Below are 57,671 nucleotides of genomic sequence, written 5' to 3'. Positions count from 1 at the left end.
CTGCCGGCGGAGGGGTGGTCGCGGCAGCACCGGCTGGGGGAGCGCCGGCTGCTCCCCGGGAGCGGGCTGGCCGAGCTGGCGCTGGCGGCGGGGGAGCGCGTCGGCCTGTCCCGGATCGAGGACGTGACGCTCCTGGCCCCCGTGGAGGTGGCGGAGGCCGCCGTCCGTCTGCAGGTCGAGGTGGAGGCCGCGCCGGGCGGCGCGACGTTCGCGATCCACGCCAGGACGGGGGAGGGGGACGCCGCAGGTCCGTGGCGGCTCCACGCGTCCGGCTCCCTGGCCCCGGGCGATCTTCCGGGCGACGGTCCCAACGACCTTCCCGCAGACCTTTCCGGTGTTCTTCCCGGCGACGGCGATGCGGCCGGACCCCCGGGCGAATGGCCGCCGGAGGGCGCGGAGTCCCTCGACGTCGAGGCCGGGTACGGACGGCTGGCCGAGGCGGGGGCCCACTACGGCCCGGCCCTGCGCGCGGTGCGTGCCGCGTGGGCCCGGGACGGCGAGGTGTTCGCCGAGGTGTTCGCCGACGCGGCCACGAGTCCGGCCACGAATCCGATCACAGATCCGGCCGCTGATCCGGTCGACGATCCGGCCGCCCGGGTGGCCGGGCCGGGCGGGCACGCGACGGGCCCGGCAACGGAGGGGGACGGGTACGCGATCCACCCCGCCGCGCTGGACGGCGCGGTCCAGGCCGCCTTCCTCGACCGCGTGCTGCGGGCCGGGGACGACGGCCCGCCCGAGCCGGTCGTCCCCTTCGCCTGGAGCGGCGTGCGGGCGTACACGCCCGCTGCCGGGCCCCTAAGGGCCCGGGTGACCCGCACCGGTCCCGACACCTACGCCCTGCTCCTCACCACGCCGGACGGCCGGGCCGTGCTGACGGCCGACGAGGTCCGCGTACGGCCGGTGCCCGCGCCGGAGGCCGGGCGGCCGGAGCGGCCGGAAGCCCCGGACGCGTACGAGGACAGGCCGCATCCGCACCCGCACCCGCACCTGGGCCCGGCCCTGCGCCTGCGGCCGCCGCGGAAGCGCGCGCTCGCCGGGCACCACCCGGGGGAGGCGGGCGGACCGGCCGCCACGCTCGCGGCCGCCGACGGCGGTCACGCCGGGGCCCACGCCGAACTGAAGGGGCTGACCGCGCGGGAACGGGAGGAACGCCTCCTCGACCTGGTGTCCCGGGGGATCGCCGGCCTTCTCGGGTACGACTCCGCGGGGGAGGTCCGGCCCGACCGGCCCTTCCGGGACCTGGGGCTCGACTCCCTGACCGGCGTGCAACTGCGCGACCACCTGGGGCGCGCGCTCGGCCTGCGCCTGCCCAGCACGCTGGTGTTCGACCACCCGACCCCCCGGGCCCTGGCCCGCCACCTGTCCGAGTCCGTGGCGGGCTCCGAGACGGTGGCTGAGACGGTGGCTGAGACGGGCGCTGAGACGGGCGCCGCCCCGGCCGTCCCGCAGGCGCGCGACGACGCGGAGGACCCCGTCGTGATCGTGTCCATGGCCTGCCGCTACCCCGGGGGCGTCACCACCCCCGAGGAGCTGTGGGAGTTGCTGGAGGCGGGCGGCGACGCGATCGGGGAGTTCCCGGCCGACCGCGGCTGGGACCTCGCGACGCTGTTCGACGACGACCCGGACACGCCCGGCACGTCCTACGCACGCCGCGGAGGCTTCATCCACGACGCCGCCGACTTCGACGCGGACTTCTTCGAGATGAACCCCCGGGAGGCGCGGGCGGCCGACCCGCAGCAGCGGCTGCTGCTGGAGACGTCGTGGGAGGCGTTCCAGCGCGCCGGGATCGACCCCACTCGGCTGCGCGGCTCGCGCACCGGCGTCTACGTCGGCCTCATCTACACCGAGTACGGCGCGCGGGCCCAGGACGACCCCCGCGAGCACGGCGGTTACCTCGGCACCGGCAGCGCCGGGAGCGTGGCGTCCGGCCGGATCGCCTACACCTTCGGCCTGGAGGGGCCGGCCATCACGGTCGACACCGCGTGCTCGTCCTCGCTGGTCGCCCTCCACCTCGCCGTACGGGCGCTGCGGGCCGGGGAGTGCGACCTGGCCCTGGTCGGCGGGGCGACGCTGATGGCCACACCCGCGACGTTCGTGGAGTTCAGCCGCCAGCGGGGGCTGTCGCCCGACGGCAGGTGCCGCGCGTTCGCCGACGCGGCCGACGGGACGGGCTTCAGCGAGGGCGTCGGCCTGCTGCTGGTGGAGCGGCTGTCGGACGCCCGCCGCGAGGGCCACCCGGTGCTGGCCGTCGTGAAGGGGACGGCGGTCAACCAGGACGGCGCGAGCAACGGCCTCACCGCCCCGAACGGCCCCGCCCAGGAGCGGGTGATCGCCGAAGCGCTGCGCGCCGCCGGCCTCGCCCCCGCCGACGTGGACGCGGTCGAGGCCCACGGCACGGGCACCACCCTCGGCGACCCGGTGGAGGCGCGGGCCCTGCTCCGCACGTACGGCGCGGCCAGGGGCGACCGGCCGCCGCTGCGGCTGGGCTCGCTCAAGTCGAACATCGGCCACACCCAGGCGGCGGCCGGGGCCGGCGGCCTCATCAAGATGATCCTGGCGCTGAAGCACGAGACGCTGCCGCGCACGCTGCACGTCGACGCGCCCTCCCGCCACGTGGACTGGGACGGCGGCGGGCTCGAACTGGTCACCGAGGCCGTGCCCTGGCCGTCCGGGGATCGGCCGCGGCGGTTCGGCGTCTCGGCGTTCGGGATGAGCGGCACCAACGCCCACGTGATCGTCGAGGAGCCGCCCGCGGCGGACCTCGGCCCGGGCCTCGGCCCGGACCCCGATTCAGGCGTGGAGCAGGAGCCGGCCGTCGCGGTTCCGCTGGTCCTTTCCGCCAAGTCGGCCGGGGCGCTGCGCGGTGAGGCGCGGCGGCTCGGCGAATACCTGGAACGGCACCCCGGCGTCCCGCTCGCCGACGTCGCGGCGGAGCTGGTGCGCACCAGGGCCGAGTTCGGGTACCGCGCGGTCGTGGTGGCCACCGGCAGGGAGGAGGCGATCGAGGGGCTCGCCGCCGTGGCCGGCGGGACGCCCTCCGCGACCGTGGTCACCGGACACGCGCGGCAGGCACGCCGGCCGGTCTTCGTCTACCCGGGGCAGGGAACGCAGTGGGACGGCATGGCCCGTGCGCTGCTGGAGGAGTCGCCCGCCTTCGCCGCGCGGATCGCCGAGTGCGCCGCCGCCCTGGACCCGGTCACCGGCCGGTCCCTGCGGGAGGCCCTGCTCGGCGGCGCAGACCTGGGGAGGGCCGACGTCGTGCAGCCCGTCCTGTGGGCCACGATGACCGGCCTGACCGCCGTCTGGGAGTCCTTCGGCGTACGGCCCGCCGCGGTCGTCGGGCACTCCCAGGGCGAGATCGCCGCCGCGCTGGCGGCCGGCGCGCTGTCGCTTGAGGAGTCGGCGACGGTGGTGGCGCTGCGCAGCCGGGCGCTGCTGGCGTTGTCCGGACAGGGCGCGATGCTCTCGGTCGCCGCCCCGGCGGACACGGTGCGCGCGGCCGTCGAGGCGACGGGCGACGGGACGAGGATCGCGGTCGCCGCTGTCAACGGGCCCGCCGCCACCGTCGTCGCGGGAGAGGCCGGAGCGGTGCACCGGCTGGAGCGGGCGCTGCGTGAGCGGGGAGTGCGCGTCCGGCTCGTCGAGGTGGACTACGCCTCCCACTCCCCGCAGGTGGAGCCGCTGGAGGCCGAACTGCTGGAGGTGCTGCCCGAGCCCGCGCCGTTGCCGGAGTACACGGCCGACGTGTTCTCCACGGTGACCGGGGGGCGGGTCGAGCCCGGCGGGGAGACGGGGTTCGGGCGGCCCGCGTACTGGTACCGCAACCTGCGCAGCCCCGTGTTGCTGCAGTCCGCCGTGGAGGCGGCCCTCGCGGCAGGGCACGAGGTCTTCATCGAGGTCAGCCCGCATCCGGTGCTCGGCATGGGGGTCCAGGAGATCCTGGAGGCGGCCGCGGAGGACCGCTCGACGGCCGTCGTCGGAACCCTGCGGCGGGAGGACGGCGGTCTCGGCCGGGTGCTCGTCTCGGTCGCCGAGGCGTGGGTGAACGGCGTGCCGGTCGACTGGGCCGCGCATCCGCCCATCGCGCGGCGGGTCCGGACGCCCCGGCGGATCCCCACCCTGCCGACCTACGCGTTCGACCGCCGCCGCCACTGGCTGGAGCCCGCGAGACCGGCCGCGGCGCCGAGGGCCCGCGGCACCGGCCATCCGCTGCTGGACACCGTGGTCCGGCCGGCGGGCGAGGACCGCGTGCTGCTTCTCGGCAGGGTCGGCCTCGACGACCACCCCTGGCTGGCCGGTCACGCCGTGGACGGCGCCGTTCTGGTGCCCGGCGCGGTGCTCGCCGAGCTGGCCTCCTTCGCGGGGGAGTCGGCCGGGGTGCCACGCGTGGACGAGCTGACGCTGACCCGGCCGCTCGTCCTGGAGCCGTCCGGCGCGGCGGAGATCCAGGTGACGGTCGGGCCGGCCGAGCCGGACGGCCGCCGCGAGATCGCTCTGCACGCCCGGCCCGTGCCCGGCCCGGCCGCCGCGGCCGATCCCGTGGCCGATTTCGCGGCCGATCTCCTCGGTCCTCCCTGGACTGCCCATGCGACCGGCTTCCTCGCCCCCGCTGTCCCCGCGCGGGTGAACGGTTCCCGCGGTCCGGCGCCGGACGGCCGGACGGGGGGCGAACGGCCCGGCGGCGCGTGGCCGCCGGCCGGCGCCGTCCCGCTGCCGGTGGCCGGGCTGTACGAGGACCTGGCGGCCAGGGGGTACCACTACGGACCGGCCTTCCGCGGCCTGCGGTCGGCGTGGCGGTCGGGGGACGACGTCGTCGCGGAGGTGTCCCTGGAGGTCCCTGCGGGCTTCCGCGTCGCCCCGACGCTGCTGGACGCCGCGCTGCACGCACTCGGCCCCGCCGGGCTGTTCCCCGACGACGGCGCCGTACGACTGCCCTTCACCTGGAGAGGGTTCACCCTGCACGGCCGGGCGCCGGGAACCGTACGGGTTCGCCTCGGCCGGGCGGGCGACGGCGCGGTGGCGGTCGAACTGGCCACCGCCGAGGGCGTGCCGGTCGCGTCCGTCGAGGCGGTGACGCTCCGCGCGGCCGACCCGGCCGACCTCGCCGCGGCCTCCGTCGGCGACGCGCTGCACGAGCTCGTCTGGGAGGCCGTGTCGCCCGGCTCGGGCGTGCCCCGCGAGCGCGTGTGGGCGCTCGGCACGGACGCCGAGGCCGACCACCCGGACCTGGACGCGGCGCTCGCGGCGCTGGACGCCGGGAGCCCCGCTCCGGACGTGCTGGTTCTCGACGTCCCCTCCGCGCCACGGGAGGGCGACGTGCCGGAGGCGGTCAGGGCGGCCCTGCTGGAGGTGCTCGGCACGCTCCGGCGCGGCCTCGCCGACCCCCGGCTGGGCGGGACGCTGTTCGCCGTCCGCACCCGGGACGCCGTGGCGGCGGCCCCGGGCGACGCGGTGGACGCGCTCGACGGCGCCGCCGTCTGGGGCCTCGTCCGCAGCGCCCAGAGCGAGGAGCCGGGGCGGATCGCCCTGGTGGACGCCGGCTCCGCTCCGCTCGCCCGGGTGCTCGACGCCGTGGCCACCGGAGAGCCGCAGACGGCCGTCCGGAACGGTCTCCCGCTGGCGCCGCGGCTCACCACCCGCCGTCCCGACCTCGTACGGCCCCGCGGCGCCTGGCGTCTGGAGGCGGGGGAGGGCGGCGTCGCCGAGGACCTGGTGTGCCGGCCGGTGGAGGAACGGCCGCTGGGGCCCGGCGAGGTGCGGGTGGCCGTACGGGCCTCGGGGCTCAACTTCCGCGACGCGATGCTGGTGCTCGGCATGTATCCGGGCTCCGCCGACCTCGGCACCGAGGGCGCCGGGGTCGTCGCCGAGGTCGGCGACGGCGTCACCGGCCTCGTCCCCGGGGACCGTGTGATGGGGCTCGTCCCCGGCGGCGTCGGCCCGTCGGCCGTCACCGATCACCGCCTGCTCGCGCCGATCCCGCCCGGGCTCACGTTCGCCCAGGCGGCCACGGTGCCCGCCGTGTTCCTCACGGCCTACTACGCGCTGAGGGATCTCGCCGGCGCGCGGCCCGGGGAACGGCTGCTCGTGCACTCGGCGGCGGGAGGCGTCGGCGGGGCGGCGATCCAGCTCGCCCGCCACTGGGGACTGACGGTCTTCGGCACCGCGAGTCCCGCCAAGTGGCCGCACCTGGAACGGGCGGGCCTGCCGCGTGAGCACGTCGCGAACTCGCGCGACCTGTCCTTCACGGAGGCCGTCCGGGCCGCGACCGGCGGCCGCGGCGTGGACATCGTGCTCAACTCGCTGGCCCGGGAGTTCGTCGACGCCTCGCTCGGGCTGCTCGCGCCGGGCGGCCGGTTCGTCGAGATGGGCAAGACCGACGTGCGCGACCCCGGCGAGATCGACGACCGGCACGGCGTGCTCTACCGGGCCTTCGACCTGGCCGAGGCCGGGCCGGACCGGATCGCCGTCATGCTCGCCGAGATCGCCGCGCTCCTCGCCGAAGGGGTGCTCACGCCGCTTCCCGTCACGGCCTGGCAGACCGGCCGGGCCCCCGAGGCCGTACGGCACCTCGGCCTCGCCCGCCACGTCGGCAAGGTGGCGCTGCGCGTCCCCCGCCCGCTCGATCCGGAGGGGACGGTCCTGGTCACCGGCGGCACGGGAGGCCTGGGACGCCTCGTCGCGACCCACCTGGCCCGCGCCCACGGCATCCGGCATCTGCTCCTGGTGAGCAGGCAGGGCGAGCGGGCGCCGGGGGTCGAGGCGTTGCGTGCCGAACTCGGCGCGCTTGGGGCGCACCTGACCGTCGTCGCCGCCGACGTCGCCGACCGCGCCGCGCTGGCGGGCGTGCTCGCCGCGGTGCCCACCGGGCATCCGCTCACCGGGGTCGTGCACGCGGCCGGCGTCCTCGACGACGCCACGCTCGCCACCCTCACCCCCGAACGGCTCGACGCGGTGCTGCGGCCCAAGGCCGACGGCGCCTGGCACCTGCACGAGCTCACCCGGGAGCTCGACCTGGCCGCGTTCGTGCTGTTCTCCAGCGCGGCCGGGATCGTCGGCAGCCCCGGGCAGGCGGCCTACGCGGCGGCCAACGTCTTCCTCGACGCGCTCGCCGCCGCGCGGGCCCAGCAGGGGCTCCCCGCGACCTCCGTCGCCTGGGGGCTGTGGCGCTCCGACAGCGCCATGACGGGCGCGCTCACGGCGGCCGACCGGGCGAGGATGGCGCGCTCCGGCCTGCTGCCGCTGGCCCCCGAGCACGCCCTGTCCCTGCTCGACGCGGCGCTGGACGCCGCCGCGCCCGCCCTGGCCGCCGTACGGCTCGACCCGGCGCGGCTCGCGGCGATCCCCGACCTCGCTGCGCCGCTGCGGGCGCTGGCCCGCCGGGGCTCCTCCGCGCCGGCGCCCGCCACCCCCAAGAGCGACGAGGGCTCGGGGGACTCCGGCGGGCTGCCCGCCCTGCTCGCCGCGGCGGACCCGGAACGGCGCAGGGAGCTGGTGACCGAGACCGTGCTGCGGAACGTCGAGGCGGTCCTCGGCCGGGCGCCCGAGGACGACGCCGGGGAGCGGCGCAGCTTCAAGGAGCTGGGGTTCGACTCGCTGACCGCGGTCGAGCTGCGCAACCGCCTCGGCAAAGCCACCGGCCTGCGGTTGCCGGCCACCGTGGTCTTCGACCAGCCGACTCCGGACGCCCTGGCGGCGTACCTGCTCCGGCGCCTGGTCCCGGACGACCCCGAGCCTGCGGCCCCGGCGCCGTCGGCCGCCGACACCACGGAGGAGATCCCCGCGACCGCGGAGGAGCTGTTCCGGTTCATCGACTCCGAGCTCCGGTCCGAAGGGCGGCGGCATGTCTGACGAGAGGCTGGTCGAGTACCTGCGCTGGACGACCGCCGAGCTCACCCGCGTGAAGAGGGAACTGGCCGCGCTGACGGAGCCCGAGCCCGTCGCCGTCGTCGCGACGGCCTGCCGGTTTCCCGGCGGGGTGCGCTCGCCGGAGGACCTGTGGCGGGTGGTCGCCGAGGGCGCCGACGCGGTGGGGGAGCCGCCGGGCGACCGCGGCTGGGACCCGGCGCTGCGTGAGCGCGCGAAGGCCGGGGGGTTCCTCGACGACGCGGCGGGTTTCGACGCCGCCTTCTTCGGCATCGCCCCTCGGGAGGCCGCCGCTATGGACCCCCAGCACCGCCAGCTCCTGGAGGTGTCCTGGGAGGCCATGGAGCGGGCCGGCGTCGTCCCGGCCTCATTGCGCGGCAGCCGGACCGGCGTGTTCACGGGGGTGATAAACGACGACTACGCCCCGCCGCTCGACGGCGTGCCTCCGGAGGCCGAGGGCTATCTGATGACGGGCAACGCGACCAGCATGGCCTCCGGCCGACTGTCCTACACCTTCGGGTTCGAGGGCCCCGCCCTCACGGTCGACACGGCGTGCTCGTCCTCGCTCGTCGCGATCCACCTGGCCGTCCGGTCGCTGCGGGAGTCCGAGTGCGACCTGGCGCTGGCCGGCGGGGTGACGGTGATGGCCACCCCCCGCGTGTTCGTGGAGTTCGCCCTCCAGGGCGGGCTCGCCGCCGACGGCCGCTGCAAGGCGTTCTCCCGTACGGCCGACGGCACCGGCTTCGGCGAGGGCGTGGGCATGCTGGTGCTGGAGCGCCTCGGCGACGCCCGGCGCGCGGGCCACCCGGTCCTCGCCGTCATCCGCGGCTCGGCGGTCAACTCCGACGGAGCGAGCAACGGGATCACCGCGCCGAGCGGCCCCGCCCAGCGCAGGGTCATCGAGGCCGCCCTGCGGTCCGCGGGGCTGTCCCCGGCGGACGTGGACGCCGTCGAGGCGCACGGCACCGGCACCGCCCTCGGCGACCCCATCGAGGCCGGCGCCCTGATCGAGGCGTACGGCGCCGCCTCCGGACGGCGCGAGCCACTGTGGGTCGGGTCCGTGAAGTCGAACCTGGGCCACACGCAGGCCGCCGCCGGAGCGGCCGGAGTGATCAAGATGATCGAGGCGCTGCGGCACGGCGTGCTGCCGGCGACGCTGCACGCGGAGGAGCCGTCCGAGCTGGTCGACTGGGCCGAGGGCGGGGTGGCGCCGCTGACCCGGCCCCGGCCCTGGCCCCGCGGCGAACGGCCCCGCCGCGCGGGCGTCTCCTCGTTCGGCATCAGCGGCACCAACGCCCACCTCATCGTGGAGGAGGCCCCGGAGCCGTCGCCGGTCTCCGCCCCGCAGCCGGAGTCGGCCGTCCCCTGGGTGCTGTCGGGCCGGTCTCCCGAGGCCGTGCGGGCGCAGGCCGCCCGCCTGCGCGACCTCCTGCGTGCGCAGGACCGGCCAGGCGAGCGCGCGGAAGCGGCGCGGAGCGACGCGCGGACCGGGGAGACGGTGCGGAGTGGTGAGGCGACCGCCCTCTCAAAGGCGTGGAACGGGGAGGCGGCCGGCCTCGCGGCGGTGGCGCGGACGCTCATCGGCGCGCGGTCGTCGTTCCGCCACCGGGCGGTCGCGCTCGGCGAGGACGCCGCCGAACTGGCGCGTGAGCTGGACGCGCTCGCCGCGCCCGGATCGCCGGTCACCGCCGCCCGGCCCGCCCCCACGGTGGCGTTCGTGTTCTCCGGTCAGGGGACCCAGCGTCCTGGCATGGGCCAGGAGCTGCACCGGCGGTTCCCCGCCTACGCGGAGGCGTTCGACGCCGCCTGCGCCGCCCTGGACCGCGCGCGTGCGCTGCGGGAAGCGCGGGGGCCGCGGGTGGCGGAGGTCGTGTTCGCCCCCGCGGGGTCGCCGGAGTCGGCGTCGCTGCGGCGGACCGAGTACGCCCAGCCCGCGCTGTTCGCCGTGCAGATCGGGCTCGTCCGGCTGGCCGAGGACCTGGGCCTGGTCGCGCACGCGCTGCTCGGCCATTCCATCGGGGAGCTCACGGCGGCGCACGCAGCGGGGGCGCTGTCGCTCGACGACGCGGCGTCCCTGGTGGTCGCGCGGGCGCTGGCCATGCAGGCGGCGCCGGAGGGCGGCGGCATGGTGTCGCTGCGGGCGCCGGAGCCGGAGGTCGCGGCCTCGCTGGACGGGATGGCCGGCCTCGTGTCGGTCGCCGCCGTGAACGGGCCCCGCTCGACGGTGATCTCCGGGGACGCCGCCGCGGTACGCAGGCTGGCGGCCGAGTGGCGGGCGAAAGGCGTGCGCACCAAGGCTCTCGCGGTGAGCCAGGCGTTCCACTCGCCGCACATGGAATCCGTGCTGCCCGGCCTGGTGGAGGCCGCCCGCGCGCTCACCGTGCGGGAACCCGCGACGGCCCTCGTCTCGACCCGTACGGGACGGCCCGTCACCCGCGAGGACCTGGCCGCGCCGGAGCACTGGGCCGCCCAGGTGCGTGAACCGGTCCGCTTCCACGACGGCGTCCGCGCGCTGCGCGACCTCGGCGTGGACACCTTCGTGGAGATCGGCCCGGACACGACGACGACCGGCATGGTCGCCGACTGCCTCGCCCAGGAGGGCGACGACGTGGCCGCCGTCCCTCTCCTGCGCGACCCGTCCGCCGAGGCCCGCTCGGTCCTGCGGGGGCTCGCCCAGGCGTACGCGCGGGGCGTGCCGGTCGCCTGGGGCAGGGTCGTCGGCGAGGGGCCCGCGGCCGACCCCGCCGCCGTCCCGACCTATCCCTTCCGGCACGAGCGGCACTGGATCACCGCCTCCCCCCGCGCGCGGGGCGGCTCGCCGCGAGAACGCGAGCTGTGGAGCGCGGTGGACGAACTCGACCCCGAGAGGTTCGCCGCCCTCGTCGGCGGCGTCGACGCGCCGCCGGGTGCTCTGCGTGAGGTCGTGACGGCGCTGCGGCGGTGGCGGTCCGAGGAGGCCGGGACGCCGCCCGACGGAACAGCCGGAAACGCCGGAACAGCCGGAACCGCCGGGACGCCGTCGGTGGCGCTCGACGGCGTGCCGGCCGAGGAGCGGCACGGCGTGCTGCTGGCGATCGTCCTGGCGGCGGTGGACGGCGCCCTCGGCCACGCGGGCGGAGCCGTCGGCCCGCACGACGACCTCACCCAGGCCGGCATCACGTCGTTCGGCGCCCTGGAGATCGCGGGCCGCGTCGCCCGCGAGACGGGCCTGGAGGTCCCGCCGGGCCTGGTGCTCGACCACCGCACGGCCCACGAGCTGGCGGCCCGCCTGGACGAACTGCTCGCCCCCACGGCCACAGGCACCCACGGTGCGGACGACCTGGAGTCCCGATGACCACTGACACCGCCGCGGCGCTGGCGCGGCTGCGCCGGCTGCACCGCGAGGGGGCGCTCGCCGAGCGCTTCGACGAGGTTGCCCCGCTTCTCGCCGCGATGTCCGCCGAGGACGCCGCCCGGGCGGCGCGGCTGCTCGCCCACGCCGACCTGGACGCCGTACGGGAGCGCCATCCGGATCTGCCGCGGGTGCGGGTGACCGTCACCGGGCACGGCACGCTGGAGGCGCTGCGCGTCGCGCTCGTCGGCGAGCTGGCCCGCCACGGGTACGTGCCGTCCGTGCGGCCGGCCGGGTTCGGGTCGTACGTCTTCGAGCTGGGCGACCCGGGCAGCGAGCTGTACGCCGAGCGGCCCGACCTGGTGGTCTGCGTGCTCGACCACGCCACGGTGTTCGACGAGGTGGGCGTGCCGTTCACGGCGGAGGACGTCGAGCGGGTGCTCGGCGAGAAGCTCGCGCTGTGGCGGGGACTCGCCGCGCGGTACGCCGCGAGCGGCGGCTCGGGGACGCTCGTGCTCAACACGGTGCCGCTGCCCCGCCTGTGGCAGGCGCGGCTGCTCGACCACGGGTCGCGGGCCCGGCTGGGCGCCGCCTGGCGGCGGGCCAACGCGGAGCTGCTGGAGCTGGGCGCGTCCTCCGGCCGGGTGGTCGTGACGGACCTCGACCCGCTCCTGACGTCCGCGACCGAGCTCGCCGACTCCCGCTTCGCGACGTACGCCGGAGCGAACCTGTCCGACGGGCTGCTCGGCGCGTACGCGCGGGAGCTCGCCCACCTCGTCAGGGCGCGGACCGGCCGGGCGAAGAAGGTGCTGGCCCTCGACCTGGACGGCACGTTGTGGGGCGGCGTCCTCGGTGACGACGGCGTGGAGGGCATCGAGGTCGGCCGCGGCCCGCGCGGCGAGGCGTTCCGCCGGTTCCAGGACGTGGTCAAACAGCTCGGTTCCCAGGGCGTGCTGCTCGCCGCGGTGAGCAAGAACGACCGGGAGCCGGTGCTCGCCGCCCTGCGCGACCACCCCGGCATGGTGCTGCGCGAGGACGACTTCGTCCGCGTCCTCGCCAACTGGAGTCCCAAGCCGGGGAACCTGCGCACGCTCGTGGAGGAGCTCAACCTCGGCGGCGACAGCGTCGTCTTCGCCGACGACAGCCCGTACGAGTGCGCCGCGGTCGCGGCGGAGCTGCCGGAGACCGTCGTGGTCCAGCTGGACGGCGACCCGGCGACGCACGCGGACGCGCTGCTGGCCGACGGGTGGTTCACCACGACCGAGGTCACCGCCGAGGACCGGGTGCGGACCCGCCGCTACCACGAGGAGGCGGCGCGGTCGGACTTCCTGGCGGCCGCAGGCTCGGCCGAGAGGTTCCTGGCCGGTCTGGGCGTGTCCGTGCGGCTGGCCCCGGCGCGGCCGGAGGAGGTCGCCCGCCTCTCCCAGATCACGCTGCGGACCAACCAGTTCAACCTCACCACCGAGCGCCTGTCGCCCGAGGAGGTGCGGGAGCGCGCCGGGCGTCCGGACTCCCGGGTGCTCACGATCTCCTCGGCCGACCGCTTCGGCGGCAACGGACTGGTCGGCGCGGTCTTCCTGAGGGCCCGGCCCGACGGCCTGCTGATCGAGAACTTCCTGTTGAGCTGCCGGGTCTTCGCGCGGGGCATCGAACAGGCCGTGCTGTCGGCTGTGCTCCACGCCGCGAGGGACGCCGGTTTCCCCGCCGTGCGCGGCCGCTATCTGCCGACGGCCAAGAACGGCAAGGTACGCGACCTCTATCCGCACTACGGCTTCGCGGCCGACGGGGAGACGCCGGGAGAGTCGCCGGGGGAGGCGTGGTTCGTGCACGGCCTGGAGGCCGTCACCGGCGTTCCCGCCCACCTCACGTTGCACACCGAGGGGCGGGTGGTCCCGGAGCCGTCCCTGAGCCGTTGACAATCTGAGGCAACCTCAGGTTGACTGTCCGGCGACGTAACATGAGGAATCCTCCGCATATGCCCCTTTGACTCCCCCTGAAGGAGAGGACGTTGGCCGAGGGAATCGCCGTCTCCGTGCACGACACCGCACCCGTCTGGCGTGGCGACACCGCGGGCGACGCGCTGCGCCGCTCCGTCGACCTGGCTCAGGCCGTGGAGGCGCTGGGCTACCGGCGTTACTGGGTCGCCGAGCACCACAACACCCCGGCGCTCGCGACCTCCAGCCCGGCCGTGCTCGCCGGGTCCATCCTCGCGGCGACCTCCACCATCCGCGTCGGCTCCGGCGCGGTGCTGCTGCCCAACCACTCGCCGTACGTGGTGGCCGAGCAGTTCGGCGTCCTGGCCGGGCTCTACCCCGGCCGGGTGGACCTCGGGCTCGGCCGCGCCGCCGGAGGCTCCGGCGAGGCCGCCGCCCGCATGGGCGACCCGCGCGGGCTCGACTTCCCGAGCGCGCTGCGCGAACTGGGCGAGTACTTCGCCGGCGGCAGCGGCGGCGTCCGGGCGATCCCCGAGCCGGCCACGCCGCCCGAGATCTGGCTGGTCGGGTCGAGCGCGTCCAGCGCCGCGGCCGCGGGCCGCCTCGGCCTGCCGTACGTGTACGCGCACGCGATCGTCGGCGCGGGCGCGCCGGAGGCCCTGGAGGCCTACCGCCGGGCGTTCCGGCCCTCGGCGGCCCTCGCCGAGCCGCACGCCTGCGTGGCCGTGATCGCGGTCGCGGCCGACAGCGACGAGCGCGCGCACCGGCTCGCCACGTCCTTCGTGTACGGCCAGATCCTCATGCGCACGGTCGACCCCGCGACCGTCCTGCCGACGGAGGAGGAGACGGCCGCGCACCGGTTCACCCCGGAGGAGGAGCGGTTCCTGCGGGACAAGATCGGCCCCCAGTTCGTCGGCAGCCCCGAGCGGATCGCCCCACGGCTCGGCGACCTGCTGCGGGCCACCCGCGCGGACGAGCTGTTCGTGCTCACCCAGGTGCCCGACCACCAGGCCAGGATCCGCTCCTACGAGCTGATCGCCAAGATCGTCTCGTCGCTGTAGTCCCCTCACGCGAGGGCGCCGCCGATTCAGCACGGCTTTAGAACCGGCGAGCACTGTGTCTGTGGCCGGAGATCCCTTCCGGCCTGGACGTCGCAACGATTGGGACGAGGATGGGTGCTGCCCCGAGGCCCGGAACCACCGCCTCCGCCGTCATGGCGGGGGCCGCCACGCTGATGCTGGCTCTCACCGCCTGCTCCTCCGGAGCGGACGACCCGGCCCCCGCCGCCCAGGGGAAGGCGGAGGCCGCGGGAGCGGCGTCCCCCCGCACCGGGGGCACGCTGCGCCTGGCGGTCGAGAAGGAACCGGAGTGCCTGGACCCCCACCAGAGCCCGACGGAGTCGGCCCGGCTGCTGACCCGGCCGTTGGTCGACTCCCTGGTCTACCAGGACCCGCGAGGCGGTCTCCATCCCTGGCTCGCCCGCGAGTGGACGGTCTCGGGCGACCGGCGGACGTACACGTTCCGGCTGCGGGAGGGCGTCACCTTCACCGACGGCGCGAAGTTCGACGCGGCGGCGGTCGTCGCCAACCTCGACCATGTGGTCGCCCCCGAGACCAAGTCGCTGCTCGCCGGCAGCCTGGTCGCGGCCTACGACTCGGCGAAGGCCGTCGACCCGCTGACCGTGGAGGTGCGGCTGAAGCGGCCCGACTCCGGCTTCCTCGCCGCGCTCGCCCAGCCCAACCTCGGGATCGAGTCCCCGGCCACGCTGAAGGGCCCGGCCTCGAAGCTGTGCGCCGTCGTCGTCGGCACCGGGCCGTTCAAGAGCGACGGCGGGCTCACCCCGCAGAAGGGCATCGACTACGTCAGGAACCCGGCATACGGCTGGGCTCCGGAGGGGGCGCCGCGCACGGGCCCCGCGCCGCTCGACCGCATCGAGGTCACGGTCGTGCCGGACAACTCGGCCCGGCTCGGCGCGCTCACGAGCGGCCAGGTCGACGTGATCACCGGCCTCGCGCCGTCCTCCGTCGGCACGTTGAAGGGCACCCCGGGCTTCGCCCTGCACACCACGCCGTTCCCCGGCGCCAACTACAGCTACTGGCCCAACACCGCGAAGGGCCCGCTGAGCGACGTCAACGTGCGCAAGGCCCTGCGGGCGGGCGTCAACTGGCGGCAGATCGTGAAGAACGTCTACTTCGGGGTGTACGACGGTGCGCAGGGGCCGTTGTCGGCCAGCACGCCCGGTTTCGACGGCTCGCTCTCCTCCGCGTACGGCTACGACCCGGCCGAGGCGAACCGGCTGCTCGACCAGGCCGGATGGACGCGAAGGGACGCGCAGGGCTACCGGACCAAGGACGGCAGGCGGCTCACCCTGCGCCACATGTGGTCCGACCCGTCGGTGAGCACCCTCGCCGTGCAGATCCAGGCCTCGGCCAAGCAGCTCGGCGTCGAGCTGGTCGAGGAGAACCTCGACGGCGGCACCTTCGTCAACCGGCTGCTGGACGGCGACTACGAGCTGATCGACACGAGCTTCTCCTCACCCGGGCCGGACGTGCTGCGGGTGCTGTTCGGCGCCGACAACATCCCGACGCCCAAGCGCGGGATCAGCAACAACATGGCGAGGTACGACAACCCGCAGGTGGAGGCCTACTTCAAGCGGGCACTCGACGCCCGGGACCAGTCCGAGCAGTTCGGCGTCTACGCCGAGGTGCAGCGGCGGGTCACCGACGACGCGGCGGTGCTGCCGATCTACTCGCCGCTGTCCACCGTCGCGGCCCGCGAGGGCGTCCGGGACGTGCGGTTCAACGTCGACGGCACGCCCGACCTGTCCGGCATATGGCTGGCGTCCTGAAGACGTCCCCGGCGGGAGCGGCGGCGGCGCGGGACGAGGACCGCCGCTCCGGCCGGGGTCACGGGTCGCTCGTACGGCTGGTCCTCGTCCGCCTGGCCGCCTCGGCCGGTGTGCTGTGGGGAGCCGTGACGGTGACGTTCGTGCTGCTGCAGGTCATGCCCGGGAGCACGGCCGACGTCCTGCTCGCCCGGACCTCGGTGAGCCCCGAGGTCCGGGAGCGGATCGTGGCGGAGTACGGGCTCGACGACCCGATCCCGGTGCAGTACCTCACCTACCTCGGGCGGATCGTGCGGGGCGAGTTCGGCGAGTCGTACGTGCTGCGCAGGCCGGTGTGGGGCGAGATCGCCGCACAGCTCCCCTCCACGCTGCTGCTGGTGGCCACGACCCTGCTGGCGACGATCGTCGCGTCGGTCGCGCTCGGGGTGGCGAGCGCCAACCGCCGGGCCTGGGTGCGCTCGCTGTTCGCGTCGGCCGAGTCGCTGGTCGTGGCCCTGCCGCCGTTCTGGCTGGGGCTGCTGCTGCTGACCGTCTTCTCCTTCACCCTGCACTGGTTCCCGGCCATCGGGTCCTCATCGCCGGCCGGGCTGGTCCTGCCGACCGCCGCCCTGGCCGCCGGGCCCGCGGCCGTCGTCGCCGGAGTGCTGCGGGAGGGGCTGCTGCGCGCGGCGGACGAGCCGTTCGTGGTGACCGCCCGTGCCCGGGGCCTCGGCGAGACGGCCCTGCGCCTGCGGCACGTGCTGCGCCACGCCCTGATCCCCGTCACCACGTTGCTCGGCTGGATCGCCGGCTCCCTGATCGGCGGCGCGGTCATCATCGAGATCGTCTTCTCCCGGCAGGGCATCGGGCGGCTGGCGCTGTCCGCCGTGGCGAACAAGGACATGCCCGTGGTCGTCGCGGTCGTCCTGGTGACGGCGATCGCGTTCGTGCTGGTCACCATCGCGGTCGACATCCTCACCTGGGTGATCGATCCCAGGACGCGGGACTCGGGGAGGTAGCGGTGCCCAAAAGCCTGTGGCCCTGGGCGGCCGTGCTGGTGCTGCTGGCCGCCATGGCGGCGGTCCCGTCGCTGTTCACGGGAATCGACCCGGACGCCGCCGACCTGGACGCGACGCTGCGGCCGCCCGGTGCCGGGCACTGGCTCGGCACCGACCAGAACGGCCGCGACCTGTACGCCCGGATCGTGTACGGAGCCCGGCCGTCCCTGCTGATCGGAGCCGGCGCGGTCCTGCTGGCCCTCCTGGCCGGCGTCGTGATCGGGGTCGCCGCCGCCCAGCTCGGCCGGGTCGCCGACCAGGTCCTCAGCCGGTCGCTCGACGTGGTCCTGTCCGTCCCCGGCCTGCTGCTGGTCTTCCTCGTCGTCGCCGTGCTCGGCCCCGGGAGCGGCACCGCCGCCGTCGGCCTGGCGGTGATCTCCACGCCCGGTTTCGCCCGGGTGGCCCGGGCCGAGGTGATCCGCCTCCGCGCGGCGCAGTACGTCGAGGCCGCCCACGGGTTCGGCTGGTCCCGCGCGCAGGTCGTCGTCCGCCACGTGCTGCCCAACGCCGCCGCCCCCGTGCTGGCGCTCGCGACGGTGAGCCTCGGCGCCATGATCGTCGCCAGCTCCTCGCTGAGCTTCGTGGGCCTCGGCCCTCGGCCGCCGACGGCCGAGTGGGGCGCCATGCTCTCCGACAGCCGTGAGCTCCTGGCCCTCGCCTGGTGGCCCGCCGTGTTCCCCGGAGTGGCCATCACCCTCGCGGTCCTGGCCGTCACGCTCGTCGGCCGCCATCTCAACGCCCGCGCCGAAGGGAGGCTGTCGTGACCACCGAAGGAGGGGGCCGCCCCCTCGTCGCCGTACGGGACCTCGCGGTGGGCTTCCCTACCCGGCACGGGACGGTGGAGGCGGTGCGCGGCGTGTCGTTCCGGATCGACCGCGGCCAGGTCGTCGCGATCGTCGGCGAGTCCGGCTCGGGCAAGAGCGTCACGGCGCGCAGCCTCGCCGGCCTGGCGGGGGAGGGCGCCCGGGTCGCGGCGGCCGAGCTGACGTTCGACGGGATCGACCTGCGCCAGGTGCGGGGCCGGGCCTGGCGGTCGCTGCGCGGGCGCCGCCTGGGGTTCGTCCTGCAGGACGCGCTGGGGTCGCTCGACCCGCTGCGCCGGGTCGGCGCGGAGGTGGCCGAGCCGCTGCGCACGCACCGCGTCGTGCCCCCGAAGCAGGTGGACGCCGAGGTCGAGCGGCTGCTCGGCGAAGTGGAGATCCCGGCCCCGCGCAGCCGCGCCCGGCAGTATCCCCACCAGCTGTCGGGAGGGCTGCGCCAGCGCGCGCTCATCGCCTCGGCGCTCGCCGCGCGGCCCGACCTGCTGATCGCCGACGAGCCGACGACGGCCCTGGACGCGACCGTGCAGCGGCAGGTGCTCGCGCTGGTGCGCGAGCGGGTGAGCGACGGCACCGCCGTGCTGCTCATCAGCCACGACCTGGGCGTGGTCGTGGAGATCGCCGACTACGTGTACGTGATGAAGGACGGCCTGTTCGTCGAGGAGGGCCCGGCCGCGGCGGTTCTGGAGTCGCCGTCGCATCCCTACACCAGGACGCTGGTGGGCGCGGCGCTCGGGCACGGCCGCCGCGCGCCGCGGCCGGCCGGGCGGCCGGGCCGGGGGACGGACGAGGTGCTCCGGGCCGAGGGCCTGGTCAAGCGCTACACCCTTCCGGGGCGGGGCACGCTCACCGCGGTGGACGACGTGTCCGTCACGGTCGAGGCCGGGCAGACGCTGGGCGTCGTCGGCGAGTCCGGCTCGGGCAAGACCACCCTCGGCCGGCTGCTGATGGGCCTGCTGGAGCCGGACACCGGGCGGGTGCTGCTCGACGGCGCACCGTGGAGCGGGCTGCACGGCCAGGCGCGGCGCACGGCCCGCCGCGCGGTGCAGATGATCTACCAGCATCCGCTGTCGTCCTTCGACCCCCGCTACACCGCCCGGCAGATCCTGGAGGAGCCGCTGCGCGCGGGCCGGACGCCACGCGAGGAACGCGACCGGCACGTGGCGCGGCTGCTGGAACACGTCGGGCTCGTGCCCGGCGTGCTCGACCGGCGCGCGCGGGAGCTGTCCGGCGGGCAGCGGCAGCGCCTCGCCATCGCCCGGGCCCTCGCCCCCGGGCCGCGGGTCATCGTCTGCGACGAGCCGGTCTCCGCGCTCGACGCGTCCATCCAGTCCCAGGTCCTCGACGTGCTGGCCGACGTCCAGGAGCGGCTCGGGGTGGCGTACGTGTTCATCTCCCACGATCTCGGCGTCATCCGCCGGCTGAGCCACCGGGTGGTGGTGATGAAGGACGGCCGGGTGGTGGAGAGCGGTGAAATGGAAAAGGTATTCGACCATCCCGAGCATCCGTACACGAAAGCACTTCTCGACGCGGTTCCGCATTTCCGGCCGCGATCGGCGGCGGAATTCAAGGAAGTGGGCGCGACCGGCGCATAAGCCGTTCTAAGGCCGGGCTCAAGGCGACTTGTTCCGCGAATGGCGGCCTGCATACCATCGCGGCGTCCCGTTCACGGCAATTTGTGACGCCCGGTTCCCCAACTCTCGCCGAAGGGAAAAAGGGAAATGACGGAAGCTCCGCCGTACCCGCAGAAGCGCACCTGCCCCTACGAGCCGCCCGCGGGCTACCGCGAGATCGGGGAGCGGGGGCCGGTGCTCAAGGTGACCCTTTTCGACGGGCGCGAGGCGTGGATGGTGACCGGCTATCGGGAGTCCCGGGAGATCCTCACCCACCCGAACCTGTCCTCGCAGCGCACCCACCCCGGGTTCCCGATCGTGGCCCCCCGATTCCGCTCCCAGATCGCCCGCACGCTGGCGCTGATCGCCATGGACCCGCCGGTCCACGACGTCTACCGCCGGTATCTCAACCCCCACTTCAGCCTCAAGGCGGTCCGCCGGATGCGCCCGGAGATCGAGCGGATCGTCGCCGGGTTCGTCGACCGCATCGTCGAGCACGGCCCGCCCGCCGACCTGGTGCCGCTGCTCGCGGTGCCGCTGCCGTCGCTGGTCATCTGCCGCCACCTCGGCGTGCCGTACGACGACCACGACTTCTTCCAGGACGCCAGCGGCAAGGTGATGCTGGGCACCGAGGAGGAGTCGGCGACGGCGGCGCAGGACCTGTTCGACTACATCGACCGGCTGGTCGCCGAGCAGATCAAGAACCCCTCCGACGGGCTGCTCGGCACGCTCGTCCGGGAGCGGGTCGTCACCGGGGACATCGGCCACGACGAGCTGGTGTCCATCGCCCTGGTGCTGCTCATCGCCGCGCACGAGACCACCTCCTCCTCCCTGGCGCTGGGTGTCATCACCCTGCTGGAGCACCCGGAGCAGCTCGCCCTGCTGCACGGGGAGCCCGACCGGCTGCCGGGCGCGGTGGAGGAACTGCTGCGCTACATCGCCACCACCGACCTCGTCGCCACCCGGGTCGCCAAGGGCGACATCGAGATCGCCGGGCACCTCATCCGCGAAGGGGAGGGGGTGCTGGTCTCGGGCACGCTGGCCAACCGCGACGCGGCGGTGCACCGTCGTGCCGACGAACTCGACCTCCTGCGCGAGGACAGCCACCACCTGACGTTCGGCTTCGGCATCCATCAGTGCCTCGGCCAGAACCTCGCCCGGCTGGAGCTCGAGGTCGCGTTCAAGGAGCTGTTCGGCCGGATCCCCGGGATCCGGCTCGCCGCCCCCGTCGGCGAGTTGCCCATTCTCGGCGCCGGCACCGTGCAGCGGGTCCTCGAACTCCCGGTCGAGTGGTGACGGCGATGTGGGTGTCGGCGGACCGGGAGCGCTGCATCAGCGGCGGCCGCTGCATGGCCGCCACCTCGGAGGTGTTCGACCAGGACGAGGACGGAATCGTCGTGGTCCTCACCTCGAATCCCGCACCGGAGCAGGAGGACCGGGTCCGCAAGGCGGCCTACCTCTGCCCGTCGCGGGCCATCCGGATCGGCGACGGCCCCGCCGGGGGCTGACGCCCGTCCGCCCCCGGGCCCGGCCGGGCCCACGGCTCACGCACTAGGAAACAGGCGGAACGCATATGACGACAGAGGCGGCACAGGAAGCCTCCCCCCTCCCCTCACTGACCGGAATGAGATTCGTCGCGGCGTTCCTCGTGTTCGTCTGCCACGCGTGCGTGCTGGGCTACTTCCACCCGGACGTCGCGGCCTCGCTCCAGACCTACGCCTTCACGTCCGGGTGGCTCGGCGTGGAGTTCTTCTTCGTGCTGAGCGGATTCGTACTGACCTGGTCGGTGTCCGAGGGCGAGTCGCGCACCCGCATGTGGCGGCGGCGGCTCGTCAAGGTCTACCCCAACCACGTGGTCACCTGGTTCGCCGCCCTCGCGCTGGCGATCTGGGCCGGCCAGTCCGTCGACCTGGTCAAGGCGCTGCCCAGCCTGCTGCTCGTGCACACCTGGCTCCCGCGCGCGGATCTGATCATCTCCATCAACGTGGTCACCTGGTCGCTCGCCTGCGACCTGCTGTTCTACCTGGCGTTCCCGTTCCTGTACGCGCTCGTCCGGCGGATCCCGGCCGAGCGACTCTGGACGGCCGTGGCCGCCGTCGTTGCGGTGATCGCCGTGCTTCCCGCCGTCGCCCTCGCGGTCCTGCCGGGCACGCCTGCGCTGCCCGGGCAGGAGATGTCGCTCACCCAGAACTGGTTCCTGGTGTCGTTCCCGCCGACCCGGGCGCTCGACTTCGTCCTCGGCATCCTGATGGCCAGGATCGTCGTCACCGGCCGGTGGATCCGGCTGGGCTGGGCCCCGGCGCTGCTGATCCTGGTCGCCGCCTTCGGCCTGCAGATGTACCTGTGGCCGACGGTCTACGGACTCACCGCGCCGGTCGCGCTGCCGCTCGCGCTGCTCATCGCCGCCGTCGCCGTCGCCGACCACAGGGGCCGGTTCAGCCCGTTCCGCTCCCGCGTCCTGATCCGGCTGGGGGAGATCTCGTACGCGTCCTACCTGGTCCACTTTCTCGTCCTGAGCTACTCCCACATCGCGTTCGGAGCCGACCGGACCTGGGACACGCCGTCCGCGCTGTTCCTCGTCACGGCCCTGTTCGGGGTCACCACGCTGCTGGCCTGGCTCCTCACCCGGTTCGTCGAGGAGCCCGCCATGCGCGCCTGGGCCGGCGCCCGGGCCGTCCGGCCCGGGCCCGCGCCGCTGCCGGAGGCCCGCTCGCCCGAACCGACCACCTGACCCCGCACCAACCCCAGAGGCCGCTCAACCACCCAGGCCGGCTCACCTACCGAGCCGGCTCACCCACCGAGGCCGCTCACCCACCGAGACGGAAGGACGAAGGAGCCACATCGTGAACGCTCCACCGACCACCGCGAACGAGGAACCGTTCGCCTACCCACAGGACCGGGCCTGTCCCTGGCAGCCGTCCCCCGGATACCAGGACCTGGGGCGGCGGGGGCCGCTCCACCGGGTCCGGCTGTGGGACGGCCGCACCATCTGGATGGTCACCGGCCACGCACAGGCCCGGCGGCTGCTCGCCGACCCGCGCATGTCGGCCGACCGGTCCCGCGACGACTTCCCCGCGGTCCTGCCCCGGCTGGACGCGCCCATCTTCAAGCCCATCGCCATCATCGGGTTCGACCCGCCGGTCCACGACGTGCACCGGCGCCTGCTCGCCCCCGACTTCAGCCTCAAGCACGTGCGTGCCCTACGCCCGCAGGTCGAGGAGCTCGCCCGGCGGCTCGCGGCGGACATGCTCCGGGCGGGCCCGCCGGTGGACCTCGTGCAGGCCTACGCCCTGCCCATCCCCTCGATGGTGATCTCCGAACTGCTCGGCGTGCCGTACGAGGACCACGAGTTCTTCGAGGCCAAGACGGTGGGCCTGCTGCAGGCGAAGTCGGCCGAGGACGCCGAGAGGGCGGGCCGCGAGCTGTGGGACTACCTCGACGGCCTGATCACGCGCAAGGAGCGCGTGCCCGGCGGGAGCGGCGTGCTGAGCAGGCTCGCCGGGCAGGTCACCGAGGACGGCGACCTCACCCGCGAGGACCTGCTGCGCATCGCGCTCGCCCTGCTCATCGGCGGGCACGACACGACCTCCCAGATGATCGCGCTCGGCGTCGTCACGCTGCTGGAGCACCCTGACCAGCTCGCCGCGCTGCGGGCCGACCCCGGGGCGCTTCCCGCCGCGATCGACGAGCTGCTGCGGCTGGTCTCGATCACCGACGTCTCCGGCGTCCGGGTGGCGACCGAGGACATCGAGATCGACGGGGAGGTCATCAGGGCCGGAGAGGGCGTCCTGGTGTCCTCCTCGATGACCAACCGCGACCCGGCCGTCTTCCCCCGGCCGTACGAGTTCGACGTCCACCGCACCGTGGGAGACAACGCGGCGTCGGGCCGTCAGCACCTGACGTTCGGTTTCGGCATCCACCAGTGCCTGGGGCAGAACCTCGCCCGGATGGAGCTGGAGGTCGCCTTCTCCGTCCTGTTCGAGGAGATCCCGGGCCTGCGGCTGGGCACTCCGCTGGAGGCGCTGCCCACGCGCAGCGGCGGCACGATGCAGGGCGTCCACACCCTGCCGGTCGAGTGGTGAGCCCCGGCAGGGGAGAGAGAGGAGTCGCGATGAAGGTGACCGCCGACCGGAGCCGCTGCATGGCCGCCGGGCACTGCGCGATCAGCGCGCCGGCCGTCTTCGACCACGGCGAGGACGGCCTGGTGGTGGTGCTCGACGCGGAGCCGGGGGAGGACCAGCGGCGGGCCGTGGAGGTGGCGGAGAACCTGTGCCCGTCCCGGGCCATCGCCCTCCTGGACGCCTCGGCCGCGGCCCCGGCACAGGGCGCCCCGCCCGCGGGCTGACCGGACAGACGGCTGGACGCCGAGGCGGCCGGGGACGACCTATGGGTCGTCCCCGGCCGCTTAACGGTCGACGAAGCGCATGCTCTGTTCGTTCCAGCGCTCGCCGTGCACCTCGCCGGCCGGGACGGCGGCCGCGGCCGCCGCCAGGTCGGCCCGGGTCAGGCTCAGGAACACCGCGTCGGCGTTCTCCTCCAGGTGGTCCCGCCGCTTCGCGCCGGGGATCGGGACGACGTCCGGGCCCTGGTGGTGCAGCCACGCGAGAGCGAGCTGGGCCGGTGTGATCCCCAGCTCCCGGGCGAGCTCGCCGAGCCGGTCGGCGAGGGGCAGGTTGCGCGGCAGGTTCTCCGGTGAGAACCGGGGCAGGCCGAAACGCCGGAAGTCGCCCTCCTCGAGCTGGTCGCGGGAGCGGACCGCACCGGCGAGGAAGCCCCGCCCGAGCGGCGCGTACGGCACCACGGTGATGCCGAGCTCCCGGCAGACCGGCAGGATCCGCCGCTCGATGTCCCGCGACCACAGCGACCACTCGGTCTGCAGGGCGGAGACGGGGGCGACGGCGTGGGCCCGGCGGATCGTCTCCGGCGCCGCCTCGCACAGCCCGATGGCGCGGATCTTCCCGGCGGCCACCAGTTCGGCCATCGCGCCGACCGTCTCCTCGACGCCGACCTCGGTGTCCACGCGGGTCAGGTAGAGCAGGTCGACGTGGTCGACGCCGAGCCGCCGCAGGGAGTCCTCGCACGCCCGCCGCACGTAGAGGGCGTCGCCGCGCACCCCGGCGCCGACACCGGGGCCGGGCCGAACCACGCCGAACTTGGTCGCGAGCACGGCCGACTCGCGGCGCCCGGCGACGGCGCGGCCGACCAGCTCCTCGTTGGCGCCGTGGCCGTACACGTCGGCGGTGTCGAGCAGCGTGACGCCGATGTCGAGGGCGCGCCGGATGGTCGAGATCGCCTCGCCCTCGCTGGTCGCGCCGTAGAACTCGGACATGCCGAGGCAGCCGAGCCCCTGGGCGCCGACGGTCAGGGGGCCGATCCGGCGGGTGGGGAGCCGGGTCAGGGTCATGGCGTCCCCCTCGCTACCGGTAGACGACGATCGCGGACTCGTACGTGTCGTGGGTCTCCTTCGCCACGGGCCGGAACCAGCGGAAGCCGATGGCTCCGCGCAGCGGCCCGGCGACGACGACGGCGGGGAACGTCGCGGCCTCGCCGGCCGTCAGCCTGGCGTCGTCGACCAGGCCCCCGGCGCGGATGACGTTGCCGTCGCGCAGCCGGATCTCCTCGCCGAAGTACGCGACGAAGTGGCCGTCGTGCTCCTGCTTGAAAAGCATCCGGCCCGCGCCGGACGTCTCGCCGAGCGGTTCGCCGTCCGGACCGAAGATCTCCAGCCGGACGGTGGCGAAGTCCTTCTCGGTGGGCGTCGTGCCGGTGGGGTCGGCGTTGTTGGAGCGGTACTCCACGACCTTCTCGGTGAGGTCGCGCAGGATGAGCGAGCGGCCGGGCCGGGCGAGCGCCCCGACCCGGTCCGACACGGTCTCCGGCGGCGCGGCCAGGAACGGCAGCAGGAAGGAGCTCACCGCGTGGCGCACCGGCGCGATCCGGTCGGACAACGCGCGTAGATCCATATTCGCCTCCCGAGACGGAAAGTTACGTTTCCGACCCTAGGCGGCGGCGCTCAAGCGCCCCTAAAAGCCATCGCGCCTAAAAGCCGGTCGCCCCTAAAAGCCGATCGCGTACTCCTGTCCGGCCGCCTTCCGCTGAATGGCGAGCGCCAGCTCCATCCGGGAACTCACGCCGGTTTTCCGGTAAATGCGGGTGAGGTGAACGTCGACCGTCCGCGTGCTGATCGTGAGCCGGTCGGCGATGTCGCGCCTTTTCATTCCCGAGCAGATCAGCAACGCGATCTCGCGCTCGCGGTGGGTCAGCCGGCCGAATACCTCCAGCCGCCCGAACACCTCCTGACGGGAGGAGGGCTGCGGCGCCGGCCGCGACGCAGGGCGCCTGCCGGTCTGCCTGTCCAGCCAGTGGAGCAGCGTCACCGCCTCCGACCGCCGGGCGATCTCCGCGGCGAGCCGCACGGTGTGGGCCGCCTGGTCGGCGCGGCCCTGTTCGGCGAGCGCCCGCGCCGCCTGCCCGAGGGCGTAGCTCTGCTCGATCGGCATGCCGGCCGTGGCGAACAGTTCGGCCGCCTCGCGGTAGCGCCGGGCGGCCTCACCGGGCGCCGACCGCGAGCGCAGCAGGTGGCCGCCGGTCATGGCGGCGTAGGCGAGGTTGTGCGGCATGGGAACCGCCCGGGCGTGCTCCTGGGCGCGGCGCGCCCACTCGTCGAGGGGCATCCCGGCGTCCAGGCCGGCGGCGCACAGCGTCTCCCACATCGTGGGGCGGGTGCCGCTCGGGATGACCCGCAGGTCCGGCCCCCGGCCCTCGTTGAGCAGGAGGGTGACGCAGTGCGTCGGGTCGCCGTCCAACCAGGCGCACTTGGCGAGCGTCAGCGCGGCGATCGAGGCGCTGCCGTTCACGTGGGTCCCGGTCAGCGCCTGCCGCGCGAGCGCCTGCTGGGCCAGGGACTTGGCCCGCCCGCTGGCCACCGGCTGCATCCACACCTCGGCGGCGGACTTGAGGGCGACCGCCTGCGCGTGCCGCAGCGGGTTGCCCGGGCCCGACTCGACGATCGCCGCGTCCGCCGCGTCGCGGGCCTGCCTGAGCCGGCCGAGGTGGCGCTCGGCCTCGCTGAGCATGACCAGCAGCGTCGGCAGCAGGAACGGCCGCTGGCGCCTGCGGGCGACGTCGACGCCGCGCCGCACCTGCCGCTGGGCGTCGGCGTTGCGGCCGAGGTAGATGTAGGCGAGCCCGGCCAGCAGCAGGCACTCGACGTGACGCGCCACCAGATGCTCGGGGGTGCGGTCCAGCGACTCCGCGGCGGCGTCGGCGTCGGCCAGGGCACGCTCCACGTCCCCGGCGGCCACCGACGCCAGGGCCCTGAGCCCGAGCAGCCCCGCCGCGACGAGGTCGTCGCCGGCCGCCCGGGCGGCCCGCAGCGCGGAGTCGGCCTCCGCGCTGTCGACCGCGCGGCCGAGCATCGACACGCGGAAGCTGCGCGCCAGGACCAGGCGCGGCCAGACCGGGGAGTCCCGCAGTCCGGGCCGGTCGAGGAGGTGCCCCAGCAGGTCGAGCATCTGCACGTCCTGGCTGAGCACGCCCTCCACCACCGAGACGAAGGCGACGTGCTCGGCGAACACGGCCGGGTCCACCGGCGCGTCCGACTCGTGCACCAGGAACAGCAGGTCGCGGCTCTCGGGCATCCGGCCGAGACGGCCGAAGGCGGTGCTGAGCGCCAGCCGGGCGCGCGCGCCGATCTCGGTCGAGGGCGGCGCCTCGGCGAGCACGGGCGTCAGCCAGGAGACGCACTCGCTGACGTCGGTCTCCATGATCTCCTGGGACGCGTCGACGATCTGGGTCAGCTCGCCGGCGCGCGCCCTCGACAGCGAGCTGACCAGGTGGAAGCCGATCTGAGTGCCGGCCTGGCCGCGGGCCGAGAGCCGGTGCAGCGCCCGCTGGTGGGCCAGCGCCGCCCAGCAGGGGTCGATCATCTGCCGCAGCAGCGAGCCGAACACCTCGTCCCTGATCGAGAACAGGGTGCCGACGGGCTCCACCCGCACCAGGTCCCGCCGGACGAGGCGGCGCAGCGCGGCGGAGGCCACCAGAGGGTCGAGTGCGGCGACCTCGGCGAGCAGGTCCGCGTCGAACCGGGAGCGCAGGATCGCCGCGGCGTGCAGCGCGTACCGCTCGGTGAGCGTCAGGTCGCGCACCTCGCTCATCACGGCGAACTCGAACGGTGCGAGCGCGCCGTCGCCGCCCGAGCGTGCGCTGCGCTCCAGAGCCTGCAGCGCGCGCAGGTTGAACGGGTTCCCGCCGCTGCGGTGGCGCAGTTCGTACGGCGCGGGAACGGGCGACATCGCCAGCATCCGCTCGTCGTCGAGGGGGGCGAGCTCGATCCGCGCGGTGCGCCCGAAGGCCGTGGTGGCGGCGATGGCCTCGGCCAGGAGATCGGGGGTCTGGCGCGGGCGCAGCGAGACGACGACGTCGGCCAGGGGCACGGGATCGCCGCCGGCGATGGCGGCCAGCTCGCCGATGGTCTCGTCGTCGGCGAGGTGGGCGTCCTCGATCACCACCAGCTCCCGGTCCGGCCGGCTACGCCGCCGGGCGAGACCGATCACGGGGCGGGCGGGTTCCTCGCGCTCACCGGCCCGGCGCGCCCGCCACAGCGCCTTGCGGACGGCGTCGATCGCCCGCTCCCGGTCGCCGGAGGAGCATCGGTGGACGGTGGCGGGGAGGGCGGTCCACTGCCGCTCGCGTACGAGCGCCGACAGCAGGTGGGTCTTGCCGGAGCCCGGCTCGCCGAGGACGGCGACGAGCCGTCCCTCGGAGCCCGGCTCCTGGGTCAGGGACCGCAGCAGGTCGAGCTCGGCCGTGCGCACCACTGTGGACGATGCGGTCTCGGAGATTCGTTCTTCATACACGCTCATTGTCTGTGACGACCCCAGGCGTTTCGTGACCGAAAAGAGCATTTCGGCCCGTAAGTCGCTCCTTTCTCGCGTTCTGGGCCGAAACTTCCAGTGGTAGCGGAGAGTGAAGGATCGGACGCCGGTTCCTTCTCGAATCCGGCCTGCGAGAGAAGCTCCGACTTACTCTACATTACCTAGCGCCTTAGTCGGTTTTGTCAACACCAGTCGCTTTCCCCTTGCCGTTCCGGTGGGGGTCAGGCGCGGGGAATCGTGATGCCCTCCAGTACCAGTCGCAGGAAGCGCGGGCTGCCGTCCCTGCCGCCCGCCGCCTGCTCCCGCACCCAGGCGGCGCCGCTGAGGAGGTCGAACAGTTCGTCGGGGGTGAGGTCGGGCCGCACGCTGCCCGCCGCCTGCGCGGCGCGCAGCAGGTCGGCGCCGCTGCGGTGCATCGCGTTGCACATGGTGTGCGAGGGCGTCCCCTCGTCGTACATGCTCCGGGCGAGGATGCCGACCAGGCCGCGGAAGGTGCTGAAGTGCGCGACGGCCTCGCGCATCCACGCGGTGAGCGCGTCGAGCGGGTCCGGGGCGCCGGACAGCCGCTCGGCGTGGGAGACCAGGTTCTCCAGGCCGTCCCGGGTCGCGGCCTCGACCAGTGAGGCCCGGGTGGGGAAGTGGCGGTACAGCGTGCCGATCGCCACCCCGGCCTGGCTCGCGATGTCCTCCAGTGACGCGTCGGCCCCGGTGCTCTCGAACGCCTTGCGGGCCGCGGCCAGGATCGCGTCGTAGTTGCGCCGGCCGTCCGCCCGTTTGGGGCGCTGGGCGATGTAGGGCTTGCCGTCCATCGGCTACCTCCCGCTTGACATCCTGAGGGTTCCTCAGCTTGAATGCTCCCGATTAACCTGAGACGACCTCAGTATAGGTGCGGCCTGCAATCCGATCGCGCCTCACCCCTGCCCCCCATCAGCGGACCGTGGAGGTTCCATGGCCACCGAAACGACCCCCGAAAGCGTCTCCGGCACACCCCGGGACGTCCCCGACCGCGGCTGGGCCCTCGCGCTCGCCGCGATCGTCGGGGCCGAGTTCATGCTCCAGCTCGACGGCACCATCGTGAACGTCGCGCTGCCGACCCTGCAGTCCGACCTCCACCTGACGGTGGCTGGGGGATCCTGGGTGCCCAACGGCTTCTTCCTCGCCTTCGGCGGGCTCCTGCTGTTCGCCGGACGCCTCGGCGACGTGCTGGGCCACCGCCGGGTCTTCCTCGCCGGGATCGGGCTGGTCGTGGTGGCGTCGCTGATCGCCGGTCTCGCGCCCAACCTCGAAGTGCTGCTCGCGGGCCGGATCCTGCAGGGCGCCGGCGCGGCGATCTGCGGGCCCACCGGCCTGGCACTGCTGGCGATCGTCTTCCAGGGGGAGCGGCAGCAGCGCGCCTTCGGCCTCTACTCCACGGTGACCGGGCTCGGCGCCTCCGCCGGCATGGTCCTCGGCGGCCTGCTCACCTGGGTCGGCGACTGGCGCTGGAGCCTGCTGGTCAACGTGCCGATCGGGCTGGTCCTCGCCGTGGTAGCCGCCCGCGCCCTCGGCCTGCGCGACGAGACGAGGCGGTCGCGCTCGCTCGGCCTGCCGAGCGCGCTGCTGAGCACCGCCACCCTCACCACCGCCGTGTACGGCCTGGTCCACGCCGCCGAGAAGGGCTGGGGCGACCGCTGGACACTCGCGGCGCTCGGCGCGGCCGTCGTGCTGGCCGTGATCCTGCTGCTGGTGGACCGGCGCTCGGCCGAGCCGCTGCTGCCCCTGGCGGTCCTCGCCGGCCGCGAACGGGCCGGGGCCTTCCTCAACCTGGTGCTGCTCGCGGCGGTCCTGACCAGCTTCCTGATCTACCTGGTGCAGTACCTCCAGGGCGTGCTCCACCTCGACGCGCTGCGAAGCGGCCTGGCCATCCTGCCGTTCGGCCTCGCGCTGCTCGTCAGCACCCAGATCCTCACCTCGTACATCGCCAAGATCGGCCTCAAGACCCGCGCGGTGGCCGGCCTGGTGGTCGTGCTGGCCGGAGTCGCGTGGCTGACCCGGCTCGACGGCGGCAGCACCTACCTCACCGGGGTGCTCCCGGCCCTCGTCGTCATGGGGCTCGGGGTCGGCGTGGCGATCATCCCGTTCAACATGATCGTGCTCACCACCGCACCGCCCGAGTACGCGGGTGTGACGGCCGGAGTGCTGCAGACGGCGCTCACGATCGGCGGATCGCTCGGCCTGGCCGCGATGCTGATCCCGCTCACCCAGGGCTCCGGCGGCCTCGCCGAGACGATCTCGTCGGTCTTCGTCTGGGCCGCCGCCGCCCTGGTGATCGCGCTGCTCGTCGCGCTCGTCTTCTGGTACCGCCCCGGAGCGCGGAGGGCCACCTCCGCCGCCTGACGGGGCTGACGGGGCCGTTCCCCCGGGTCCCGTGGTGAGGGGCGAGCCGTCCGCAGCCGGCCCGCCCCTCACGTGCTCCCGCACGGCGCCCCATGGCCGGCCGTACGGACCCTCAGCCGGCGACGGCGAGTTCGGCGTCCGACGAGAGGATCGCGAACTGCAGCCGGCGCATGGTCTTGCGGGGATCGAGCCCGAGCTCCTCCCGCAGCACCTGGCGGGCCGACTGGAAGACGTCCAGGGCCTCGGCGCGCCGCCCCGCCCGGTAGAGCGCGAGCATGAGCTGCTCGCGCAGGTTCTCGTTCAGGGGGTACTCCTCCACCCACCGCGACAGGTCGCCGATGAGCTCGCGGTGCCGTCCCAGCCGCAGCGAGCACGTCGCGATCACCTCCAGGCACTCCAGCCGTGCCTCTTCCGCCCAGCGGGCGAAGGAGCCGACGATGAGCCCGTTGTCGATGCCGGCGAGCACGGGCCCCCGGAACAGGCGCGCGGCGGCGGTGAACGCCTCCAGCGCGCTCTCGGGGTCGTGGTCCAGCATGTCCCGCCCCCGCGCGTGCAGGGACTTGAGGTGGAACACGTCCACCGATCCCTGGTCGACCTCCAGGAGGTATCCCTGGGCGTGCGTCCGGATGGCCGCACCGTCCACGGCGGGCTGCACGAAGTTCTTGCGGAGGTGCGAGATGTACACGTGCAGGGCGGCGCGGGCCCGCTTCGGCGGTTCGTTCCCCCACAGCTCGTCGAGCAGCTCGTCCGTCGAGATCGGCTGGTTGGCGCGGATGAGAAGCGCGGCCAGCAGGGTCTCCACCTTGGGTGCGCTGATGGTGTGCGTCGCCTCGTCCACGAGGCGCAGTGGCCCGAGCAGTTCGTATCTCACGCGTCTCCTCCTCGCGGCTCTTACGGGACAGCAGTACTGAAAGCCGCACTTATCCACCCGATGACGACATTTTTGCGATCGGTCCACGCGCTGACATCAGCGAAAGTGCGTACGGCGGTCTCCGCGGGTGCGTACGCGGTGGATCAGTGGAGGTCCAGAGCCACGTCCAGGCGGAGGTAGGCGTCGACCCAGGCCCGCTCGGCCGTCTCGTCGCCGGTGTCGGCCCGCGCCGCCGCGAAGGCCGTGACGGCCCGCGCGACGCGGTGCAGCCCGAGCACGGTCAACCGCCGCGCCGCCGCGGCGAGCCGGTCGTCGTACGTCGGCGGCAGGTGGGACAGGCCGTGATGGGCCGCTTCGGCGAGCAGTCCCCGGGTGTCGATCAGTGCCGCGGTGAGTGGTTCGTGCCGGTGGTCCTCGGCGACCGCGAGCCGGCCGCTGCCGCCGGGAGGCCGCAGGTCGGGGACGACGACCCGGCCGCCGGCCGACAGGCCGAGCGGTTCGATGACGACCCCGCCCGCGGTCCGCCCGACCACGCCGCTGACGAAACGCGGTTCGCCCTCCTCGCCGGCGAGCACGGCGGCGAGCGAGTCGAGACGCCCGGGGGCGGCGCCGGTGTGCGTGGCCCTGACGGTGGCGGTGTTACCCGCCCGGTCGGCGATGACGGCGTCGAGACGCTGGTCTCCGGGCGCGTAGGTGACGGACACCACCCGGGCGACGGCGACGACCCGGACCAGTTCCGCCTCCACCCGGGGGCGGATCGGCCGGAGCGGGAGAGCGTCCAGCTCACGGCCGAGCGCGGCGAGGTCGGTCACCAGCAGGGACGGCGGCAGCTCGTCCCAGGCGCCCCGCGACGCGCTGACCGTCGTCTTCGAGATCCGCCCGGTCGCCAGCCGCACCGTACGGCTGGCGCTGCGCACGGCCGACTCCGTGACCACGGTGCCGGTCGCCAGGTCGGCCAGCGTGGACGCGGCGATCCGCCGCCGGGCGAGCGCCGCCCCGTCGTCGTCGCCGTCCCACCGGCGGCGGAGGACCAGCACCATGGCGCTGTCGCCGTGGGCCAGGTAGACCTCGGAGATCCGCTGGTCGCCGAGGGTGCGGATCCGGCAGCCGAGGCCGTCCAGCCGGGCCCGGCGCAACGGGGTCTCGGCGGCCTCGGCGGTGCCGAGCACGCTGCTGCGCAGGGTGGCGTCCGGGCGGGTCACCGCCCGGTGCCGGGCGTGGAGTTCGGCGAGGTGGCTCGCGAGCAGTTCGGGACGGTAGTGGGAGCTCCGGTCGCGGTAGGAGGCCAGTTGCTCGGCGAGGTCGGTGACGGCCAGCAGCGGCCAGCGCAGCCCGGCGGCGTCCAGGTGGCGCCGCACGTCGGCGATGGCGGCGTCGAGGCCCTGACCGAGATGCGCCGCGCCCTCGCGCAGGACCGTGCCGGCCAGGCCCAGGGCCCGTTCCAGCCCGGATCCGGCGCCCGGCCCGGGCGCGCCGCCGACGTCGACCCGCGCCTCCTCGGCGCCGGGGTGCAGCGCGTCGGCGACCCGGAACGCCCACACCGCCAGGGCGATGACGTCGTCGCGGCTGCCGGCGACGGCGTCGGTGTGGACGAACCCGAGGTCGCCGGGGACCAGGAAGCGCACGGTCGCGGTGGCCAGTTCGACCTGAGGCACCGGATCGCCGGCGGTCGCGCGGCGGACCCGCGCGGTGAACCCGGTCCTCTCCGTACGGCGGGCGGCGGCCATCAGCCGGGCGCCGATCCTGGCGGTGAGCTCGTCGTCGGTCACCTGCCCCGGCGACCAGGGCGGCGGTGGCGGCGAGGGCTCGGCAGCGGCCTCTACAGGCACGACATCCTCTACCGACACCGGGGCGGCCTCGGCGGGCAGGCGCTGGTAGGCGAGGATCACCCCGATGACATGCCGGCAGACGCCGGCGGAACCACAGGTGCAGCGGGCCGCGTCGAGCCCGCCGGTGGGCACGGCCGTGGTCACGCCGTCGGGGAAGCCGCCGTGCACGGTGCCGTCGTCGTCGGTCCGGAGCTCCGGCGCGGCCTCCTTGCCGGCCCGTTTGACCAGGCCGCGATTGGTGAGCGCGGCGAGGGAGTCGGCCGTGAGCCCGAGCAGATCGGCCCTCATCGGCCCACATGCTCTGCGACGAAGGACGCCAGCTCACCGGGGGTCATCGCACCCATGTGGGCACCGGCGTCGGCCAGGCGCTGCGCCAGGTCCCGGTCGTAGTCGGGATTGGCCTGCTCGTCGAGCGCGGCCAGGCCCAGCACCTTGCTGCCCTGGGTCACCAGGTCGCGTACGACGCGCACCAGCCGCCGCGGGTCGCCGCCCTCGTAGAAGTCGGAGATCAGCACGACGATCGCACGGCGGGGCTGGTCCACCAGGCCCGCGCCGTACGCCGCCGCGCGGGCGATGTCGGTGCCGCCGCCGAGCTGGACCTTCATCAGCAACTCCACCGGATCGTCGACGTCCGCGGTCAGGTCCACCACTTCGGTGTCGAAGGCGACCAGGTGGGTGCGCACACCGGGCAGGCCCCACAGGCAGGCCGCGGTGACCGCCGAGTGGATCACCGAGCCGGTCATCGAGCCGGACTGGTCGACGAGCAGGATCACCTGCCACTGCTCCAGGTGCCGGCGGGTGCGGGAGAAGAAGTAGGGGGTCTCGATCACCACCTTGCCGGTCCCGGGCTGGTAGCGGCCGAGGTTCGCGCGCAGGGTCCTGACCACGTCGAAGTTGCGGGCCAGCCGCAGCCGGCCGCGCCGTCGCACCTTGCTGCCGGAGAACGCGCTCCGGACCTCGGTAGCGAGCTTCTCCGTCAGCTGCCGGACGACCTGCTCCACGATCCGCCTGGCCAGCCGCAGCACCTGCGGGTTCATCAGGTGCTTGGTCCGCAGCACCGCCTTGAGCAGCGCGGGGTTGGGCTCGATGCGCGCCAGCACGTCCGGGTCGGTCACCACGTCGTGGATCTCGTACCGCTCGACCGCGTCGCGTTGCAGTCGTTCGACGGTCTCCTTGGGGAACAGCCGGGTGATGTCGTCGAGCCAGTCGACGGTGGTCAGCACCGACGCACCCGTCCCGCCCTGCCGCACACCGCGCCGGCGCAGGTCCTCGTCGCGGCCGTAGAGCCAGTCCAGGGCCGCGTCACGGGCGGCGACCTCCGCGTCGAGCGCCTGCCCGCCGAGGCAGGCGCCGCCCGGCTCGCCGAGCAGCAGACGCCACCGTTCGAGAGTGGGGTCGGTCATCGAAGCCTCCGAGGTCAAGGTGTGATCAGTCCCTCCCGGCGCAGCGCCGCCTCGACCCGCTCGTCCAGAGCCCTGCCGGCGGCCACCAGCTCCGGCGCCGCGTCCAGCCGCATCAGGTCCCATCCCGAGGCGCCGCCCGTGCGCCGCTCGACCAGGCGGGTGGCGATGAGGTGCCGTTCGCGGGGCGGGAAGAAGCCGAACGCCTGGCGCAGGGCGGGCAGGGCCACCAGGAAGTCGTCGTCCGTCATCGCTCCGACCAGGTCGTCGAGCAGTTCCAGCATCCCGGGGGTGTGCAGCACCTCCTCCCGGGCGAGCGCGAACAATCCGGTCAGCCAGTCCCCGGCCGACGCCGGGACGAACGCGCCGCGCACGGCCCGCACGGGGTCCGCGGCGGCTGTACCACGTAGCGACCAGCCCAGTCCCAGAGACGCGCCGCGCAGGTCGGGCGGCGCGTCCCGGCAGGCGGCGAGCCGGTCCGCGACGCCCAGCGCCGCGGGTGTGTCCAGTCCGAGCGACGGGCCGGCGTGTCTGAGTGCGTCGCGGACGGCGGTCATGGCGTCGACGCGCCGGAGATCGGCGGGGGCGAGGCCGTCGCGCACGCCTTCGGCCAGCCACAGCGCCCGGCGGGTGGCGGCCCGGACCACCGTGCCGACGGTGGTGCCGCCGCTGGTGCGGAACAGGTCGTCGTGGCGCCACATCGCCAGGGCGACGGCGAGGACGCGGCCCAGCGCCCCCAGGTCGGCCGCCGCTTCGACGGCCCTCGTCAGGTCGTCCAGCACCTGCCCGGTCAGGTCGCCGACGCCGCACAGCGCCGTGTCGAACAGCACCTCGGCCAGCTCGTCCAGGCCCGCCCCGGGGATCCGTGCGGCGAGGGCGGCGGCCGCCGCCTCCTGCGGGTCCACGCCGTACCCGCCGGCCTCGATCAGCGCGGGCAGCCGGTCGTCGGACTCGGTCAGCGTCCATCGTTCGACCGGCTCCGCGCGGCCTGCCGGGCTGGGTCCCGAGGTACGCACCACGCCCGGGATCCGCAGCACCCGCAGCCGGTGCAGCAACCGGCTGCGCTCGCGGCCGGTGTCCTCGCCGAGGTCGAGCCGTTCCTCGCCCGGACCGCCCAGCACCGCGAGAACCGCGTGGACCAGCGGTGGCAACGGGGTCGAGGGATGCAGGCGGCCCACCCGGTCACCGCTGAGGGCCGCGATCATCTCCACGATCACGGGATGACTACCGGCCGGCAGCGGGCCGCGCGACGCCCAGGGCAGCGGGGTCTCGATCGCCTCGCTGACCAGCGCACTCGCCAGGCCGTCCAGCACGTCGACCCGGGCCGGATGCGGGTGGCCGCGCATCGACGCGATCCCGTCCGCGGTGGCCCGGGCGGCGATCAGGTCCGCGGTGGACACCGGCTGCCGCCGGGCGCGCAGCCGGGCGGTCACCGCCTCGGTGAGCCCGCGGGCGGCCTCGGCCGGGCCCGACTCCCACAGGCGCTGGTAGTAGCCCGGCGACGGCATCCCCGCCTGGTAGCCGTCGAAGGCGTCCAGCCGCCGGAACGAGTACGGCACCAGGTAGCTGCCGACGACCGCGTCCGCGGGCGGCCGCGGCACCTCCGGCCAGTCGCGGTCGCCCTGCCCGCCCAGCCGGACCAGCGCGGGGCGGTGGAAGCCGCCCGTGACCACGACCACCGGCCGGTCGCCCGCGTCGGCGACGGCGGCCCTGACCCACCGCGCCATGTACGCCTCGCGGGCCGTGTCGTCCGGACCGGTCGGTGTGTCGCCGCGGACCAGGTCGAAGTAGGTCGCCAGTCGTTCGGCCAGCCCGTCGGCCGGTTCGATCTCGAACAGGTGGTCCCACAACGCGTCCACGTTGTCCACGGCGAAGGTGCGGCACAGTCGTCCGGTGACCTCGGTGTAGCGGGCCTCCGCGTCGGCGTAACGGTTGCGGACCCCGGCCAGCGCCGGATGCCAGGCGGGCAGGTCGATGAACCGCAGTTCGGCGCCGACGTCCCGGCCCGCGACCAGCGCCGTCCACTCGGGGGAGTAGTCGCACAGCGGGGTCCACGAGCCGTGCCGTCGTTGGGCGTCCCGGTAGCTCGTGTAGACGGCGATCGGCAGCTCATGCGCCAGCAGGAGCTCGTCCATCCGGTGGTTCATCTCCGCCGGGCCCTCGACCAGCACGTACGCGGGCCGCAGGGAACGGATGGTGTCGGCGACCAGCCGGGCGCAGGCGGGGCTGTGGTGCCGCACGCCGAGGAACGTGACCGCCATCGTCAGCCCGGCAGCAGGTGACGGGCCTCGTACACGGCCTTCCACTGTTTGCCCGACCGCCGCTGCTCCAGATATCTGCGGAGTTTCGCCAGGTCCTCCGGATTGTCCTTGGCCGCCGTGCCGGCCAGGCAGGAGACCAGGTCCGCGGCGGTGCCGGGCTCTCCGCGCAGGAACCATCCGCGCAGCCCGACGGCGTGCGCGACCGAGACGGCCTCCGCGGTGCTCATCACCCCCGACAGCCGGTCGGTGGCGTCGCCGCGCGTCGTCTGCCCGTCACGCAGTTCCCGGAACGCGGTGACCAGGACCTCCAGCACGTCGCGCCGTGGTGGCGCGGCGACGCCGGACCGCTTCAGCAGGGCGGTGGCCTCCGCCTCCACCAGCAGCAGTTCGGTGTCGAAGTCGGCGATGGGGAAGACCGTCTCGAAGTTGAACCGGCGCTTGAGCGCGGCGCTCATCTCGTTGACGCCGCGGTCGCGGGTGTTGGCGGTGGCGATGACGGTGAACCCCTCCTGGGCGAACACCATGGCCTCCGGCCCGGTCAGCTCCGGTACGGCGAGCACGCGATCCGACAGGGGCGACAGCAGGCAGTCCTGCACCTCCAGCGGGCACCGGGTGATCTCCTCGAAGCGCACCACCTTGCCCTCGGCCATGCCGCGCAGCAGCGGAGCGGCCACCAGCGACCGGGTGGACGGGCCCTCGGCGACCAGCAGCGCGTAGTTCCACGAATACTTGATCTGGTCCTCGGTGGTGGCCGCTCCGCCCTGGATGGTGAGCGTCGAGGTTCCGCTCACCGCCGCGGCGAGCAGTTCGGACAGCAGCGACTTCGCCGTGCCCGGCTCGCCCACCAGCATCAGCCCGCGGTTGGTCGCGAGCGTCACCAGCGATCGGTCGATCAGCGAGGGATCGCCCACGAACTTGCGGCTGACGCCGAGCTTCTCGTCTCCGAGGACGAAGCGCCGGGCGGCCCGCAGGCTCAGCGCCCAGCCTGGTGGCCGGGCGTCGGTGTCGCTGTCCCGCAGCCGGGCCAGCTCGTCGGCGTAGCGGATCTCGGCCGGGGGCCGCTGGGCGTGCTCGTTCATCGGGTGATCTCCCTGAGGTCGCGCAGGATCTCGGACACGGTGATCGGATCGAGGCCGTCGAGGGCCACGCCCATCAGGGTCTGCTCGTCGGCGAACTCGGGATAGCCGATCGAGATGCCCGGATCGAGACCGACCGTGACGGTCCCGCCGCCGGGCACGTCCCGCTCGATCCAGCCCTGCCAGCCGGCGTCCTGCGGGTAGCCCCGCCGCCAGCCCCGCCGTTCCAGGCCGAGCACCCTGCCCGTGGGGACTCTGGCGGCCATGATTTCGGCCAGCAGCGTCTCGTCCGGGCCGTAGGTCTCCCGGCCCAGCTGGGGGAACGGCTGCAGGATCTCGTAGTCGGCGAACACCTCGGCCCACCCGGCGCGCTCCTCGCCGAGCTCCAGCGGGTGCGCCACCCCTACGACGGCCTCGTCGGGCAGCGTCAGCGTGTCGTCCTCGACGTCGGCGAAACTGCGGTCCTCGGCCACCCGCAGGGCGCCGGTGAGCCGGCCCGAGGAGTCGTAGAGCCCCCACACCAGACGCCGCACGATGTGCCAGAGCAGGGGGTGGCCGACGAGCAGCCGGCGGAAATCCGCACCGGTCCAGCGGCGCCGGTTCACCATGGCCTGCTCCAACCGGCGGATGCTGTCCGCGGCCACGGCGCGCACGTCCTTCTTCAGCCCGGCGAAGCGCTGGTAGGCGGCCGGCGCGAGCTCCGGATCGTCGTTCGCCCCCGGCTTGGGCAGGTTCTTCAGCCGCTTCCCGGCGGCGTCGGTCACGTACGGCTTGAGCTGCTCGTCGAAGCCGACGACGAACCGCCTGCGGCCGTAGTCGAGGGTCAGGCTGCCGTCGGCGGACAGTCCGAAGTCGGGCACCAGCCGGTCGGCCAGTTCCTGCGGCGTCAGGCCGAGCTCGGCGGCGACCTCGTTCATCTTCTGCCTGGCCCGGTTCTTGAGCCCGGTGAACTTGACCTTCTCGGCGATGCCGTGCAGGTGCATCAGGGCCACGTCGGAGCCGATGGCGGCCAGCAGGTCCAGACCCGCGACCGCCCGCGCGTGCCCGCCGTCGCCGGGCCAGGCCCTGATCACCGGCGTCAGCCGCCGGATGGTCTCGTCGTCGCCGATCAGTCCCAGCGCGTCCATCACCCAGCTCTCCTTGGACGGATAGCCGGCCGCCTGCCAGCGCTGGAACAGCGTCCAGCCGAGGTCCGCGAGGCCGCGGCTGTCGCAGGCCTCCTTCACCAGGGTCAGACCGGCGTACGGATCGCCGGGCCGCGAGATCGCCAGCATCGTCATCACGTGGCGGACCGCCTCGGGCGGCAGCACACCCGCGCCGCCGCGCAGGTGGACCGGTGAGAAGACCGCGACCTCCGCCCACTCGGGCAGCACGGGCATCCTGGCGGGCAACGCGTCGAGCGGGTCGGCCGAGAGCAGATCGGCGACCGCGGCCTCGGCGACGGGGCCGTAGCCTACGGCGGCCTCCGTCACGGCGTCGCGGCCGCCGCCCGCGGCCAGTACCGCCAGCGCCCGCTCCGCCTGACGCCGGGGCACCCCGGGCCTGCCCAGAGCCGCCGGGATCAGCGCCCTCGCGGCCGTCTCGGGGTGGCGGGCCAGCCACGCCAGCGCGCTGGCGCGCACCGACTTCAGCCGCGACAGCCACTCGGCCATCAGCACGGCGATCTCCGGACCGGCGAAGGGAAGCAGCAGCGGAGCGACCTGGACGGGGGCGCGGCGGGCGCTGTCCAGCATCATGGGCAGCGCCGCCGGCCCGAACCTCGCGGCGACCTGCGGCATCCACTCGGAGACTCCCCACAGGTCGCCCGGGCGCCACTTCCCGATGAGCGGTGCGGCCAGCTCATCGGGCCCGGCGACGAACAGGGCGATCTCGTCGAACGCGTACGAGGGGGTCTGCCCGCCTGCGGCGATCTGGGCGGCGATCCGGGAGGCGACCTTCTTCCACTCGTGCCGGGGCCGGTCCCATGAACGGTGCTCCGGGCGGGCGGAACTCCACGTGTCCCGCTCGCCCGGCCGCCACAGCACGGCCGGCTCGTCGGTACACACCAGGTCATTCACCACGACCGGCTTGCGGACCGTACGCGGACGGGTCCAGGGCGGGCTGACCAGCACCTCGGGCAGGGCTTCGAGCGGCGCGGCGGGGACGGCCGCGGCGGCCGTGATCTTGTTGATCCGCCCTGCGGCGTCGTCGCCGACGCTCGGGAGCACCTCGGCCACGAGCCCGGGATGGGCCAGCACGTGGGCGCGCAGCAGCGTGTCCAGGGCCCTGCCGCCAGAGGTGGCCAGCATCCGCATCGCCCGGCGCGGGAAGCGGGCCGCCGCGCGCAGGAACGCCGACTCGGCGTACTTGTGCTCGATCAGGTCGAGGAGCGCCCGCATGGCCGCGTCGCCCGGCAGTTCGGCGAGCACGCCCAGCAGCCGCCGCCGGCCCTCCGCGTCGTAGAGGTCGTCGAACCATCCGGCCAGCATCGGCACGGCCGCTTCCCCGATGCCGTCCACGAGAGTGGCGGGCAGCGCGAGCGAGCCGAACACGGAGTAGCCCCGTACGTGGCCCGCGACGAGCGCCGCGTGCTCGGGCGTGCTGACGGCGGCGACCAGGCCGAGGGCGAGATCCGGGTTGACGCGGCTCACTTCGGCGCAGTCGTCCGCGACCCACTCCACCTCGGTGGGCGCCAGGTAGGAGGTCGCCACCTGATGGTGGAGCCCGCCTTCCCGGCTCACCGCCAGAGCCGCGACGACCTCGGCGTACTCGGCGTCCGGCGCCACCGAGAGGACGGCACGGACCCGCGAGGCGACTTCCATCCAGGGCCAGCCGTACCAGTGATCATGGGACTCATCGGTGGCGAGCCGCCGGAGCGGCTGGGCGTACCCGCCGACATGGAGACCCAGTGAGGCCAGTTCGGTCACGGCGGTCGCCGCGAACACCAGGCCGTGTTCGGCCGGCCAGACTTCGCCGAACAGGCGCAGCGACGTCCGCTCGTTCCACGGCAGCTGCGCGGCCACCACGGAGGCGACCACCGCGGCGCCCAGCGGTGTGGGCTCCCCGGCCAGGTGTGCCGCGCCCGCGGCGGTGATCTCCGGGTCGGAGCACTTCGCCAGAGAGTCGCGGATCAGCTGACGATGGGCGTCCACCCTCGCGGCGAGTTCCCTGGGCGCGCCCGCGTCCGGCCGCTTCACGGAGACCTTGACGCCACCCCGCCGCGGATGAAGAGCACGCAGCCAGGAGGCCGGCATCGTCAGCCGGTCCTCATCCTCGGCCGCGATCTCTGCCGGAGAGGTCACGGGCGGAGAAGTCACGGGCGGGGACGTCACGGGCGGGGACGTCACCCGCGCGGCGGCCGCTTCGTCCTCCGTGTAGCCCTTGCGCAACTTCTCCGCCACCAGCTTGTCGGCCGCCACCGTGGCGGCGGCGGCCGAGCCGAACGACTTGACCTGCGTCTGACCGGCCGCGCCCAGCCGCCCGTAGCGGATGTTCAGCTCCGTGCCGTCCTGACGCACCTCCCAGAACTTCGCCGAACCGCCGCCGACATAGGTCAGCATCCGACCCGCGCTCATGCCGATACCTCCACGCTGCGTCTGGTGTAGAGCCCGTCGCTCAGGGGACTTCAGGGGACTTCAGGGACTCCGAGCGACTTCGAGTGGCACGGCGGAGTGACCGCGCCGACTCGGATGTCTCGTCCTCGTGATCGTCAGCGCGAGTATCGCGCGCGGGACCGACAATCCGGCTCCGGCCGTCGGCCGCTCTACCGGCGTCGTGGATGATTTGTGGCCTTCGTCGCCTCAGTGGTGTGAAATGTGAAGATCACTGATGCTGATCCCGAGTGAGACAGGCGAGAGCATGACAGGTGACCAGGGCCGCAGGGCCCTCGTGGTGCGGGGTGGCTGGGCAGGGCATGTCCCGGTGGAGGCCACCGAGCTGTTCATTCCGTTCCTGGAGAAGAACGGGTTCGAGGTGGTCCGGGCCGACTCCCCGGCGCCGTACGCCGACAGCGCGTTCATGGCGGACGTCGATCTCATCGTGCAGTGCTACACGATGGGCACCATCGAGCCGGAGGAGATGCGCGGGCTGGACGCCGCGATCCGGGCGGGCACGGGGATGGCGGGATGGCACGGCGGCATCGCCGACTCCTTCCGCAGCGCCTCCGACTATCTGCACCTCATCGGCGGGCAGTTCGCCTGCCATCCGGGGAAGGATCCGGCCGAGTGGCGCGAGGGCGCGGAGGAGAACTACTTCGTGCCCTACACCGTGAACATCCTGCCCGAGGCGGCCTCGCATCCCATCACGGAGGGGATCGCCGACTTCGACCTCGTCACCGAGCAGTACTGGGTGCTGACCGACGAGTACGTCGACGTGCTGGCGACGACGACCCAGAAGGTCCGGCCGTGGGACCCCTGGCACCGGGAGGTCACCTCACCGGCGATCTGGACCCGGCGGTGGGGGAGTGGGAAGATCTTCGTCGCGACCCCCGGCCACAACCTCGACGTCCTGCGGAACGACAGCGTGCGCACCGTCATCGAACGGGGGATGCTCTGGGCCTGCCGGTGAACGCGGGGAACCGCGGGCGCTGACGGCACGGAGAACGGAATGGGGAGGGGAGCGGGCGTGACCGCCCGCTCCCCTCTGTTCTTCACGTCGGCCGTACGTCGCGGCGTACGGCCCTGGTGGGTCAGCCGATCGTGCAGGCCGAGCCGTTCAGGCTGAAGGCCGAGGGGGTGGGGTTGCTGCCGTTGTGCGTGCCCTGGAAGCCGAACGTGGTGCTGGCGCCGGGCGCCAGCGAGCCGTTGTAGGACACGTTGCGGGCGGTGACCGACGAGCCGCTCTGGCTGACGTCGGCGTTCCAGGAGCTGGTGACCTGCTGGCCGCTGGAGAAGGACCAGGTCACCGCCCACCCGTTGATGGCGCTGCTACCGGTGTTGGTGACGGTGATGTTCGCGGTGAAGCCGTTGTTCCACTCGTTCTTCACGTAGGACACGCGGCACGGCCCGCCGCCCTGCGGCGAGGAGGGCGAGGTCGAGGGCGTGACCGAGGGCGAGGGACGGGTGGAGGGCGAGGACGACGGCGAGGCGGAGGGGCTCGTGGTGGTGCCGTTGATCGTGACGTTGGAGTTGCCGCTGCTCTGGTAGCCCTCGGTGGCGAGGATCTGGTAGTCGTGGCTGCCGAGCTGCATGCCGTAGCGGGCCCACGCGTCGAAGTGGTTGCCGACGGTGATCGTCCCACCGACCCGCTTCTGCTGACGGACGCTCCAGTACTGGTTGAACGTCTGGTTGCCGTCGATCGACGGGGCGTTGTAGCGGGTCGTCTGGTAGACGTCGTAGGTGCCGCCGTCGCTGGTGACGGTGCCCTTGAAGGTGCCGGTTGGACGCCAGCTGCCCCAGCTGTCGACGATGTAGTACTCCACGAGCGGGCCGCGGGTCCATCCGTACAGGGCCAGGTAGGCGTTTCCGGAGGGGTTGAAGCTGCCGGAGTAGGTCACCGTTCTCCGCGCCCCGGGCTTCCAGCCCTTGCCGGCGACGAAGTTGTTGGTGTTGCGCCAGGAGGTGCTGTAGTTACCGCCCGATCCCAGGTCCATGGAGACGGTGCCCTGGCTGTCGGTCCAGAACGAGAAGAAGTAACCGTCGTGGGTGCCGGTCTGGTTGGTGGTGACGGCCGCGTGGGCCACACCGGGCAGCAGCGCCACCGCCGCGGCCAGCACCACCGCGGTCACACGGCCGGCCAGCAGCCTGATCCCGCCGCGTCCGCGGCTTCTCCGATGCACGTCGTTCATGTGCGTACTTCCTCCTCGTGAAAAGGCCGAAGGCGGCCAGGCGGCGTCGGTAGCCTGCACGGGTCACGGTCGCCACCGGACGTCGGCGTCGCACAACGCGGCGGAGGGTGACCGGTCGTCACAGGGGCGACCACCGGAGGACCACATCGCGGCCGGTGACCGGTTTCGACAGCGGTTGAGGCCCTTCGCCGACGAAACTATCGGTTGAACGGCGAAAGTGTCAGATGGCGTCTGCACCGCTGTCAACGCCGCGTGTGAGACGCGCCGAGATCGACGATCTCGCCCGAGTCATCACCCCTGGCCACCGCCCCTCGCGACCGGTCGTGGCGCGGAGCGGACGATGAAAATTTCGAGGAGGAGGCCGGTCGCCCCCGAAAACGGCACATGATCCCATCGTGCGATCAGTCGACGCACCCGCTTTGCCGCCCGCTGTGGCCGGAATCGTGAAATTTTCACCGGGACTGACCGGCTCTTCACCGCCCGGAGTTCGCCCTCGTGCGACGGGGCGATCGGCCACGACCAGCGTTTACGTGAATCGCCACCTGCCCAAAGGGGTCTGTGTCCCCTCCGAAATCGTTGACACCCCAAGTCAGGCGTGCCGATACTTTCGTCAATACGCCGATAGTTTCGGGATCGGGCCGATCAAGATTGCCGGCCGCGACTCTTCTCCCGGGCCGTTCTCGGCTTATTCATGAGGAGGAAGTACGTACATGAACGACGTGCACTTGAGAGGCCGCGGCCGTCTGCGGTCGTTGGTCGGCCGTGTGACCGCGGTGGTGCTGGCCGCGGCGGTGGCGCTGCTGCCCGGTGTGGCCCACGCGGCCGTCACCACGAACCAGACCGGTACCAACAACGGCTACTTCTTCTCGTTCTGGACCGACAGCCAGGGCACCGTCTCCATGGACCTGGGATCGGGCGGTAACTACAGCACCTCCTGGCGTAACACCGGCAACTTCGTCGCCGGCAAGGGCTGGAAGCCCGGCGGACGCCGGACCATCACCTACTCCGGCAGCTTCAACCCGTCCGGCAACGCCTACCTGGCCGTCTATGGCTGGACCCGGGGCCCCCTGGTCGAGTACTACATCGTCGACAACTGGGGCACCTACCGCCCGACGGGGACGTACAAGGGCACGGTCACTTCGGACGGCGGCACCTACGACGTCTACCAGACGACCCGCTACAACGCCCCGTCGATCGACGGCAACCAGACGTTCAACCAGTACTGGAGCGTCCGCCAGCAGAAGCGGACCGGTGGGACGATCACCGTCGGCAACCACTTCGACGCGTGGGCCCGCTACGGCATGCAGCTCGGCAGCCACGACTACCAGATCCTCGCCACCGAGGGCTACCAGAGCAGCGGCAACTCCAACATCACCATCGGGGGCTCCGGCAACCCCACGTCGAACCCGACCACCACTCCGCCCCCCGGTAACGGCGGCTGCACCGCGACGCTCTCCGCCGGGCAGCAGTGGAGCGACCGGTACAACCTCAACGTCTCGGTGAGCGGTTCGAGCAACTGGACCGTGACGATGAACGTGCCGTCCCCGGCGAAGGTCCTCTCCACCTGGAACGTCAGCACCAGCTATCCCAGCTCCCAGCAGCTCGTCGCCAGGCCCAACGGCAGCGGCAACAACTGGGGTGTGACGATCCAGCACAACGGCAACTACACCTGGCCCACGGTCTCCTGCTCGGCGAGCTGACCCACCCGCTACCCGGCACACGTGGCGCGGCGGCGCAAAGCCGCCGCGCCACGTCTCTGTCCCACTCCGGCGCTTCCAGATCGTGCTGACGGTGTCATGTTCTGTGGTGACTTGCCCTGCTGCGGAAGAGTCCACGTGAACGGCGTCCGGTTACCCGTCCGGAAGCTCGGCGATCATAAATGCGCCCAGCAATCCGGCCAGGCAATTCACGACAGGCCAGGGGGTGTCATGGCCTGCGCTGTTTCGGCCTGATGAACCACTCGCCGGCCCGATGGCGGAAAGGCAGTCTAGGCGCGGGTCGTCCATTCGGGAAAGCCGGATAAAAGCAGAGCGCTGATTTTCCCGGCGATTGCTGGGTCGATTCCGGATGAATGCGGTGAATCTCCTCCACCAGGCGGGCAAGGGGAGGTGGTCGTGTGACGGTGCGGATGACCTGCGACGCCGGAGGCGTACGCGTCGAGGTGCGCGACGGCGGATCGGCCGTGGATGCGCCGGTGATGCGGCGCCGGACGCCGAGGCGGCCGGCGGGCGCGGTCTGTGGCTGGTGGACGGGCTCGCCACCGCGTGGGGCGCGTGGCAGGACGACACCGGCGCATCGGTCTGGTTCCGGGTGGCCGCGCGCCGGTGACCGTACGGCGGGCCGTCACGTGATCCCGCGGCGCCTTTGACACGCCGCGGGATCAGGTGGACGGTGGGGTCACGGGCTGGTGCAGGTGGCCGTCGGGGTCTCCGCCGAGCCGTTGGCGAGGAAGCCGAACGTCGTGCTCGCGGTAGCGGCGAGCGAGCCGTTCCACGACTCGTTGCGCACCGTCACGGTCGATCCGGAGCCCGAGCGTGTGCCGCCCCACACCTGGGTGACGGCCTGCGAACCGGGCCAGGACCAGTTGACGGTCCAGCCGTTGACGGCCGAGTTGCCGGCGCGCACCGTGACCTCGCCCTGGAAGCCTCCGGGCCACGAACTGACCACCCGAATCGTCGCCGAACACGCGCCGGGAACACCGCCCGACGGCGAAGGGCTCGGGCTGGGAGAGGGACTGGGCGACTTACTGGGAGAGGGGCTGGGCGAAGGGCTGGGCGACGCACTGGGCGAGGAGCTGGGTGACGCGCTGGGGGAGGGGCTCGGCGACGTGGTCGGGCCACCCCACGCGGCCGTCGTGTCGAGCCAGGCCGCGCGGCGCAGCATCCAGTCCCGCATGTACTGCACCTGGCCCTGCCAGGTGGACGCGGTCGGGGTGATGAAGAAGCCGATGGTCCGTGTCGTGAGGTTCGGCCAGCGCTGGAAGTTGCGCTGCGCGGCGTTGGTCAGCGGCCGTGAGAGCGCGTCGATCCGGCTCTGCAACGCGGAGTCGGAGAGCAGGCCGCGGCGCAGCGTCTGCCAGCGCGCCCTGACCTGGTCGACGAAGACCGGGTCCCGCAGAAGCTGGGTGAACCAGTCGTTGGCGACCGGCTGCCGGGTCTGCTGGTACTGCCAGCCCGAGGTCTGGTCGTTCTGGAAGAACCCGCCCACGCCGAACGTGAGGTCGTAGTCCCACAGCGGGCCGGCGAAGATCTTGGTGTCCCGGTCCTTGTAGAAGTAGGCGCTGCGGTAGTTCGCGTCCATGTTCCGGCTCAGCTCGTAGACGATGAGCTGGTCGACGAAGGAGTTCACGTCGATGTACGCCCGGTAGCCGGTGTTCGGGTCGGCGAAGTTCTGCGAGTGCAGCACGTTGTGGAAATCCTGGATGTAGGTGCGCAGCCATTCCTTCTGTTGCGGCTGCAGCGGCGACGGATCGACCACTTCGAGGTAGCTCCAGCAGGTGGCCGACGACCCGCTGCACGGCAGCGTCGGCTCCTCCGCGGCCATCCACTCGAACTTCCAGATGTACCCGCCCGTGAGCTTCGGCAGGGTCGTGTCGTCCTCGTCCAGCTTCTTGAGGTCGAGCCGGTTCTTGGTGTTCTTGATCGTCTCGACGAGCATGTAGACGCCCATGTAGTCGTCGGAGCGCACCGGGCCGCTGTCGGTGTTGAGGTACAGCTCCACGAACCGGTAGCGCGGAGCCTGCAACCCCATCTCCTTGCCGAGGTCGAAGACGAGGGCCTCCCGGATCAGCGACTTGTCGGGGTACGGCCCGCGCAGCACCCAGTCGGAGTCGGCGGGCATCCCCAGCACCGGGTAGTCGGCGTCGTCGTTGTCGTTGTCCCAGAACTCCACGCGGTACGGCGCCTTCTCGTACGAGGCCGAGGACTGGCCCCGCAGATGGACTCCGGCGCGGGTGGCGACGGCCGGCGCCGCGGCCAGTGACGTCGTCCCGCTGCCGGACGGGTCGAAGATCATGGTGGCGGTGTCGAGATACTCCCGGCCGGGCTTGCCCGCGCCGTAGGAGTCGATCAGGACCACCGGCAGGTCGTGGGCCGTCGTGGTGTCGCGGGCGGCGTACACGGCCGTCCCGGGCTTGCCGGACGCCGCGCCGCCGGTGAAGGCCTGTGCCCGCAACTCGGTCGTACGGGTGAACCGCAGCGGCGTGCCCTGGTAGAGCGCCGACGCCGCGGTGGGCGGCTTTCCGTCGGTGGTGTAGCGGATCTCGGCGCCCGCGATGGCGGTGCTCAGCGACACCGACACCTGTCCCTGGAAGGTGCCGCTCGGCACGGAGAAGGCGATGTCGCCGGTCAGGTCGTCCGCCGCGGAAGCTGCGGACGTCGCGGAAGCCGCGACGGTCGCGGCGCTGTTCGCGCTCCGCGGCGCCGGCGCCGCCTGCGCCGGCGCGGTCGGCGCGTACGGGAGGAGAAGTCCCGCGAGAAGCACGGCGGCGGCCGAGACCCTGGTGGCGCGGCGGGTCGCGGCGGCACCGGTGCCGGGGAGGGTCACACGCACGATGCCTCCTGTTCTGGTCGGTGGGAGAGGACGGGCGCCGGGACCGCCGCCGGTGCGGAGTCCCGGAAGTGGCGGCGCAGGGTCCGCCGCCACGGCATGCTGGGCAGGTCCGGGCGGAGAGCGGCCAGGCCGGTGGCGTACTTCGAGATGCGGGCGGGTCTCGTCCCCGCCCGCCACAACAGGCGGTCGACCGGCGTGGCGGCCGAGGTGCTCTTGGTCTCGACCACGACGAGGCCGGGCAGGCGCAGCGCGGAGCCCGCGGCCCGCCAGGCGAGCCCGGTGTCGATGGTGATCCGGCTCGCGGTGTCCGGCAGCAGCAGGGTGACGCGCCGATACTCCGTGATCAGGACCGGGTCGAGGGAGATCCCGGCGACGGGGCCGGCCGACTCGCGCGCGAGCGTCTCGTCCACGAAGCCGCGCCCCGGGCGTACGGTGTCGCAGTCTCCCGGGTGGTACGGCAGGCGGTGCTTGGTGACGCTGCCCCGCGCGCCGCTGACCTTGACCTCCAGCCAGCACTCCGCGGAGTCGAGATAGGTGCGGGTGCGCACCTTGAAGCGCCGCCGCCTGCGGTACGCCGTTCGGTGGTAGCTGGTCAGCTCAGGGGTGTCGAAGTACACCGACCTGTACCGGAAGGCGCGCTCTCCGTCGATGTCCAGCACCCGCGCGTACGGCGTGAGCCGCTCCAGCAGAAGCGGCAGCGCGTCCTCGGCGACGAGGTACTTGCGGTCCACCCGGGTCTGCAGGGCGGCGCGCTCGACCAGGTCGGCGAGCCCTACGGGGGCCAGCCGGGCCAGAGCCGGCCCGATGGCCGCGGGGGTCATCCGCGCGCTCCGGCGTGCGCGGCCGCGCCGGGTTCGGCGGTCAGGGCGGGTCCGGTCAGCGCGTACCGGACGTCGACCACCGTCGTCTCGTTGACCAGGTCGAGTCGCTGGACGTTGACGGTGTGCACCCGGGCGTCGAGCAGCCGCTCCAGGTGCGCGACGAGCAGGCCGTGGTCGGTGATCGCCGAGTCCAGCACGAGGATCTGGTGGCGGTAGTGCCGGAACAGCCGCCGATGGTCGCCGAGGAACATCACCACGAGGATGAGCGCCATCAGACCGCCGCTGAGCCACGCCGAGGTGGTGCTCAGCGCGCCGAGGATGCCCAGGGCGAGGGCCGAGAAGTAGTACGCGACCTCGTGCTGGTCGAGCTCCGTCGAGCGCAGCCGGATGATGGACAGCACCCCGAACAACGCCAGGCCCAGTCCGAGCCCGGCGCCGGTGTCGCTGGCGCTCAGCGCGCTCGCCACCGCGAGGACCCCGATGTTGACCCCGAGGTAGGAGACGACCAGATCGCGGCGGCGGTGGCGCGGGAAGTAGAGCCCGAAGACGAGCACCACCACCGCGCAGAGGTCGATCGCGAACAGGACGAGCTGCGACACCACGTTCGTTCCTCCTGAGTCGCTGCCGGGCCGCCCCCGCGCCGCCCGCGCCGTGGCGGGCACCGCAAGGGCGTCGAAAGTTTTCGTTAGAAGAGGGAAACGTTTCGAGAACTCGCTCGGAACGATAGGTGAACCGCAGATGTCGGTCAACGAACCGGTGGCATGCCCTCCATACCGCCGAAGAGCGATCTTGCCTAGTAGAGGGTCGTTGACAGGCGGAATGACGAAATCTCCGGCAGGAGTCAAAGGTTCCGCGGGCGGGACGCTGTGGCCGCCGTTCGGAGAAACTTTCAGCGTCCGCCGGCCGGGAGCAGGAGCGCGTGGTCAGCCGGAGGCCGGGAAGGCGGCCAGGATCGACCGGAGCCGGGAGAGGAGCGCGGCCACGTCGTCCTCCCGCCCGACCGGCACGCGCAGGTGGTCGCGCAGCCCGATGGGAGTCATGTCTGCGGCCCAGGCGTGGCCGCCCGCCCGCAGCTCGTCCGCGACCCGCGACGCCACCCCGGGCAGCCGGACGAGCACGAAGTCGGCGGAGGAGGGGAGGAACTCGACGCCCAGTTCCGCCAGCCCCCGGCACAGCGACTCCCGGGCGGACCGGTTGGCGGCGCGGAGGCGTTCCAGCAGGACCATGTCATGGGAGGGCGGGGCGGCGGGCGGACGCGGCGCGGCCAGGCGCCCCACCACCGCGGGCGCCCCGATCAGATAGCCGAACCCCGGCGACCCGTAGGTCCGCAGCACGCAGACGTCGGTCCCGTACCGCGCGCCCCACCGGGCGGAGGTGAAATCCGGGCCCAGCGCGAACTCCGCGCTCGACTCGTCGAACACGACGAGCGTGCCGTACCGCCGGGCCGCGGCGCAGAGCGACCGTACGGCATCCGCGCCGAGCACTCCGCCCGTGGGATCGTGCGGGTTGGCCACGATGACCATGCCGGCGCCGCGTGCCATCCGCGCGCACAGCTCCTCGGCGCAGATCCGGTAGTCGCGCAGGGGCAGTTCCACGAACGGCACCCCGGCGGCGCGCAGGCTGTCGGCGTGCCCGCGCCGCGTCTGCGCGTTGATCACGACGGGCCGGGGATCGGCGCGGCGCGAGGCGGCGAGCAGGCGGATCAGTTCGTCGGCGTCCGCGGCGACGGCGACCCTGTCCTGCCCGACGAAGTGGCGCCGGGCGATCCGCCCGGCCAGGTCCGGGCCGGAACAGGACAAGGTGCGCATGGTCGTCCTCCTGCCAAGGACCACAGGGGCCAACAGGGCTGCTCGCACCGTAGCCGAGCGCGCTATCAGGGTGGTCTCACCGCCGCCGCGGCCTCAGGTCCGCCTCCGCGTGGTCTCGGACGGCTCTCGCGGGCCGCCTCCGGCGCGCGCGCGATGGCACGATCGAACGCATGGACCAGCGGATGATGCGAGCCTATCTCGACCGCATCGGCGCGCCGGCGCCGCGCGCGGCCGACCTCGACACGTTGCGTGAGCTGCACCAGCGGCACCTCTACCACGTGCCGTGGGAGAACATCTACACCCGTCTCGGCACGCCGGTCACGCTGGACGAGGACGTGTTCCTCGACAAGCTCGTACGGCTGCGCCGCGGCGGCGGGTGCTACGAGCTCAACGGCGCCTTCGCCGCGCTGCTGCGCGAGATCGGGTACGAGGTCACGCTGCTGGCGGCGGCGGTGTTCGAGGAGGACGGCACGCCCGTCTTCCCGCTCGACCACCTCGTCCTGCGGGTCGACCTGGACGGCCCCTGGCTGGTGGACGTGGGGTTCGGCCAGTTCAACGTGTTCCCGCTGCGCATGGACACCGACGAGCCGCAGCGCGACCCCGGCGGCGAGTTCCGGGTGGTCGAGGCCGGCCACGGCGACCTCGACGTGTACTGCGACGGCAGCCCGCGCTACCGGGTCGAGGCGCACCCCCGGCGGCTGCGCGACTTCGTGCCGTCCTGGGACTGGCACCAGGTGTCGCCCGAGTCGTTCTGGAACGCGATGGACCTCTGCTCGCTCAGCACCCCCGACGGCCGGGTGACGCTGCACGGCAACCGGCTGATCACGACGTCGGGCGGCCGTACGACGGAGGTGACGCTGGAGGACGAGCAGGCGGTCGTGGCGGCCTACCGCGACATCTTCGGCATCCACCTGGACCGGTCGCCGGGAGCCTGCTACGCCGAGCGCTTCGCGACGACGGAGTCCCTCAACGCCTGAAGCGCGACCTGAAGCGCGTGACCGCAGCCCCAGGGCCTCGCGCGGCCGCCACCCCCGGCGCCCGGCGTACGCGACGCGACCCGCGAGGCCCCCGGGGAACGCCACCGGCTCGGTTGCAGAGCCCGGTGGCAGAGTTCGGTGGCGGGCTCAATGGTCGAGCTCAGTGGTCGAGCTCAGTGGTCGAGCAGGGCGGCGACGTCGTCGACGATGACGTCGAGGCGGCTGCCGGTGCCGAAGATGCCGTCCACGCCCAGGGCCAGCAGCGTGTCCCGGTCCTCGGCCGGGATCGTGCCGCCGACGACCACCCGCAGATCCCCCAGCCCTTCGGCGTCCAGGGCGCTCATCAGGCGACGGCACTCCTGCAGATGGTTGCCCGTCAGAGAGGACAGGCCCACCAGGTCGGGCCGCTCCCGGCGGACGGCGGCCACGAGGTCCGCGGGGGTGGTGTGCCCGAGATAGACCACGTCCATCCCGGCCTCCCGCAGCCCGTTGCACACCACGATGGCGCCCCGCCAGTGGGCGTCCATCCCCAGCTTCGCCACGACGCCCTTGCGGCCGCTCAGCACTCCTGCCACAACGGGAACTCCCATCGTCCCAGCTCGTCGCGGAACACCCGGCCGAGCTCGCCCAACGTGACATCCGCGTCGACCGCGTCGAGGACCGCCGGCATGACGTTCTCGCCATCCCGGCACGCGCGGGCGACCAGCTTCAGGGCGACGCCGGCCGCCTCCCGGTCGCGGCGGGACCGCGCCCGCTCCAGGGCGGCCACCTGCCGTTCGAGGCTGCCTTCCGGCAGCTCGAAGCGGTCCAGCTCCTCGGCGTCGCCGTCGAGTTGCGTGTTGACGCCGACGACCAGCCGCTCGCCGTTTTCTATCGCCTTCTGGTCGGCGAAGGCGGTCCGTGCGAGCTCCGCGTGCACCCATCCCCGCTCGGTCGCGGCCACGATGCCGCCGAGCTCCCCGATGCGCTCCAGGACGCGCCGCGCGCGCTCCTCAAGCTCGTCGGTGAGGTACTCCACGAGGTAGCTGCCGCCGAGCGGGTCGGCGACCTTCGCCACCCCGGTCTCGTGCAGCAGCACGTACTGCGTGCGCAGCGCGGTCAGCGCGGCGTGCTCGCTCGGGATGCACACCGCCTCGTCGTACCCGTTGACGTGCAGTGACTGGGTGCCGCCGCACACCGCGGCGAGGCCCTGCAGGGCGCTCCTCGCGATGTTGACGTGCGCGTGGCGGGCGCTGTTGGTGACCCCCGACGTCTGCACGTGGTAGCGCAGCAGCTGCGCCCGCGGGTCGCGGACGCCGAGCTCGTCGCGCACCCAGTGCGCCCACATGCGGCGCAGCGCGCGATACTTCGCGACCTCCTCGAAGAAGTCGCTGTGGGCGCTGAGGAAGAAGGTGACCCGGGCCAGGACCGGCTCGGCGGCGAAACCGCGGTCGAGCAGCGCCCGTACGACGGCCTGCCCGTGGGCCAGGCACAGGGCCATCTCCAGGACCGCGTCCGCGCCGGCCTCGCGGTAGTTGTAGCCGCTCACGCTGACGGGGTTCCAGCGCGGCATCGTACGCAGCGCGAACTCGGCCAGGTCGCACGCCAGCCGGAAGGACCCGGCGGGCGGCAGCGCCTCGGGCGCGATGGTGATCGCCGTCTCCATCAGGAAGTCGTTCTGGCTGGTGCCCGCGAGGCGGGCGGGCGCGAAGCCGCGCCGCTCGGCCGACCGCACGTACATGGCGAGGTGGGGCACCGCCCCGATGGGCTGGGAGGAGACCAGGGAGACGCTCACCTCGTCCAGCGGGATGCCGTCGAAGAGCGTGTCGAAGTCGCCGCGCAGGTCCACGGCGACGCCGCCGCGGCCGACGTCGGCCCCGGCCCTGGGGTCGTCGGAGTCGAAGGCCCGCAGGCTGGGATAGTCGAAGACGCCGTTGATCCCGGTGGCCCCGCCGTCGAGCAGCATCCGGTAGCGGGCGTTGGTCTCCTGGGCGGTGCCGAACCCGGCGAGCTGCCGGATGGTCCAGGGACGTTCGCGGTACATCCCCGGACGGATGCCCCGGGTGTACGGGAACCCGCCGGGCAGGCCGAGCCGGTCGTCCGGTCCGCCGGCGGGGTCGCTGGGGTCCCGCCGCGCCGTACCGGGGACCGCGACCTCCGGCAACGGCACACCGCTCGCCGAACGGATCCGCGCGTCCTCCGCCGGCTGCTCCATCACGCCGTCCATGAGGCCGAGGCTGACAGGTGCGCGCGGGGGTGACCAATCGCCGAGAGCGTCCCGAGATCGGCCGGAGTCGCAGGTGAGAGGGCGTGCGGCGGGCATCCGCACCTGACCTGACAGACTAGGGGTCATTCCCCCTTGCCAGGGCCGACCTCGTCGTACGGTTTGCTCCATGACTGGATCCTTGACGGGCAAGGTCGCGCTGGTCGCCGGAGCGACCCGAGGAGCGGGCAGAGGCATAGCGGTCGAACTGGGCGCCGCGGGCGCGACCGTCTACTGCACCGGGCGGTCGAGCGGATCCGGGCGCTCGGAGATGGACCGGCCGGAGACCATCGAGGAGACCGCGGCCCTGGTGGACGCGGCCGGTGGCCACGGCATCCCGGTGCGGGTGGACCACCTCGTGCCCGACGAGGTGCGGGCGCTGGTCGCCCGCATCGAGAAGGAGCAGGGCGCCCTGCACGTCCTGGTCAACGACATCTGGGGCGCGACCAAGATGGAGTGGGACAAGCCGGTCTGGGAGTCGGACCTGGAGTACGGGCTCCACCAGCTCCGCCTGGCCGTGGACACCCACGCGATCACCAGCCACTTCGCGCTGCCTCTGCTGATCAAGAACCCGGGCGGCCTGGTGGTGGAGGTGACCGACGGCACCGACGAGTACAACGCCGCCAACTACCGGGTCTCCTTCTTCTACGACGTGGCCAAGGGCGCGGTCAGCCGCATCGCCTTCGCGCTGGCGCACGAGCTGAAGTCGTTCGGCTGCACGGCCGTGCTGCTCACCCCCGGATGGCTGCGCTCGGAGTTCATGCTGGAGCAGTTCGGCGTCAGCGAGGAGAACTGGCGTGACGCCACGAAGTTCTCCCCGCACTTCGCCATCTCCGAGACCCCCGCGTACGTGGGGCGCGCCGTCGCGGCGCTGGCCGGCGACCCCGAGGTGGCGCGCTGGAACGGCCAGTCGCTGTCCAGCGGGCAGCTCGCGAAGGTCTACGACTTCACCGACGTCGACGGCAGCCAGCCGGACGCGTGGCGCTACCTGGTCGAGGTGCAGGACCGCGGCCTGCCGGCCGACACGACGGGATATCGCTGACCGTCCGTCCGCCTCGGACGGCGGCGGGGAGACCGGGGTGAGAGCCCCCCTCGTTAGCGTGTGGCGGCGCTCCGACTCGCGGGCGTCGCCGTGGAAGAAGACGTCGCCGTCGAAGGCGAAACACGGCCGGGCTGAGGAGGAAGAACCGGTATGACGACGCTCACCGATGTCGCCTCCGGATGGTCGCTGTCCGACCACGTGCCGGACCAGGTGATCGCGAGCTGCCTCTACGACTCCCAGGGGTGGCTGCGCGAGTGGGAGAACAACCCCATCGAGCACCGCGTGCGCCACGCCTACGTCCACACCCGGCCCGAGGGCGCGGACGGGTCGTCCGTGCTGCCGCTCTACCTCACCACCCGGTCGCCCTTCTGGCACGGGTACGAGGTGCAGGTCGACCTGGTGGGCAGGTTCGGCAACCCGATCATCTTCGCCGGGTCGACGTACTCGATGTACAGCAAGCGCGGCCCGGTGCCCGCCGATCTGATCCGCGGCGCGTACGACACCGCGATGGAGTGGATCGCCGACGGCGAGGCGGAGACGCTGGTCGTGCCCAACCTCACCAAGGCGGGCGTGGCCGACTGGGTGGCCACCGTGGGCCCCCCGACGGGCCGGGTGCTGCTGGAGCGCACGTACTCCTGCGAGATGTCGCGCGACTACGAGGCCCACGTGCACGAGCGCCTGCCGAACAAGATCCGGCGGGACGTCGCGCGGCGGCTGCGCCGGGCAACCGAGCGCGGGCTGCGCGTCGAGATGGTCGAGGGCGACGCGGCGCACGACCTGGTCCCTGCGGCCTTCCCGCTGACCGTCGACACGAGCGACAAGAACGACTGGCCCGCGCTGTTCGACCAGGAGGCGCTGCACTCCATGCTGCGCGTGCCCGGGGCGATGCTGCTCACCGCGAAGCTCGACGATCGGCTCGTCGGCGCGTTCTTCGCGTTCCGCCGCGGCGACGAGGTCACGTACATGTGCGGCGGGGTCGAATACGCGACGCTGAACGAATACAGCACCTACATCGCGCTGATGTACGGCGGCACCCGGTGGGCCTACGAGAACGGCATGCGCCGCATCGAGTGGGGCCGGGACAACTACCGCTTCAAGGAGCGGCACGGCCTGACCGGGACCAACCTGTACGCCCTGGTCTACACGCCGCGGCCGCAGCCCGACCTCAGCGTGGACATCGCACACATGCACTGGGTGCTGTTCGACTACATCGAGGCGCATTGATGACGCCTGCCCGGAGGCGTGCCGCGCTGCTGCTGATCGCGGTCATGAGCGTCAACGCCTCCTACACCGTGCTCATCCCGTTCGTGCCCGAGCTCCAGCACCGCGCGGGAGCCGACCCGACGGTGATCGCGCTGACCTTCGCCCTGTTCGCCGCGGCCAAGACGCTGTCCCAGCCGCTGGGCGGGCTGTGGGTGGACCGCTGGCGGCCGGGGCACGTCGCGTTCGTCGCCCAGCTGATCGCCGCCGCCGGCATCGTGATCACGGCGGTGGCCCGCGACCCGCAGACGCTGCTGGCGGGCCGCGTCTGCTGGGGGCTGGGGGAGGGGCTCGTGACGCCCGCTCTCTACGCGGGAATGGGCCTGCTGTGCCGCCGGTACGGCCTGTCGAGCAGCCGGTTGATCGGCAACTTCGGCACCGCCGCGATGGCGGGCTTCCTGATCGGCCCGCTGGTCACCGGGGTGGCCGCGCCGCTGGGGCTGGAGGCGTTGTTCTTCGCGGGTGCCGCGGTCACGGCGGTGACCGCCTTCGGGCTGTTCCAGGCGATTCCCCGGTCCGGCGAGGAAGGGCCCGAGGAGGCCGAGGCGGACGACGCGCCGGCGGCGGACGGCGCGGGCGCGGGCTCGGCGGGCCCCTGGTGGTTGTGGGTGCTCGCGCTGGGCGCGCTGGACCTGTTCGCCAACGTGATCTACTCGGCCTTCGAGCCGATGCTGCCGCTCTACCTGAGCGCCGGGCGGGACGGCTCGGTACGCGGCACGATCTCGGTGGTCTTCTCCGTCGGCCTGGCCACCTTCGCCCTGTTCACCTGGGCGCTCGGCCGCTACACCGAGCGGCTGCGGCTGATGACCCTGATCCGCGCCGGCATGACGCTCATGGCACTCGGCCTGGCGGGCCTGACCCTGAGCGCGGAGGTGGTGCCGGTCGCGGCGTCCTTCGTCCTGTGCATGGCCGGTGCCGCGGTGCTCTACCTGACCGCTCGGCGGGGCCTCATCGAGCTTCGCTCGGCGATGAGCCGTCAGGGGAAGGCGTTCGGGCTGTTCGGTTTCATCGGCGACTCCGGCAACGTGATCGGCCCGATCATCGGTGTCGCCCTGTTCGGCTGGACCGGCGCCACC

The 57,671-nt window shown here is 73.4% G+C and carries 37 protein-coding genes (2 of these 37 cut by a window edge); 20 read left to right on the top strand and 17 right to left on the bottom strand.

All coding sequences use genetic code 11. The annotated features are described in order from the left end of the window. The 13 genes from HHX40_RS32790 to HHX40_RS32730 form a co-directional block, all read left to right on the top strand. A protein-coding gene (locus tag HHX40_RS32790) for a type I polyketide synthase (RefSeq protein ID WP_182883673.1) crosses the window boundary here: on the top strand, window positions 1-7,848 show its 3' portion. 2,874 nt of this gene lie to the left of the window's left edge; 7,848 of the gene's 10,722 nt are visible here — the last part of the coding sequence; its start codon lies off the left edge, out of view; its stop codon occupies window positions 7,846-7,848. Further along, window positions 7,841-11,197 (top strand): type I polyketide synthase, encoded by a 3,357-nt coding sequence (locus HHX40_RS32785; protein ID WP_182883672.1) that lies wholly within the window; start codon window positions 7,841-7,843, stop codon window positions 11,195-11,197. Before HHX40_RS32790 ends, HHX40_RS32785 begins: the two co-directional genes overlap by 8 nt. Further along, a complete protein-coding gene (locus HHX40_RS32780; RefSeq protein ID WP_182883671.1) occupies window positions 11,194-13,110 on the top strand; it encodes an HAD-IIIC family phosphatase in 1,917 nt (638 codons plus the stop codon). Before HHX40_RS32785 ends, HHX40_RS32780 begins: the two co-directional genes overlap by 4 nt. A 92-nt stretch (window positions 13,111-13,202) precedes the next feature. Beyond that, window positions 13,203-14,189 (top strand): LLM class flavin-dependent oxidoreductase, encoded by a 987-nt coding sequence (locus HHX40_RS32775; RefSeq protein WP_208799938.1) that lies wholly within the window; start codon window positions 13,203-13,205, stop codon window positions 14,187-14,189. Between the two features lie 110 nt (window positions 14,190-14,299). Beyond that, window positions 14,300-15,976 carry an ABC transporter substrate-binding protein gene (locus tag HHX40_RS32770; RefSeq protein ID WP_220499864.1) on the top strand — a complete coding sequence of 559 codons (1,677 nt, stop codon included), beginning with the start codon at window positions 14,300-14,302 and terminating at the stop codon, window positions 15,974-15,976. Continuing rightward, entirely contained in the window at window positions 15,961-16,971 is a 1,011-nt protein-coding gene (locus tag HHX40_RS32765) for an ABC transporter permease (protein ID WP_182883670.1), read from the top strand. Before HHX40_RS32770 ends, HHX40_RS32765 begins: the two co-directional genes overlap by 16 nt. A gap of 2 nt (window positions 16,972-16,973) precedes the next feature. Beyond that, complete coding sequence (locus HHX40_RS32760) at window positions 16,974-17,774, top strand: ABC transporter permease (RefSeq protein ID WP_220499863.1); 801 nt, start codon at window positions 16,974-16,976, stop codon at window positions 17,772-17,774. Beyond that, complete coding sequence (locus HHX40_RS32755) at window positions 17,771-19,423, top strand: dipeptide ABC transporter ATP-binding protein (protein WP_182883669.1); 1,653 nt, start codon at window positions 17,771-17,773, stop codon at window positions 19,421-19,423. The genes HHX40_RS32760 and HHX40_RS32755 overlap by 4 nt, the downstream gene beginning before the upstream one ends. 126 nt (window positions 19,424-19,549) lie before the next feature. Beyond that, a complete protein-coding gene (locus tag HHX40_RS32750) occupies window positions 19,550-20,737 on the top strand; it encodes a cytochrome P450 (RefSeq protein ID WP_182877272.1) in 1,188 nt (395 codons plus the stop codon). Between the two features lie 5 nt (window positions 20,738-20,742). After that, entirely contained in the window at window positions 20,743-20,949 is a 207-nt protein-coding gene (locus HHX40_RS32745; protein WP_117409465.1) for a ferredoxin, read from the top strand. A 116-nt stretch (window positions 20,950-21,065) separates the two neighbouring features. Further along, window positions 21,066-22,172, top strand: a complete 1,107-nt coding sequence (locus HHX40_RS32740) for an acyltransferase family protein (RefSeq protein ID WP_220499862.1) — start codon at window positions 21,066-21,068, stop codon at window positions 22,170-22,172. A gap of 112 nt (window positions 22,173-22,284) precedes the next feature. Further along, on the top strand, window positions 22,285-23,523 hold the full coding sequence (locus tag HHX40_RS38015; protein WP_182883667.1) for a cytochrome P450: 1,239 nt from the start codon (window positions 22,285-22,287) through the stop codon (window positions 23,521-23,523). A 29-nt stretch (window positions 23,524-23,552) separates the two neighbouring features. Beyond that, window positions 23,553-23,786 carry a ferredoxin gene (locus HHX40_RS32730; protein WP_117409458.1) on the top strand — a complete coding sequence of 78 codons (234 nt, stop codon included), beginning with the start codon at window positions 23,553-23,555 and terminating at the stop codon, window positions 23,784-23,786. A 60-nt stretch (window positions 23,787-23,846) separates the two neighbouring features. On the opposite strand, the gene HHX40_RS32725 is transcribed toward HHX40_RS32730, so the two are convergent. The 4 genes from HHX40_RS32725 to HHX40_RS32710 all read right to left on the bottom strand — a co-directional run bounded on the left by HHX40_RS32725 (window position 23,847) and on the right by HHX40_RS32710 (window position 29,126). Then, window positions 23,847-24,845 (bottom strand): aldo/keto reductase, encoded by a 999-nt coding sequence (locus tag HHX40_RS32725; RefSeq protein ID WP_117409459.1) that lies wholly within the window; start codon window positions 24,843-24,845, stop codon window positions 23,847-23,849. Window positions 24,846-24,858: 13 nt separating this feature from the next. After that, entirely contained in the window at window positions 24,859-25,404 is a 546-nt protein-coding gene (locus tag HHX40_RS32720; protein WP_165900865.1) for an allene oxide cyclase barrel-like domain-containing protein, read from the bottom strand. Between the two features lie 93 nt (window positions 25,405-25,497). After that, complete coding sequence (locus tag HHX40_RS38010; protein ID WP_182883666.1) at window positions 25,498-28,257, bottom strand: LuxR family transcriptional regulator; 2,760 nt, start codon at window positions 28,255-28,257, stop codon at window positions 25,498-25,500. 281 nt (window positions 28,258-28,538) lie between these two features. After that, window positions 28,539-29,126, bottom strand: coding sequence for a TetR/AcrR family transcriptional regulator (locus tag HHX40_RS32710; protein WP_117409461.1), 588 nt, complete (start codon window positions 29,124-29,126; stop codon window positions 28,539-28,541). Window positions 29,127-29,265: 139 nt separating this feature from the next. Here HHX40_RS32710 and HHX40_RS32705 point away from each other — a divergent pair, with 139 nt between their 5' ends. After that, window positions 29,266-30,693 (top strand): MFS transporter, encoded by a 1,428-nt coding sequence (locus HHX40_RS32705; protein ID WP_182883665.1) that lies wholly within the window; start codon window positions 29,266-29,268, stop codon window positions 30,691-30,693. Window positions 30,694-30,805: 112 nt separating this feature from the next. Here the strand turns inward: HHX40_RS32705 and HHX40_RS32700 are convergent, their stop codons facing one another. The 6 genes from HHX40_RS32700 to HHX40_RS32675 all read right to left on the bottom strand — a co-directional run bounded on the left by HHX40_RS32700 (window position 30,806) and on the right by HHX40_RS32675 (window position 41,684). Continuing rightward, complete coding sequence (locus HHX40_RS32700) at window positions 30,806-31,564, bottom strand: AfsR/SARP family transcriptional regulator (protein WP_182883664.1); 759 nt, start codon at window positions 31,562-31,564, stop codon at window positions 30,806-30,808. Window positions 31,565-31,707: 143 nt separating this feature from the next. Next, window positions 31,708-33,681 (bottom strand): SWIM zinc finger family protein, encoded by a 1,974-nt coding sequence (locus HHX40_RS32695; RefSeq protein ID WP_182883663.1) that lies wholly within the window; start codon window positions 33,679-33,681, stop codon window positions 31,708-31,710. Beyond that, on the bottom strand, window positions 33,678-34,796 hold the full coding sequence (locus HHX40_RS32690; protein WP_182883662.1) for a VWA domain-containing protein: 1,119 nt from the start codon (window positions 34,794-34,796) through the stop codon (window positions 33,678-33,680). The genes HHX40_RS32695 and HHX40_RS32690 overlap by 4 nt, the downstream gene beginning before the upstream one ends. Window positions 34,797-34,810: 14 nt before the next feature. After that, complete coding sequence (locus tag HHX40_RS32685; RefSeq protein WP_182883661.1) at window positions 34,811-37,054, bottom strand: DUF5682 family protein; 2,244 nt, start codon at window positions 37,052-37,054, stop codon at window positions 34,811-34,813. A gap of 2 nt (window positions 37,055-37,056) precedes the next feature. Further along, window positions 37,057-38,133, bottom strand: coding sequence for an ATP-binding protein (locus HHX40_RS32680; protein ID WP_182883660.1), 1,077 nt, complete (start codon window positions 38,131-38,133; stop codon window positions 37,057-37,059). Further along, the gene (locus HHX40_RS32675) at window positions 38,130-41,684 is read right to left on the bottom strand and encodes a DUF4132 domain-containing protein (RefSeq protein WP_182883659.1); all 3,555 of its coding nucleotides are present in this window, start codon (window positions 41,682-41,684) and stop codon (window positions 38,130-38,132) included. The genes HHX40_RS32680 and HHX40_RS32675 overlap by 4 nt, the downstream gene beginning before the upstream one ends. A gap of 283 nt (window positions 41,685-41,967) precedes the next feature. Here HHX40_RS32675 and HHX40_RS32670 point away from each other — a divergent pair, with 283 nt between their 5' ends. After that, entirely contained in the window at window positions 41,968-42,675 is a 708-nt protein-coding gene (locus HHX40_RS32670) for a ThuA domain-containing protein (RefSeq protein ID WP_182877282.1), read from the top strand. 121 nt (window positions 42,676-42,796) lie between these two features. Here the strand turns inward: HHX40_RS32670 and HHX40_RS32665 are convergent, their stop codons facing one another. Next, window positions 42,797-43,894: a glycoside hydrolase family 11 protein gene (locus HHX40_RS32665; protein ID WP_182883658.1), complete on the bottom strand. Its 1,098-nt coding sequence runs from the start codon at window positions 43,892-43,894 to the stop codon at window positions 42,797-42,799. A 710-nt stretch (window positions 43,895-44,604) separates the two neighbouring features. Between HHX40_RS32665 and HHX40_RS32660 the strand changes: the two genes are divergently transcribed. Then, window positions 44,605-45,594 carry a glycoside hydrolase family 11 protein gene (locus HHX40_RS32660; RefSeq protein ID WP_182883657.1) on the top strand — a complete coding sequence of 330 codons (990 nt, stop codon included), beginning with the start codon at window positions 44,605-44,607 and terminating at the stop codon, window positions 45,592-45,594. Window positions 45,595-46,291: 697 nt separating this feature from the next. Here the strand turns inward: HHX40_RS32660 and HHX40_RS32655 are convergent. From HHX40_RS32655 to HHX40_RS32640, 4 genes are all read right to left on the bottom strand, one after another. After that, window positions 46,292-48,445: a CotH kinase family protein gene (locus tag HHX40_RS32655; protein ID WP_182883656.1), complete on the bottom strand. Its 2,154-nt coding sequence runs from the start codon at window positions 48,443-48,445 to the stop codon at window positions 46,292-46,294. After that, complete coding sequence (locus HHX40_RS32650) at window positions 48,436-49,266, bottom strand: polyphosphate polymerase domain-containing protein (RefSeq protein WP_182883655.1); 831 nt, start codon at window positions 49,264-49,266, stop codon at window positions 48,436-48,438. The genes HHX40_RS32655 and HHX40_RS32650 overlap by 10 nt, the downstream gene beginning before the upstream one ends. After that, on the bottom strand, window positions 49,263-49,868 hold the full coding sequence (locus HHX40_RS32645; RefSeq protein ID WP_310738382.1) for a DUF4956 domain-containing protein: 606 nt from the start codon (window positions 49,866-49,868) through the stop codon (window positions 49,263-49,265). The genes HHX40_RS32650 and HHX40_RS32645 overlap by 4 nt, the downstream gene beginning before the upstream one ends. A 321-nt stretch (window positions 49,869-50,189) precedes the next feature. After that, window positions 50,190-51,074 carry an aminotransferase class I/II-fold pyridoxal phosphate-dependent enzyme gene (locus tag HHX40_RS32640; RefSeq protein WP_182883654.1) on the bottom strand — a complete coding sequence of 295 codons (885 nt, stop codon included), beginning with the start codon at window positions 51,072-51,074 and terminating at the stop codon, window positions 50,190-50,192. Window positions 51,075-51,244: 170 nt separating this feature from the next. On the opposite strand from HHX40_RS32640, the gene HHX40_RS32635 reads away from it, so the two are divergent. Continuing rightward, window positions 51,245-52,051, top strand: a complete 807-nt coding sequence (locus tag HHX40_RS32635) for an arylamine N-acetyltransferase family protein (RefSeq protein ID WP_182877289.1) — start codon at window positions 51,245-51,247, stop codon at window positions 52,049-52,051. Between the two features lie 173 nt (window positions 52,052-52,224). On the opposite strand, the gene HHX40_RS32630 is transcribed toward HHX40_RS32635, so the two are convergent. Together HHX40_RS32630 and HHX40_RS32625 are read right to left on the bottom strand one after the other, a co-directional pair. Further along, on the bottom strand, window positions 52,225-52,626 hold the full coding sequence (locus HHX40_RS32630) for a cobalamin B12-binding domain-containing protein (RefSeq protein ID WP_182877290.1): 402 nt from the start codon (window positions 52,624-52,626) through the stop codon (window positions 52,225-52,227). Next, window positions 52,611-54,257 carry an acyl-CoA mutase large subunit family protein gene (locus HHX40_RS32625; protein ID WP_182883653.1) on the bottom strand — a complete coding sequence of 549 codons (1,647 nt, stop codon included), beginning with the start codon at window positions 54,255-54,257 and terminating at the stop codon, window positions 52,611-52,613. The genes HHX40_RS32630 and HHX40_RS32625 overlap by 16 nt, the downstream gene beginning before the upstream one ends. Before the next feature lie 166 nt (window positions 54,258-54,423). On the opposite strand from HHX40_RS32625, the gene HHX40_RS32620 reads away from it, so the two are divergent. The 3 genes from HHX40_RS32620 to HHX40_RS32610 form a co-directional block, all read left to right on the top strand. After that, complete coding sequence (locus tag HHX40_RS32620; protein ID WP_138462681.1) at window positions 54,424-55,335, top strand: SDR family oxidoreductase; 912 nt, start codon at window positions 54,424-54,426, stop codon at window positions 55,333-55,335. A 150-nt stretch (window positions 55,336-55,485) separates the two neighbouring features. Next, entirely contained in the window at window positions 55,486-56,559 is a 1,074-nt protein-coding gene (locus HHX40_RS32615; protein WP_182883652.1) for a GNAT family N-acetyltransferase, read from the top strand. Beyond that, window positions 56,559-57,671, top strand: partial view of an MFS transporter gene (locus HHX40_RS32610; protein WP_182883651.1) — the 5' portion only. Its footprint extends 186 nt past the window's final position; 1,113 of the gene's 1,299 nt are visible here — the first part of the coding sequence; the start codon lies at window positions 56,559-56,561; the stop codon falls past the right edge of the window. The genes HHX40_RS32615 and HHX40_RS32610 overlap by 1 nt, the downstream gene beginning before the upstream one ends.

Source organism: Microbispora sp. H10949 (genome assembly GCF_014161435.1).
Lineage (GTDB): Bacteria > Actinomycetota > Actinomycetes > Streptosporangiales > Streptosporangiaceae > Microbispora > Microbispora triticiradicis.
The sequence above is the reverse complement of the archived record's forward strand: the minus strand, read 5'-3'. Positions and strand labels throughout refer to the sequence as shown.

Coding starts and splice junctions, on each gene's coding strand:
- HHX40_RS32685 (WP_182883661.1), bottom strand. CDS start 37,054: ATGGCGGTCACGTTCCTCGGCGTGCGGCACCACAGCCCCGCCTGCGCC.
- HHX40_RS32615 (WP_182883652.1), top strand. CDS start 55,486: ATGACGACGCTCACCGATGTCGCCTCCGGATGGTCGCTGTCCGACCAC.
- HHX40_RS32690 (WP_182883662.1), bottom strand. CDS start 34,796: ATGACCGACCCCACTCTCGAACGGTGGCGTCTGCTGCTCGGCGAGCCG.
- HHX40_RS32675 (WP_182883659.1), bottom strand. CDS start 41,684: ATGAGCGCGGGTCGGATGCTGACCTATGTCGGCGGCGGTTCGGCGAAG.
- HHX40_RS32670 (WP_182877282.1), top strand. CDS start 41,968: ATGACAGGTGACCAGGGCCGCAGGGCCCTCGTGGTGCGGGGTGGCTGG.
- HHX40_RS32660 (WP_182883657.1), top strand. CDS start 44,605: ATGAACGACGTGCACTTGAGAGGCCGCGGCCGTCTGCGGTCGTTGGTC.
- HHX40_RS32730 (WP_117409458.1), top strand. CDS start 23,553: ATGAAGGTGACCGCCGACCGGAGCCGCTGCATGGCCGCCGGGCACTGC.
- HHX40_RS32625 (WP_182883653.1), bottom strand. CDS start 54,257: ATGGACGGCGTGATGGAGCAGCCGGCGGAGGACGCGCGGATCCGTTCG.
- HHX40_RS32725 (WP_117409459.1), bottom strand. CDS start 24,845: ATGACCCTGACCCGGCTCCCCACCCGCCGGATCGGCCCCCTGACCGTC.
- HHX40_RS32740 (WP_220499862.1), top strand. CDS start 21,066: ATGAGATTCGTCGCGGCGTTCCTCGTGTTCGTCTGCCACGCGTGCGTG.
- HHX40_RS32765 (WP_182883670.1), top strand. CDS start 15,961: ATGGCTGGCGTCCTGAAGACGTCCCCGGCGGGAGCGGCGGCGGCGCGG.
- HHX40_RS32680 (WP_182883660.1), bottom strand. CDS start 38,133: ATGAACGAGCACGCCCAGCGGCCCCCGGCCGAGATCCGCTACGCCGAC.
- HHX40_RS32720 (WP_165900865.1), bottom strand. CDS start 25,404: ATGGATCTACGCGCGTTGTCCGACCGGATCGCGCCGGTGCGCCACGCG.
- HHX40_RS32665 (WP_182883658.1), bottom strand. CDS start 43,894: ATGAACGACGTGCATCGGAGAAGCCGCGGACGCGGCGGGATCAGGCTG.
- HHX40_RS32620 (WP_138462681.1), top strand. CDS start 54,424: ATGACTGGATCCTTGACGGGCAAGGTCGCGCTGGTCGCCGGAGCGACC.
- HHX40_RS32780 (WP_182883671.1), top strand. CDS start 11,194: ATGACCACTGACACCGCCGCGGCGCTGGCGCGGCTGCGCCGGCTGCAC.
- HHX40_RS32695 (WP_182883663.1), bottom strand. CDS start 33,681: ATGAGGGCCGATCTGCTCGGGCTCACGGCCGACTCCCTCGCCGCGCTC.
- HHX40_RS32650 (WP_182883655.1), bottom strand. CDS start 49,266: ATGACCCCCGCGGCCATCGGGCCGGCTCTGGCCCGGCTGGCCCCCGTA.
- HHX40_RS32750 (WP_182877272.1), top strand. CDS start 19,550: ATGACGGAAGCTCCGCCGTACCCGCAGAAGCGCACCTGCCCCTACGAG.
- HHX40_RS32710 (WP_117409461.1), bottom strand. CDS start 29,126: ATGGACGGCAAGCCCTACATCGCCCAGCGCCCCAAACGGGCGGACGGC.
- HHX40_RS32640 (WP_182883654.1), bottom strand. CDS start 51,074: ATGCGCACCTTGTCCTGTTCCGGCCCGGACCTGGCCGGGCGGATCGCC.
- HHX40_RS32785 (WP_182883672.1), top strand. CDS start 7,841: ATGTCTGACGAGAGGCTGGTCGAGTACCTGCGCTGGACGACCGCCGAG.
- HHX40_RS32705 (WP_182883665.1), top strand. CDS start 29,266: ATGGCCACCGAAACGACCCCCGAAAGCGTCTCCGGCACACCCCGGGAC.
- HHX40_RS32745 (WP_117409465.1), top strand. CDS start 20,743: ATGTGGGTGTCGGCGGACCGGGAGCGCTGCATCAGCGGCGGCCGCTGC.
- HHX40_RS32635 (WP_182877289.1), top strand. CDS start 51,245: ATGGACCAGCGGATGATGCGAGCCTATCTCGACCGCATCGGCGCGCCG.
- HHX40_RS32770 (WP_220499864.1), top strand. CDS start 14,300: ATGGGTGCTGCCCCGAGGCCCGGAACCACCGCCTCCGCCGTCATGGCG.